Here is a 55,421-nt window from a genome sequence, read left to right on the forward strand (position 1 = left end):
GGGGGGGGCGAGCGCAGATAACACATTTCATTTCATCGAGATCAGATATTATTAATGTTGTGTAGAGAAAGATGATTATTATCATGCGCAGATGATTTCAGTGCGTGAGTTGCTATCGGGGATGTTTTTATTGAGATGTCAAAAAAATTATAGGGGAATAAGTTTTTTCAATAAAAGCTCTATGGTGTCAATGTGGTATCAGTGGTAAGGTGCCAGATCATTGATGATAACGGTTGAGAGTTATGTCTGTGCTTCCCCCTTTTCCTCTGCTGAAAGTTGACCTTGATTACTATAAAGGGCATAAAGCAAAGCTTAGTAAAGGTGCCTACAAGTCTTTAGGTACGCACGCCAAGGTGCGAGCATTTCAGAAACATAATACGATTCCTCTGCCCGACTTTCTGAATTACTTTTTAATTCATCGCGCAGACAGTGTTGACTATGTTAGCTACGTCGCTCGGCTGAAGGAGTTGGATACAGCAACTACCTGGTTGAAAGGAATGGTGGGCACGAGCGGCACGATTAATTGGCGGCCCGGTAGTAAAGGCCTTCAAGAGTGGGTGGGGGAAGCAGTTACTCTCTCTGTTGCAAGTTCAATGTTTGGGTTGATCGCTGCAGACTGGGACACTCTTCCCATACAAAGAGGGCCAAAAGCTCATCCAACTTTTGACTTTGAGCGCACGATGGTTGGCGTCACAGCTCAAAATGCTTTAATCCAAATTGAGTCAAAAGGTAGCTTTGTTACTGATAACACTATTGAACAGAAAGCTGTAAAGACTCACGCTGATAATATTGAGGCGAAAAAAACTAAGATTGCTAGTAAGGGCACTGCATATAAGCATCCTGCCACGGCTAAATACGGTATGATCGCAGCGGTAGATCGTACTAACCCGGCCAAGTGCTGGATACTTGATCCTCCTCCAGATAAGTTACAAGGTGATCCTGGCGATTTGAAAGTCGCGATTCGTCTGGAGTATGTAGCATCGATAGTTTCATTGCTTGCCCCCTTTGCTAAATTGCCTATCGCTCTTCGGGAACGCGCAGCTTTATGGCGGGAGGGCGCTTCTGACAAGAGGCAATCGCTTGATGGTTTTCCATATACATCAGAGAACTACGTGGACGCTTTTCTGGCCAGAAAAAAGGTTTGGTTACCAGAGCGCGACGTTGTGGGTAGGCTATATCAGGGAGAGGAGGGAAGAATATTTTTCCTCGGGATGCAAGGTGATCTAATTCGCGCTGCTATCAAACAAGACCCTGAGGCGATCACTAGCGCTCGGTTCGAACCTAACATAGAACAGATGGAGGTAGTTGATATGCCAATGCGCGTTGACGGCAAACGTAGTCGTTTGTACAGGTCTGTCATTATGAACCTGTACACCTCGTCGAGTGGTACTGTCATCGGCTTGCCTGACCTAGAATAATTCTTTTCCTAGGCGCTGTATGAAACCTATGAAGATCCGCCAACGCCCCGGCCCTGCCTGAGTTTCCGTAGAGTTCTTGCGCTTTTCAGCGCGGAACTCTTCCATGCCCAAACAGCGATACGAAATTTTCGATGTCGACTGGGAGCTGGTCGCGGACCTCTTGCCTAGTTTTTTCGCGCAACTGAGCGATCATGGTCAAAACTTGGCTATCTCATTGTTCTGCGCGCTCGTATCCTCAAGAGCCTGCGAAGGGTATAAGAGTATTGCATTGGAGCTTTTAAAGCTTCTTAACTTCAAACGCTTCGAGCGTGTTGTACTGTTTTTATGTTTTCTTTCATTAGAGGAAAATTTTCTTTCGTTTCTAGAAATCGCTTGGCTAGTTTTAGTAAGCAGCTTGAGGGGCGATTTTTAGTTGTGAAGAATATTAGCTGCTGGATGTGTGCTCTCTTGATGCTGGCCGTCTTTGCGTGATCTATAACTCCGGCTGCTAGGATGCCATTGTCTATGTTTCCGAAATATATTTGCCCATATGCTTGCTTCAAAAGCTCATCTGCATGGATTGGAATTATATCGTTGGTGTCTGCAGCTTTAATGCTTCTAGCAGGAAATACTGCATAGCTAGAGTTGCTTTTACCTTTGAACTCGTTGGCGGTTTTGGAGTTCGCGTAAAATGCTCCAATCATTGTTAAACAGAAAATAAATAGGTTGTGTGATTTTCCGTGGTTTTCTCTAGCATGTATAGGGCCGCCTCGGCTGCCCCGTGTCGCGATATAGTTCTCCTGTAGTTGTAGGCTTCGCTTAACGGCGATGTAGATATCGGAATTGCTCATGGGTCTTTTAAAGTCTGAGTCTGGAGATATAAGCTTGCCTCCGTGACCAAAGAGTATTTTTAGTACGCCAAGTAAAGTGGAAGCTGCCTCGCGAAGAGTGATGTTGTATATTTCTGATGGGATTTTAATTATTCCAAGTCTATTGAGCTTATTTAATATGTCAATTGCCAAGCTCGCGGCTTCATGTCCTCGAGCATCTGTTGCTGCGAATTCAAGTAGTGCACGATTGGCGGATAAGTTTGCGCTGATCAGAGCCAACAAGCTGTCAGGAGCGCTTGTTAGTTCGTGGGTGTCCTCATCGAGCCAGGTGGACAAAGTGTGCTGGCAGTGCTCCAAGGCTTGAAGCGATAGCTCCCTAGTTATTTCGGGGGGGACACATTTATCCGTGGGCCAGTCATTATTGAAAAGCCATAGCTTCTCGCTTTCCTGCAACTGCGCGTCCATCCATTTTTCAAGGAATATGAGTAAAGAGCCAAATACTGTGTCGGAGCCAAGTGGGCCCGAAGCTAGTTCAAAAGGTGCTTCGGATGGGTCGTTAACCCATGTGAAAATATCCTTATAGTGTTTTTTTGTTTGGGCAGGCATAGAGTTTAAAAGTTTGTTGAAAATTTCTTTGCGCACATTCCCGATGATCAAGTTTTCTTTAAGATCCTTAGGCAACTCAGGCGACCACAGGCGAAGTGACGCTTCCTTGCTGGGTTCAATGTGGCGTTCTCCATGTATGCCTTCAACCCATCTATCTAGAGGCACACTACCTAGAATCGCTGCTGCCCATTTATGGTGTAGGGCGTTGGTTGCATAACTGAAAATTTCGGCAACGGTGAGAACCTCTTGGCGGAAATCGGATTTCACAAGTTTAGCGACCTCCTTCTTCTCACAGCTTAGAATGACCTGCAGCCGGCTCTTAACTACCTCAAGCTCGTTGGTGCTATAGAAGACATAATGTGACATTTTTTCCTCGGCAATAACGCAGCGTGGTTTCTCGTTTCGGTAGGTGTGCCTTGTCATCAGTTGTGTCTTACGAAGACCCAACCCGACCCGCAGCCGTAATGGGCGGCCACGGGGCGGCTGGCTCCTACGGCATAGCTTTACAGCTCGTCATCGTCAATCTCACCGCTGCCACCACAGCGAGTGCAATCCTCGACTTCCTGAGTCCCTTCGCCATAGCACCCATGGCATTGGGCGTATGGATTATCTTCAGCGGTGTCAAAACCGGTTCCGCTGCAGTCTGGACACTCAATCTCGATTGGCCCGCCACGTCCATGGCATACGTGGCAGAGACAAGGCTTAGGTTGGTAGAAGGTTTCTTGATGCATAGTGACTCTCTCTGAAAATGGCAAACCCGAATTGGTTGGCCTTTCCAGATTTTAAAAAAGTGCCTTCGAGTTTTTTCGGGGTAAAGTCACGCAGTGCCTGGTTCGGGGTTTTTTTCTGCATTCTCCTGCAGATTGCTTCCCCTCGCTCTCTGCACCGCTATCAGCTGCAGCACTCGCTATGATGGCGGTTCAGTCTGGCATCGAGCACCGCCTCGTCACGCTTGATCTTCTTCGGCTTGAACGACAACTCCAAGCCCAGACCGATTCGATCGCCGCTGGCGGCCCCTTTGTTTTTGTAACTGCGTAGTTTCTTGTTCGTGTCACGCATGGCTTGGTTGCGTTTCTTGCCCAAACCTCATTCCCTGTCGATGACTCCCTTTGAAGTCAAGGCACGAATTATTGTGGACAATGATCTAGTTTGCGGGCGAAGTAATAGTCGATGCTAGCCTCAATGGCGAGGCGATTGATGACCGCCACGCCATCACGGTACAGTCTGCATGGATTCACTTCAGGATGCGCGCGAAGGCAGACGGTGGGCGAAAGCGGTACAAACAGCCATTTGGAAAAATTGTCCGGCACGACGAACTCTCCCTCGACAGCCTGCAGGCGCTGCCACGTTATGCCGCTCATCGCCCTGACTGCTTCGGAAAGTGTGAGGCGGATCGACGGCGCAACAACCGCACGGCTTGAAATAGTAAGGTCGGGGCGGATACAGCTGATACCTTCGGCCTCCAGTAGCTCCTGCTCATCCTTGGTGTAGTAATGCCGTAGACCGATTACCTCTGGAGCACCGCCGATTGACGGGTTAGCTAGCCGTTCGTTCTTCTTCCACTGCGCTCGGATGTTGCAGAGGCAGTAGAACTCGTTGATCACGGTGAAATGCTGGCGGCTAAAGCGAAAGGCAGGATCATCGAGAATAACGCTGGCCAGAGCCTGGAAGGCGTCCTCGATTTCTTTCATGAACCCGCCTTCCGCCTGTTGATCCCAAACCCGTTGGGCGCAGAAGATCTGATCCGCCGGCTTGGCATCAAAGACCTTCTCAGACGCCTTGCGCAGCACCTGAACCGCCCCTTTCTCGCTCGCGAAGCGAGAAATGCTGGCGCTCGGGAAGGTGTGTTGTTTTATCGTCAACTTATGCGGGTTGCCTTTCTGTGGTGGCTCAAATGTCATGGAATGGGCTCGCACGTGAAGGGGATGTAAAGCCAGAAAACTGTGCCGTCTTGCAAAAGCAACTGAGCCATCCCGTATGTGCCGACGGCTCACAAAGCAAGATCTTCCGCCAAACGAATACCTTGCGGCAAATCGAAGGCAAAGAAGTAGCCGTAGAAGGTGTTGAGGGCTTGCACAAGCCCGAGATATAGACGTGCGCTTGTCCAGTAGTAACGGGTATGACCATGTTGAGCCAGCCCTCTTTGTGGATGCCTTGCCGCAGGTTTGTAAGCAGTTGTGACGCAACAGCGGTGGAATATTCCAGCCGCATTAATTTCGAAAAAATCGCATCTATTTAGAATAGCCGACAGCAATTCTGTGGAACAAATCGTCTAGCAGGTATTCACAGTCTCGGGAATCCCTGCCATCAGTAATGTTCTTGCATGCGATTTAGTAGGTTGTGTAACTGTCGCCTTTATCGCTGCACATCAAAGCTTGAATCGGCCGACCATTTGGTTGAGCGCCACGGCCAAGCGGGAAAGCTCGCGACTCGCAGCGTCAATCTGATTCGCCCCTGCCGAAGATTGCAAAGATAAATCGCGAATGTTAAGCAGGTTACGATCAACTTCCCGCGATACCTGTGCCTGTTCTTCAGCTGCACTGGCAATTACCATATTTCGATCCGATATCAGATTAACGCTCTGGGTGATATCTTCAAGCGCATTCCCTTCGAGCTGCATCCAATGTGGCCTGAGCGCGAACACTGCTGCTCTGCATTGTCCCTTCAGCTCGGACTACTACTCAGGTGCTGGACGTGAGTGGTGCTTACGTGACGATGGCCGCCGCATTGGCGATTGCCACGTCGACAGCGTTGTATAGGTCCACGTCGGTCTGCTGTGTCTTAATCGACACGACTAGGCTGTATCGCACGTCATCGTTGAAGCGCTGTTGTTTCACCAAGGTTTTCCACCACCCCGGGGCCGGATAGATCCCGATCATTCCCAGTACCGCCAAATCGGAGGCCGGCCCTCGCCAAATGTCAGAATGCAAAGACCCCTTATGACGACCACGCGTACCTATCAGCCAACGTGTATCGGAGGGGCTGCTGAGGTAAGGGGGGTCATCGTCATCTTCTTCTCGGGCACGCCTGTTGATCCGCTGACGGAACACTGTCGAGTCCTCTCCAGATCGGCTGACCTCAAAGCGCAGTCCATGGGATTCGTATCGAGTTGGACTGGACGTTTTCAGTAGGCCAGTGGATCGGCTGACCTGGAAGGCTCTCGGGTCTGGTAGCCTACCCCAACTATGAAAGTCGGGCGTCTCGAAATCGGCTTTTTGGGCCCGTTGAACCCAGATCACTTCTTAGTGAGTGGCGTTGCTCTGGGAGCTACCTGGCCAAGTGAGTGCGACGGCTTGGATGTCAACCTGCTCACGTGCTGCCCATTGAAACAGCGTGTATGAGCCACATCCTTCCCTTTGCTGGTTGAGGTGATCTCGAAACCGTTTGCGCAGGTCGGCAGCCTGTCCGATGGGGCAGGCTTTACGATCACTATTATCGCTTTGGGCAACTAGAGCGTAGATCTAGAATCCAGCAGTACCTCGCCAGACTCAAGCGTGCCGTAAGTGGAGGGAATTTCGATGTCAGGGAAGAGCGCGCCGACGTTAGATAAGGCGAAGGTTCTCGAAAATGCCGTGACTTCGATCCAGTTGGGTATCGAGGACTATCAGCTCACCCAGGGAGAGAGTGGAAATCCGCTTCGTGCTGTATCCGCCGCTCGCAATCTGTTCGCGGGAGTACTTCTATTATTCAAATACAAGATCTCAACGCTAGCCGACACCCCTGAGCATGCGGCGAGCCTTATCTACAAGGCCAGGAAGTTCAAGCCGTGCCGAAACGATGGCGGCAAAATTGAATGGCGTCCCGAGCTTGAAAGAAACAAGACAATCGACGTAGCAGACATTCAGCTTCACTTTGAAGGTTTGGGCATTCGAGCCGACTGGAAAGCTGTAAACGCCCTGCAAACGTGCCGGAATGATCTGGAACATCTTCATCCAAAACATCCGTTGGAAGACATCAACAAATTTCTGCTGGATCTCTTCCCTCTTCTAGGTGATTTCATTACTCACGAGCTTTCCGAGAATCCGGCGGCCATGCTGGGTAGTACGTGGGAAGTGATGCTCAAAAATCATGAGTTTTTCGCTCGCAACCTCGAGGAGATACAGCAACAGTGGGCAGCGCTGGGAGTCATGGAGCACACTCGGGAGCTCTTCAAGACTTGTGTATGCCGCGCTTGCGGCTCTCCATTGCTAGAGCCGAACCGTGAGGATCTTCAGTCGGGGATACCGTTTGACTACTTCGAGTTTCGTTACACCTGCCTGGCGTGCGGTCAGACCGATTCCTTTATTGACGCGATGTCTGAAGAGCTGCGCTTGGCGAAGGAGGATCCCTTCGGTGGGGAGGACGTCATCATAGACTGTGGCGGTTGTGGCGCAGCTATGTTTGATTTGACCGAAGGTTACTGTCACCTTTGTGGCTACAGTTATCAACCGCCTAGGTGCGGAGGCTGTAATCGGACACTTGAACGTTATGAGGCAGAGAGTGGCTCGCTTTGTGATCGGTGCTCAGAATATGCCCATTACAATGATGAATATGAGCCGAATATAAGCTAAGGATGGAAGACGGCCCTCGAATCGAACCTCGCTTCCTGCGCCGCCTTCTACCGCTGACCATCGAGCAGGATCAATTCCTATGCGCCCATCATATGGAGTAACTCCGGCCGAGATTTTTTTGACGTCAGAAACTTCTGAATAACCTCTGAGTTGCTCTTGTTTAGGCCCTGGCCATGTTCAACGGCGTCGGCCGCTTTGGATACAATGATTGCTCCAGACGCCGGAAAATTCATCAGATCAAGAATGATTCTGTAAATACGCTTGCTGTTCTTGCCGACTTCGATGCTGACGCCGTCATCTTGATTCTGGATAACTTTTGCCTCATTGCCGGACAAGTACTTGAACTCAACCACCAAGGTTTTGGAGTTCATGTGATAGCCCCTCCATGCCGTAGGAAGGTCGGCAGGGGAAAACATAAATTGCAACTTGATGCCTCGTTGCTCCTTCGATTCGACTTCGTTCAAATCATGCTGGGAGACCGAAATCCATTCTTCGCGTGATGTATTCATCAGGCTCTCTCCAAAAGGTGCCCTATCAGGGCCACGGTTAACGTGTAGTGCTCGACTGAGGCTGCTGTTACCCCTAATGGATCCAAACTATCCAAGACGATCACTCCCCACAGCTTGCCGTTGCACTCCACCGGCATTGCGGCCATCGCGCGCGAGGGAATCCTTCCCTCAGCCAGGTAACGCTCCAAGAAGCGTACTGACGACTTAGTCACCGTAGCATAGTTTTCTCGAGCCTTGGTCTTGGTGTTGGAAGTGATTTCGGGGAGGTCTGGTAGGATTACGACGCCCCGTTGTGACCACGCTAGCCCTGCAACTCCCTGAGATTTGGCGCTATTTTCGCTGTCGATGTAAAAAATGGTTTTAGTATTTAGCGTCAGGTGACCGGATCGCATATAGGGTACGAGGTAGTCACCGCAGAATCGGCGCGTTTTGAACGGGAACCATGTCGACACCTCGGATTCAAGCCAGTGCCGCCGAAAAAATAGGTTTTTTTTGAATTTGAACAGTGTCACTCGGTTGTGATCTTTAGGGACGTTTAAGTTCTTAAAAACTCTGTCTTGATACTCATCCAGAATAAACTGCAGCTTTTCGACAACCCACGGATCTGCCAACTGCCACCGACCAGCGCCGGCCCGGAAGCGGAATGGTGCGGTTGGCGGAAGGGGCGTTGCGGCCAGTGAGTCAGAGGCACCCCGCTGGCGACCGATTGAATCGCTGCCACTTCCAGCGCCTCACATTCGGAAAGCGGTGGCAGCAGCCCCGGCAGACGACTGGCCAGTAATGTCTTGCCCGTCCCCGGTGGCCCGCTGAACAACAAATTGTGCGCGCCTGCTGCGGCAATCAGCAGTGCGCGTTTGGCGGCTGTCTGCCCCTGCACCTCGTTAAGGTCGGGATAGGGTTTGGCAGCGTGCATCAAACCATCGGAAACATAAGGCTCGACCGGTGTGTGCCCATTGAAATGCGCCACCGCTTCCAGCAAGTGATCGACTGCGAACACTTTCAGCCCCGAAGCCAGGCACGCCTCTTCCGCATTCGCTCGAGGCACCACCAACGCCCGCCCGGCCTTGCGCGCCGCCAAGGCTGCCGGCAGCACGCCACGCACCGGCCGCACGGCACCCGACAGCGCCAACTCACCCAGACATTCCACCTCGTCCAGCGTCAGACACGGCACCTGCACACTGGCCGACAGAATCCCCAAAGCAATCGCCAGATCGAAGCGCCCGCCATCCTTGGGCAGATCCGCCGGCGCCAGATTCAAGGTGATCCGCCGCGCCGGAAATTGCAGTCCGGAGTTGATGATCGCGCTGCGTACGCGATCCTTGCTCTCCTTCACCGCCGCCTCGGGCAGGCCGACCATGGTCAGCGAGGGAAGACCGTTGGCCAGATGAACTTCGACGGTAACAGCGGGGGCTTCCACGCCAACCTGGGCGCGACTGTGGACAATGGAGAGGGACATGGTCGTTCCTTGAGTTGAATCGGGGAGCCGCTTCCTGCGGGTTTTTGAAGGGTAGTTGAGCCGGGTTTCAGTGCTGAAATAGAGGTTTACAAGACGTATCAAGACCCGATGGGCTGTCATTGCTTGCCTGAATTGGACCGTTGACTCTCGACCGGCATTGACGGATCATCCCGTTCGAGGACTGCAACTGCGCATTCGTCGGGACTGGGCACCAGCAAAAGCTCCCCCGCATTTTTGGCAGCAGAGAAAGCTGGTTTCTCTGAAGTAGTGACGACTGGCTAGCCTGTCGGATTCTGAACCCAAGGCCGTGAAGCCAGGAGCTAAAGAATCGCTGCGACTACTCCTCAAAAAATACTTAAAAGGCGTCCATCGGACGCCTTTTTTTATTTCTGATTTGGTGGTGCTCGTGGTATCTGCCCCACTAACGTGCCATGTGCACGTTTTTGCGGGTACCAAGTCACCACGAAGTAACCAAATCCTGTGGCGCGCTCGTGTCGCGGTTCAAGAATCAGTGTTCCCATAGATGTCCTCAGTACCGCGACCCTGTTTCCACATCGCTGTTCTTTGAACTCACAATAGATTTGTGCCCCCGGGACGATCATTTTCGCAACAATCGCTGCTACCCCATCGGCAGTCTGGCAACCATGCTTGAGCAAATCGGCACTATGGGCTTCCCAAATGTGCACTACGCCAAAACCACTATTCGCTCGACGGTGAATACCTACCCGCAGATAAATCTTCCCGCCTGGCAAGCCGAATTTTGGCATATCGGGGATCGTGCCAAAGATGTAACCACCATCTGGATGCTGAACCAGCGTGTTTTCTTTGAGCTTGAGCAAATGAGACAAGAGGGATCCAGAACCAGAGTGTCTGGCGATCAATGTGTATCGCCTGGAACTCGACGAATAGGATCGACCAGCGCAGGCGAAAGCCACCAGCCTAATCACAGCCAAGAACTCACGGAATCAGGCGCAGACGCTGATTCTCGTAGGGTTATGCCCTATTAGTTGTAGGACGCCGGCCAAACGGTTTTGATGGTCTTGTTTTCCTGAATCGGATGCTCCAGTTTGGTCACTCAACGCAGCCTCTGGAGGCGAAAAATGAACCGCAATGGTATGCGCCCGATTCATCCGGGCGAGGTTCTGAATAAGGAGTTCATGGAGCCGTTGGGCATGACTGTCATGGATCTGGCCATGCCCACGAACTGGCCCGAAAGTGAGATCGAAAAGCTTGTGAAATGCCAGCTCAGGATCTGCGCCGATCTGGCAATCAGCCTTGCCACTCATCTCAACACTAAGCCTGAGTTCTGGATGAATCTCCAATCGACTTACGATTTGCGCAGGGCCCAGCTCCGGCATGCGAGTTTATAGCGATTGCAGCATCCGCGAAGCTCTTTTCCACCATGGCCCTGTCTTTGGGCGCTTGGTCTGCTCCCGTTCCACCATCATCTGCGGTACATCCTGCAACCGTATCCACGGCTGATTATTCCAATGCAACAAACTCAACGTCATGTCCGGCCAACTGAGCAAGCTGAGGTGTGGGCGTTCGCCTGTGCAGGGATGTTGGGCGTCGCGCAGGGTGGGGATGACCTGGTGGGTGAGCCATTCGCGCAGGGCTCGGTATTCGGGGCAGTAGTGGTAGACGAGGAGGGCGTAGATGCCGGATTCGCTGATCAGCAGGGTGTTTTCGATCTGGTTGTGGATCAGGGTTTTGCGGGTTTGGTATTGGTCGGGGTCGAGTTTCCGCAGCATGCGTTCGTTGAGGTAGATGTGCAGCAGGCGACTCAGGTCTCGGACGCAGAACCAGGGTTAGTTCTGGATGAGGAGGGCGTGGAGGGGGAGTTTGTGGCGGGTGAAGATGCAAGGTGTCAGGTAGTTTTCGTCCATGGTTCAGTTCTCGAATTCAAGTGAAGAAAACTGCTTCTGTTCGTCGCCAAACGAAAAGGGTGGCAGCTATGCGCGGGTTGGCGAACCGGTGAATTCGAAACCGGCAGACCCTGAGGTCTCCCACGCAAAGCCGCCATTACTCGTTGAGAGAAAAAACCTCTCTGTGAATTTAGTTGCATTGCGTCGAATTCGATCCAGGTCGCCAAACCCGCTGCTGAACATTCAGCATCAGATGAGCTTAGAAACCTGGGCTTTTTTGGCGCAATCGGACGGCGGTCATTTAAGGTTGTAGGACGTTGCCGGGATGGTCGAAGGGCTATCGATCAAAAGATCGCAGCCTTCGGCAGCTCCTACAGGGGACGCGAATTATTCAGCGGGCGGTGTCAGCTTCGCTTCCATCTCGGCAACCTTGGCTTCGAGGCTTTCGAGGCGGGCGCGAGTACGCGCCAACACCACCATCTGACTATCAAACTCTTCCCGGCTGACCAGATCGAGTTTGCTGAAGGCACTTTGCAGCAGCATTTTGAACTGGCTTTCGATTTCGGCTTTCGGCAGCGGGGTGTCGCCGTTGAAGAGGCGGGAGGCGGTGCCGCTCAGGGCGTCGAGGAAGTCTTTGGGCGCGAGCATGGGAAATGTCCTGGAAACAATGGCCGGCAGTGTATCACGCAGTGTCTATAGTCAATCCCGTTGCACGGATGCACGCTTTTCGCGCAGGGGGACGGACGGTGGCGCACCGTTGTTGTGCGTATCGGCAAAAGCTTTTCTGCCCGAGCGCGTGCAACAGGGGCCAAGAGATTGAAATGCAGGGTTTTTGCCGAGCTGGCAAGGTTTCTGCTTAGTCACCCTCGACCCATGCACTGATGCAGTCGCTGTGACGAATGCAGTGCGGCAGACGAAGCGGGGAGTTTCGTCTGATGCGGTTAGCTGGCGTCAACGATGCGTTACAAAGCCAGGCACTGCGCTTAGACTTGAGACGGGTTTGTTTTCCTGGGGCAAGTCCACCAATTCGGGAGAGAGTTTCATGAAGCTAGTCACTGCCATCATCAAGCCGTTCAAGTTGGACGACGTGCGCGAGTCGCTGTCCGAAATCGGCGTGCAGGGCATTACCGTCACTGAAGTCAAAGGCTTCGGCCGGCAGAAGGGTCACACCGAGCTGTATCGCGGCGCGGAATATGTGGTCGATTTTCTGCCCAAGGTGAAAATCGACGTGGCCATCGACGACAAGGATCTGGATCGGGTTATCGAGGCGATAACCAAAGCGGCCAACACCGGCAAGATCGGTGACGGCAAGATCTTCGTGGTCAATCTGGAACAGGCGATCCGCATCCGTACCGGCGAAACCGATACCGACGCGATCTAAGCGCCGCCACAAACCCAACGCCCCAGGAGAAAACAATATGACTCTGCGTAAATTCGCAGGGCTAGGCGCCCTGTTGTCCATCGTAATGCCCGGCATCGCCATGGCGGCAGACGAAGTGGCAGCGCCAGTCCTCAATTCCGGCGACACCGCCTGGATGCTCACCTCGACAGCGCTCGTGCTGTTCATGACCATTCCCGGCCTGGCGCTGTTCTACGGCGGTATGGTTCGCTCGAAAAACATTCTTTCCGTGCTGATGCAGTGCTTCGCCATTACCGGTCTGATCAGCATCCTGTGGGTCATTTATGGCTACAGCATTGCCTTCGACACCACCGGCATGGAGCAGGGCGTCGTCAACTTCAATTCGTTCTTCGGCGGCATGGGCAAGGCGTTCCTCGCCGGTGTCACGCCTTCGAGCATCACCGGCCCGGCGGCGCTGTTCCCTGAGGCGGTGTTCATCACCTTCCAGATGACCTTCGCGATCATCACCCCGGCGCTGATCGTCGGTGCGTTCGCCGAGCGCATGAAGTTCTCCGCGATGCTGATCTTCATGGGCATCTGGTTCACGCTGGTTTATGCACCGATCGCGCACATGGTCTGGTCCGGTAACGGCGGCCTGATGTGGGACTGGGGCGTGCTCGACTTCGCTGGCGGCACCGTGGTGCACATCAACGCCGGTATCGCCGGTCTGGTCGCGTGCCTGGTGCTGGGCAAGCGCAAAGGCTTCCCGACCACACCAATGGCTCCGCACAACCTCGGCTACACCCTGATGGGCGCGGCGATGCTGTGGGTCGGCTGGTTCGGCTTCAACGCCGGTTCCGCTGCGGCTGCCAACGGCACTGCCGGTATGGCCATGCTGGTTACCCAGATCGCCACTGCCGCTGCGGCACTGGGCTGGATGTTTGCCGAGTGGGTCACCCACGGCAAGCCAAGCGCGCTGGGCATTGCTTCGGGTGTGGTCGCCGGTCTGGTCGCGATCACTCCGGCCGCTGGCACCGTGGGCCCGATGGGTGCACTGGTGATCGGTCTGGCCGCAGGCGTGGTGTGCTTCTTCTGCGCCACCACCCTGAAACGCAAACTCGGCTATGACGATTCCCTGGACGCCTTCGGCGTGCACGGTATCGGCGGTATCCTCGGCGCGATCCTCACCGGTGTGTTTGCCGCACCGGCACTGGGCGGCTTCGGCACCGTGACTGACATCGGCGCGCAGGTCTGGATCCAGATCAAAGGCGTCGGCTTCACGGTGATCTACACCGCGATCGTCACCTTCATCATCCTCAAGGTGCTGGACGCCGTCATGGGTCTGCGCGTAACAGAGGAAGAAGAGTCGGTCGGCCTCGATCTGGCACAACACAACGAACGCGGCTACAACCTGTAAGTACGCGCGATAAAAAAATTGCCCGGTTCGCCGGGCATTTTTTTGTCCGGGATTTGTCATTCAGGGAGTGGCTGAAAGGATTTTTCTTACGGCTTTGGTCGTCTTTACGACGAGGCTTTTTCTGCGGGCAATCGCTTACATCGCTGCAGGAATATTAGGGCCTTTGTTTTTTTTCAGAGCACGCTAGAATGCGCCCCGAACGAGCGGAGAACTGTATGTGGCAACAGACTCTGATAACCCTGCGGGCAAGGCCCCGGGGCTTTCATCTGGTGACGGACGAGTTGCTCGCAGGCTTGCCTGAACTCAAGACCTGTCGGGTCGGTCTGTTGCATTTGTGGCTGCAGCACACGTCGGCGTCGTTGACCATCAACGAGAACGCCGATCCGGCAGTTCGTCGCGACTTCGAACGATTTTTCAATCGTCTGATCCCACAAGGAACAGACGGCTACGAGCACAACGACGAAGGCCTGGACGACCTCCCGGCGCACTTCAAGGCCAGCGTGCTCGGTTGCCAGATCAGTCTGCCGGTTGCGGCAGGGCGGCTGGCACTGGGTACCTGGCAAGGGATTTATCTGGGCGAGCACCGTGATCATGGCGGTGCACGTAAAGTCCTCGCCACCTTGCACGGTGAACAGGCATGAGCCGCTGCCGGGCAGCGGCAGAAGATTTTTCAACGGCGGCTTCGACAGTCGCCAAAGCTGGTCTATAACTAATCTGCTTTTGGCAAGTCATGAGGTAGAACATGAGCGACGATGATCTGGAAAACGACGACCTCGAAGTAGGCGACGAAGACGAGGCCGAGGAAGGCCTGGAAGCGGCAGCGGAAGACGTTGCCGAAGACGATGGCGGTGACGACACGCCGGCCCCGGCTGCCAAAGGCAAAGCCAAGGCTGCGGTATCGGTCGACGAGTTGCCGAGCATCGAAGCCAAGAACAAGGAGCGTGACGCCCTGGCCAAGGCCATGGAAGAATTCCTTGCGCGCGGCGGCAAGGTGCAGGAAGTTGAGGCCAACGTGGTCGCCGATCCGCCCAAGAAGCCGGATAACAAGTACGGCAGCCGCCCTATCTGAGGCGCGTCGCTCGCTTGCTGAAAAAGCCCGCCGTCGCTGCGGGCTTTTTTATGCCTGGAATAAATGCGTTGAAAACAAATGCAGTCCCCTGTGGGAGCGAGCCTGCTCGCGAAGAGGGCATGTCAGCCGACACACATGTTGGATGACACACCGCATTCGCGAGCAGGCTCGCTCCCACAGGGCTGTAGATCAGTTCGAGGAAGCATTCCAGCGGGAGAGGACGGCTGGCAGTTCAGTGAGGCTGCGAATTTCCGCATCCGGCAAGCGCTCCGCTTCCCAGACCTTGCCCGTCGGGTTGAACCACACCGCGCGCAAGCCTGCCTGCTGAGCGCCGGCAATGTCATCGCCAGGATGATCGCCGACATGCAACGCCGCTGCGGGGCTTACACCGCCGCGCTGCAACGCTTCATGAAACAGCCGCGCATCCGGTTTGGCGATGCCGATGTCTTCGGCGCACAAGGCGAACTTGAAGTAATCCGCCAGCCCCAGCCGACGCACGTCGGCATTGCCATTGGTGACCACGCCGAGGGCATAGTGATTGGCGAGCAGCTCCAGCAGCGGCTCGACTTCCGGGAACACTTCGATCTGATGCCGCGCATGCAGGAACACTTCAAAAGCCTTGTCAGCCAGCTCCGACGCTTCGCCGTGGGCATACCCGGCTTCTTCCAGCGCATGGAGCAGCACACGTCGGCGCAGCGCGCTGATGCGGTGTTTGAGGCCCGGTTCGCCCGCCAGCACTCGCTCGCGAATCGACCACAAATGCTCCACCGGCACCGCGCCCAGGTTCGACGCATGCTCGCTCAGCCATTCGCGCAACACGGTTTCAGCGCTGGCGATCACCGGCGCGGTATCCCACAAAGTGTCGTCGAGGTCGAAGGTGATCAACTGAATGCTCATGAATCATCGCCTTTCATGCGTTTGGCCCGGGGATGGGCGCTGTCGTAGACCGCCGCCAGATGCTGGAAGTCGAGGTGGGTATAGATCTGCGTGGTTTTGATATCGGAGTGGCCGAGCAATTCCTGCACCGCGCGCAGATCCTGTGAAGACTCGAGCAAATGGCTGGCGAACGAGTGCCGGAGCATGTGCGGATGCAGGTTCTGCCCCAGTTCGCGCTCGCCAGCCAGTTTGACCCGCACCTGAATCGCGCGCGGGCCGAGACGCCGACCTTGCTGGCTGACAAAAACCGCATCGTCCGCCGGGTTGGTCATGGCTCTAAGCGGCAACCAGTGTTCCAAGGCTTCGCGGGCCTTGGTGCCAACCGGCAACAGTCGGGTCTTGCTGCCCTTGCCGAGCACCTGAACCATGCCGTCGGCGAGGTCGAGTTGATCGAGATTGAGCCCGGTCAGCTCGGACAGGCGCAGGCCAGAAGAATAGAACAGCTCAAGAATCGCCTGATCACGCCGGGCGAGAAAATCGTCCTCGACCGCACCTTCCAGCAGCTGCAATGCGCGGTCGGTATCAAGGGTTTTCGGCAGGCGCCGTTCGCCTTTCGGCGGGGCCAGGCCGGTGGCCGGGTCGTGGTCGCACAGGCCTTCGCGATTCAAGTAGTGATAGAGCCCGCGCACCGCCGAGAGCAGGCGGGCGAGGCTGCGCGAGGACTGGCCTTGCGCATGCAACCGGGCGATCAGGCTGCGCAGGCGCTGGATGTCCAGCGCGGCCCAGCTGCCGATGTTCTGCTTGATGCACCAGCCGAGGACTTTATCGAGGTCGCGGCGATAAGCCGACAGGGTGTGCGGCGACACCTGTCGCTCACTGCGCAGATGTTCGCAGTAAGCGTCCAGTTGTCGTTCCATGGTCAGCGTACCGAGCGCAGCGAGCTGTTGACCCGTGGCAGCACACGGCCCATGACCTCGGCGATGTAACTGAGGAACAGGGTGCCGACCGAGCTCTTGTAGTGCTGCGGGTCGCGGCTGGCGATGGCCAGAATGCCGTGAATGCCCTGATGGCTGACGGCAACCACGGCGGTCGAGCCGATCTGCTGGCGCTGTTCTTCGCCAAAGAGGAAGTCCAGCTCATGTTCACGCAGGCTGCCGCTGACGCTTTTGCCTTCGGTGAGCAGGCCGCCGATCGCGGTTTGCGCATCGGCGTGGGTAACCCAGCGGCCGACCGGGGCCGGGTTGTCGCCGAGCAGGATCAGGCTGACGAAGGGCACCTGGAAATCCTGACGCAGGCTGTCTTCAACGCTGATGACCACGTCTTCCAGGGTCGATGCATCCATCAACGCGAGAATCAGGCGGCGGGTCTTTTCGAACAGGCGATCGTTGTCGCGGGCCACGTCCATCAGATGCGAAAGGCGATGGCGCATCTCGATATTGCGGTCGCGCAGGATGGTCATCTGCCGCTCGACCAGCGACACGGTGTCGCCACGTCGGTGCGGAATGCGCAGCGACGGCAGCAGCTCTTCGTGCTCGACGAAGAAGTCCGGATGAGCCTCCAGGTAGGCGGCAACCGCGGCTGCCTCGAGGCTCTCGGACGCTGATTCGTCGGCTGGTCGGGCGGGTACCTGTGGCTTGTCGGTCATGATTTCTGCTCGCTCAAAGACGCACTTGTCCTTCGTATACACGCACTGCCGGACCGGTCATCAATACCGGTTCGCCCGGGCCGGCCCACTCGATGGACAGGCGTCCGCCGGGCAGGTCGATCAACAGCGGCGAATCCATCCACCCCTGACTGATGGCCGCCACCGCCGCGGCACAGGCGCCGGTGCCGCAGGCCTGGGTTTCCCCGGCGCCGCGTTCCCACACACGCAGTTGCGCGCGATGGCGATCGATGACCTGAAGGAAGCCGACATTGACCCGCGCCGGAAAGCGCGGGTGGTGTTCGATCTTCGGCCCCAGTTCATGCACCGGTGCGCTGTTGATGTCGTCCACGCGAATGACCGCATGGGGATTGCCCATCGACACGGCGGCCAGTTCGACCGTGGTGCCATCGACGTCCAGCGAATAGCTGCTGGCCTGGGCTGGCGCCTGGAATGGAATGTCCGCCGGCACCAGGCGCGGCGCGCCCATGTTCACGCCGATCTGGCCGTCGTTACGCACGTCCAGTTCGATAATGCCGCCCTTGGTCTCGACGCGGATCTGCCGCTTGGCAGTCAGACGCTTGTCGAGCACGAAGCGGGCGAAGCAGCGCGCACCGTTGCCGCACTGCTCCACTTCCGAACCGTCGGAATTGAAGATCCGGTAGCGGAAATCCACATCCGGGTTACTCGGTGCTTCGACGATCAGCAACTGGTCGAAACCGATCCCGGTGTGGCGATCGCCCCATTGCTTGGCGTGTTTGGGCTGAATGTGCGCGTGCTGGCTGACCAGGTCGAGGACCATGAAGTCGTTGCCCAGGCCGTGCATTTTGGTAAAACGCAGCAGCATGGGTTACTCCGGCAGCAGGCTTTCGCCGGCAAACAGCTCGGCCACGGTTTCGCGGCGACGCACTTCAAAAACCTGATCACCATCCACCAACACCTCAGCGGCACGGCCACGGGTGTTGTAGTTGGAGCTCATGACGAAACCGTAGGCACCGGCCGAATGCACTGCCAGCAAGTCGCCCTCTTCGAGCGCCAGCTCGCGATCCTTGGCGAGGAAGTCGCCGGTTTCGCAGATCGGGCCGACGATGTCGTACTTGCGTGCAGCACTGTCGCGCGGTTTCACTGCCGTGACGTCCATCCACGCCTGATACAGCGCCGGACGAATCAGGTCGTTCATCGCCGCGTCGACGATGGCGAAATCCTTGTGCTCGGTGTGCTTGAGGTATTCGACCTGCGTCAGCAACACGCCGCCATTGGCAACGATGAAGCGACCCGGTTCGAACACCAGCGCCAGATCACGCCCGTCGAGACGCTCGCGCACGGCTTTGATGTAATCAGCAGCCAACGGCGGCTCTTCATCGCGATAACGCACGCCCAGGCCGCCACCGAGATCGATGTGGCGCAGGTGAATCCCGCAATCGCCCAGACGGTCGACCAGATCCAGCAGGCGATCCAGGGCGTCAATAAATGGTGGCAGCGTGGTCAGTTGCGAACCGATGTGGCAGTCGACACCGATCACTTCCAGGTTCGGCAAATGCGCGGCGCGTACGTACACGTCTTCGGCGTCGGCAATGGCGATGCCGAACTTGTTCTCTTTCAGACCGGTGGAAATGTACGGATGGGTGCCGGCATCGACGTCCGGGTTCACGCGTAGCGAAACGGGGGCGCGAACACCCAGCTCGGCGGCGACCACTTGCAGGCGCTCAAGCTCATCGGTGGACTCGACGTTGAAGCAGTGCACGCCGACTTCGAGCGCGCGGCGCATGTCGTCACGGGTCTTGCCGACGCCGGAGAAAACGATCTTGTCGGCGCTGCCACCTGCGGCCAGTACACGTTCCAGCTCGCCACGGGAAACGATGTCGAAACCGGCGCCGAGACGGGCCAGGACATTCAGTACACCGAGGTTGGAGTTGGCTTTGACCGCGAAGCAGACCAGATGCGGCATACCGGCCAGCGCATCGGCGTAGGCCAGATACTGCGCTTCGATGTGCGCGCGCGAGTAGACATAGGTGGGCGTGCCGAAGCGGTCGGCGATGGCGGACAGCGCCACACCTTCCGCGAACAGCTCCCCGCCACGGTAGTTAAAAGCGTCCATGGCGATCCCTTAGTAAACGTCGTGCTTGTGAGCCTTGGATGGCTGCTTCTGCGAAGACTGGGCTTGTTCGGCCGGGTCCTGGTCGTCATCGGGCAGGTACAGCGGGCCTTTTTGACCACAGGCCGAAACCAGGCAGGCAACCGCGACGAGCGCAGCAAGGGAAGAGATCAGGCGCTTCATGGCGAAATCCTTGAAAATGCGTTAATTGCGCCGGAGTATACCGGCCACCCGGCAGCTTGCCTATGCGAGGGGGTTCCCGTCCGGCGGGGCTTGCTGGATACCGGATGGATACCTGCAATACCTGTGGGAGCGAGCTTGCTCGCGAAGAGGTCGTCACATTCGATATGTTTGTTGCCTGACACACCGCTTTCGCGAGCAAGCTCGCTCCCACAGAGGGCGATGTTGGATGGAAACTGGTGCTTGGTCGTTAATCTTTGCAATCGGCCGGCAGCGTCCGTATCTTTCGGCGCTTGAGCCTGATCAGACATTTTTGAGGTTGCCGCAATGAGTTTGTCCGAAGCCCGTTTCCACGATCTGGTCGATGAAACCCAGGAAAAACTGGAAGACATATTTGACGAAAGCGATCTGGACATCGATCTGGAAAGCTCGGCAGGTGTCTTGACCGTCAAGTTCGAAAACGGCTCGCAGCTGATCTTCAGCCGCCAGGAGCCATTGCGTCAGCTGTGGCTGGCGGCCGTGTCCGGTGGTTTCCACTTCGACTATGACGAAGAAAGCGAGCGCTGGATGTGCGACAAGAGCGAAGAGCAATTGGGCGAAATGCTTCAGCGTCTCGTCAAGCAGCAGGCTGGCGCCGAATTCGATTTCGAAGGTCTGTGATTCGTGACTGATGCCGCGCCTGTTCGCCCGCCGAAACCGCTCTACAGCAACGTCAGCCCGGCGGTGCCTTCGCCGTGCACGGGCGTATGCCGATTGGACGAACAGAAAGTCTGTCTCGGCTGCGCGCGTCACGTCGAAGACATTCGCGAATGGCGCTCGGCCGATGATCAGCGGCGCCGGGTGATATGCCAGCAGGCTGCCGCACGAAAATCCCAAGCCTGTTGATATCGTGGCGAGGGGATTTATCCCCGTTGGGGCGCGTAGCGGCCCCAAAATCTATACGGCTGCTGCGCAGCCGAACGGGGATAAATCCCCTCGCCACAAGGGTTTACCCAGGCAAAAAAGGGCGTGACTTGTATATTTTTTGAGCTGTGATAGTGTCCGCGAACGCCTCAAACCACCGAGGCACGGTGAAAACCCCGTCTTTTTTGGCGGGGTTTTGCTTTTTTTGTGCAGAAGAAAGGAGTCTGCCTGGATCATGACCGCACCTTCCATCACCCTTACCCGTCTGGACGTGCAACGTCTGCAGCGCCTGATCGACAACCTGATCGATAAAGACCAGGCAGCGCCGGGCGTGATTGCGCTGCAAACCGAGCTGGACCGCGCCGATACCGTGGTCGGCCACGATGAAGTGCCCGCCGATGTCGTGACCATGAATTCCCGCGTGCATTGCCGCGAAGAAGGCAGTGGCAAGGATTACCACCTGACGCTGGTCTATCCCAAGGACGCCAACGCCGATGAAGGCAAGATTTCCATTCTGGCGCCGGTCGGCAGTGCGCTGCTGGGCCTGAAGGTCGGTCAGCACATCGATTGGCCGGCGCCGGGCGGCAAGTCGCTGAAACTGACCTTGCTGGAAGTGGAATCGCAACCGGTCAATGGCGGCGCCTTCCCCGAATAACTCCCCGCTTCAAACCTGTTCGAGCGCTTCATTCAACGAGCGCTCCAGGTCCGCCTTGTAGCGCAGATACAGATTGCTTGAACTGTGCCCGTCACCGAGCAGCCCCGAGAGATCGAGGTCGGTGATGTAGCAGCGATAGCGTTCGGTCTCGCGGCGCTGCTCGACGATCTCCCGGGCGACCACGCTGAACAACTGGTCGCCATGCTCCAGCTCGCTGAATTCGCGCTGATTGCAATACAGGGTGACCTGCACTTCGCCGGGCGCGGCTTTACCGATGATCGCCTGTACGTCATAGAACGGTTTGTTCACCGGGGTCTGCGGTGCCGGCCGGGTTTCGACCCTGCGCGAGCGCCCCGGGCCTGACGGCAACAGCTGGTAATACAAAGTCTCGGGGCTGCCTGCAGGGCCACCGTCCATCGGCAATTGCGCTTCACGGCGGTACTGGATCGATTGCAGAAAACGCTGCAGCGGCACCAGCAGACTCTGCTCGTCGTGGTACGGCAGTTGCTGCTGCCACAGCGCATTGAATTCATCCAGCACGTACAGCTCCGCCTGCTGTTCGCTGATGCGATAGAACACCTGAATGCATTCCGGCTGACCCATCGGCAGGATCAGCGCCAGGTCGTGATCTTCCAGTGCCATCGGGTCCAGGTGCAGCGGGCTGTAGCGCGGTTGTTCTTCGCCCAGATAGTCGAGCAGTGCCGGCAGAGTGGCGAGGGCGACATGGTTGACCTGACCTGGCACCAGCTCCAGCACGTGATAGTGCTGCTGCACCTGAATCAGGTAGCGGTGATTCAACTCGCTGAGCAACAGGGTCTGCGCGGTGTCGACGATTTCCTCGACGCGGCGGGCAATGAATTGCGCGCGGTTGTGGCAGAAACAGCGCACCTTCAGCGACGGCTGCACCGGGCCGCGCGGCAGGTTGTTGAGGTAATCGCGCAGGCAGTCGAGCAGCGCATGCGGGCCGTCGAAACGATTGACCAGCACTTCGTTCCAGCTGTTGAGCGTGACCTGATCGAGGGTCAGCACCAGGTTCTCGCGCACACCGGCATAGCTCAGCGAGTCGGTGCGTTCGGTGGTCATCAGAATGTTCAGATCACGGTGATGCTTGAGCGGGTCGACGCCGACGTTGATCAGCAGCAGCACTTCGCTGGGCACAGCGGCACGCAGCAAGGGCTCTTCGGCGACGGTGGACAAGGGCAGGGCGATGCACTGCTGCAAGCTGCCGAGCAGGTTGAACAGCTCGAACTCGCTCAAGTCGCTGGTGCCCGGATGCAGGGCCAGGCGGGTGCTGCTGTCGATCACGCCGTTGCGGTGGCACCAGGTCAGCAGTTCAAGCAGCTCGCGACTGCGCTTGATCGGTGCGAAATGTTCCCACTCCAGCGCCGTCAGGCTGCCGTTGTACAGGCCCCACTGGGTCTGCCCCGGCTCCTTTTTGTTCGGCGACTGCACCAGGGTCAGGGTGTCTTCGGCCAGATCCGGGGCAATGCCCGGATTGATGAACTCGACCTTGTCGGCCTTGCGCTCGAACGCTGCGTACAGGCGCCGGCCGAGGACATTGAGGTCGCGCTTGTTGATCAGGCTGACAGTCTGTTCGCTGCGGGCGAACTGGGTCAGGAAGCGATAGCTGTAATTGAGTTCGTTGACCAGCGCGCGGCGCTCGGCGCTGACCTGGCGGACTTTCCACTGACTGCGACTGTCGAGCAGCGCCAGTTGCCGTTGATCCCAGTGCCACTCGCCGGCCAGGCGTTCGAGCAGTGCGCGTTGCCAGCCCTGGCTGCGGCTGTTGCCGGTGAGCTTGCGGTTGACCTTCAGATACAGCGCGCGGCGCACCAGCTCAAGACGTTCCGGTTCGTTGCGGGCGATCAGGTATTCCTCGATACGCCGGTACACCACCATGTACGGGTCAAGCTCATCGAGATCGAGCTGATTGGCGAACACGGCTTTCTTGAAGCGTAGACTCAGGCACTGCACGTGCGGGTGTTCACTGGCGTACACCTCGGTCAACAGCAGTTTGAGCACCGATTTGTAGGGCGACTCGATGCCTTTGAACAACTGCCACAACCCGGCACCGATGAATTCGCCAGGCGGAATGGTCGCCATCGGCCCGAGGTCGAGGGTTTCGTCGGCGCGAATAAAGCGTTTGGACAGCAGGGTGTGGGTGTAAGCGTCGTAGGCCGTTTCTTCATAGACCGGCACCAACCACCAGATCGGCGTGCGCCCGGCCAGCCAGATCGCCGTGCGATAAAACTCGTCGAGCAGCAGATAGTGCTGGGTGCTGCCGCAGTTGTCCGAACTGAGCTTGGAATCTCGTTCGCCTTTGACGAAGCGCGCCGGGTCGATCAGGAAGAAATGCGCTTCGGCACCCTGGCTCGCAGCCCAGGCTTCCAGCAATTGGCACTTCTTGCTCAGCTCGGCGAGGTCGCTTTCGCTCAGATCCGGCCCATGGCAGACCCACACATCCATATCGCTCTGATCGGCCTGTGCCAGTGTGCCGAGGCTGCCCATCAGGAACAGGCCGTGGATCGGTCGCGGCGGGTTACTGCCATGGCGCGGCCTGTAAGAGAACGAGCGAGTCAGGCGCTGCGCCTCGGTCAGCGCATTGGCGTCCGGCTCATAATTCGAGAGACCGGCCGGCGTACTGCCCGAGACATAGCCGGGCAGCAACGGATGATTGACGTGAAAGAACAGCGGCAACAGCGTCAACACGCTTTGCTGGCGCGTCGACAAGCCTTCGAGAGCGCGGCCGAGGCGGCCTTCATTGAGTTTGAGAAAACGTGCGCGCAGTTGGCTGAGTACCTTGCGGTCGATGCCTTCGTCCAGGTCGGGGCGGATTTCGTGTGTGCGGGTCATATCAGCTCAAACCGGCTTGCAGGCTCGGACGTAGAGGGTCTCGGAATGGCCGCAGTTTAGCCGCTGCGCGGCAGGACGTTTAAGCTGAATTTGTTTTTTGACGTCAGATTTTTATCGAAAGCGATCGGGCGGGCCCGCGGAAATCCCGTGGCAGGAGTTCCCGTGGGCAAAGTCAGAGAAATCAGGCGGTTTCCTGTTCTTTCAAAATCGTCAGTACGGTCTGCACGCTTTGCGCGGCATCGCGACCGAGGCTGGTCAGATAACCGCCATCGGGCTGGTCGGTGAGTTCTTTTTCAAAGAGGCGCTGGGCAGCAGCGATATGTTTCGGGGCAGCGGTCTGGTGAATTTTCAGACCTTCCTGGGAACTGTCCAGGTTGAAGAGTGCAAGGACTTCCAGTTCGGCAACCAACTCAGGGGTAAGCGACATAAGGACTCCAGACTTTCTAGGAATTGGACGACAGCGCCTCTAAGGTGAACCCGCTGGTGCAGCATGTCCAGTGCTCGGATCAGGGGATTTTGTCTTGAGGCGAATTCCAGTGTAGTCGGGCGGCAGCAGATGGCTGGATGGATGCGTAACAAACCTTGTGGGAGCGAGCCTGCTCGCTCCCACAAGAGTGATGTGGTTACTGCTTTTCCGGTGGCAGCTCTGGCAAAGCGCGCAGTGCCGCTTCGTACCACTGGGTGTCGAACGGGCGATCTTCATCGAGCATCGCGTCAATTTCGAAAGCCAGCACATGGGCCATCAAATTGAGGATCTCCTCACGGTCCATGCCGACCAAAGTCAGCTTGTTCAACGTCGCCTTGGCCGCCGGCGGGTTGTCGCTTTCAATCTGGTTCTCGATGGCTTCGATCAGCGTCGCTTCAGTGAATGCTTCTTCGTCGTCATCGCTGACGATATCTGTCGGCTCGCTCATGGCAGGCTCCTCAGGGAAAGGCGCCAGTTTACCCGCATTCAGCGGCGTGATGCTGCTGGCGGGAAACGCCGCGGCGATCTATAAACAGGCACTGCCCACCCCGCACGGCCTGGAGGCTCTGTGATGTTCAAGCTCTACGGATTCGCTGTCAGCAACTACTACAACATGGTCAAACTGGCACTGCTGGAAAAAGGCCTGCCCTTCGAAGAGGTGACCTTCTACCCGACGCAGACCCCGGAGTCATTGGCAATCAGTCCGCGTGGCAAGGTCCCGGTGCTGGGTGTCGACGCCGGTTATATCAACGAAACCGCGATCATCCTCGAATACCTCGAACAAGCACAAAAGGGCACGCCACTCCTGCCCAGCGACCCGTTCGAGCGCGCGCAGGTATTGGCAATTGCCAAGGAGATCGAGTTGTACATCGAGTTGCCGGGGCGTGCCTGCTATGGCGAGGCGTTTTTCGGTGTGACATTGCCGGAGGCGATCAAGGACAAGACCCGGACCGAGCTGCTGCTGGGCTTCGCGGCGCTGGGCCGTCATGGCCAGTTTGCCCCGTACGTGGCGGGTGACAGCCTGAGCATTGCCGATTTGTATTTCCTCTACAGCGTGCCGCTGGCCTGTGCGGTCGGGCAGAAGCTGTTCGGGATTGATCTGCTGGCCGAGATGCCGCAGGCGAAAGCGTTGCTGGAGCGGCTTGAGCAGAATCCGCATGTGCAGAAGATCGCGGAGGACAAGGACGCGGCGATGCCGGCGTTTTTGGCGATGATTGCTGCCAAGAAATGAATTTTGTAGCGCTCTGAAGGAAGCCTTCGCGAGCAGGCTCGCTCCCACATTGAACCGGTGGTGAACACAAATTTTGTGAACATCCAGAATCCCTGTGGGAGCGAGCCTGCTCGCGAAGCTCTTGGCTTTTAGCGGCTGGTCAGCAGGGCCTGACCGCGCGCCACCGCAGCCTTGACCTGCGCCGGTGCAGTCCCGCCAATATGGTCGCGGGCATTCACCGAGCCTTCGAGGGTCAGCACGGCAAACACGTCCTGCTCGATCTGATCGCTGAACTGACGCAGTTCTTCCAGGCTCATCTCGGCCAGATCCTTACCCGTGTCGACGCCGTATTTCACCGCGTGGCCAACGATTTCATGGCAGTCGCGGAACGGCAGACCACGGCGCACCAGATAATCCGCCAGGTCAGTCGCAGTGGAGAAACCGCGCAATGCCGCTTCACGCATGATCGCGTGTTTCGGCTTGATCGCCGGGATCATGTCGGCGAACGCGCGCAGCGAATCGCGCAGGGTGTCGGCGGCGTCGAACAGCGGTTCCTTGTCTTCCTGATTGTCCTTGTTGTAGGCCAGCGGCTGGCCCTTCATCAGGGTCAACAGGCCCATCAGCGCGCCGAAGACGCGGCCGGTCTTGCCGCGCACCAGCTCAGGCACGTCGGGGTTTTTCTTTTGCGGCATGATCGAGCTGCCGGTGCAGAAGCGATCCGGCAGATCGATGAACTGGAACTGCGCGCTGGTCCACAGCACCAGCTCTTCGGAGAAGCGCGACAGGTGCATCATCGCAATGCTTGCGGCCGAGCAGAATTCGATGGCGAAGTCGCGATCGGAAACGTTGTCCAGCGAGTTGCCGCCGACGGCGTCGAAGCCGAGCAGTTGCGCGGTGTATTCGCGATCGATCGGGTAAGTGGTCCCAGCCAGCGCGGCGCTGCCCAGCGGCATGCGGTTGGTGCGCTTGCGACAGTCGACCAGACGCTCGTAGTCGCGGCTGAGCATTTCGAACCAGGCCAGCATGTGGTGCCCGAAAGTCACTGGCTGCGCGGTCTGCAAGTGGGTAAAGCCCGGCATGATGCTTGCGGCCTCGCGCTCGGCTTGCTCCAGCAGGCCTTTTTGCAGGCGGGTGATCTCGGCGAGGATCAGATCGATTTCATCGCGCAGCCACAGGCGGATATCGGTGGCGACCTGGTCGTTGCGGCTGCGCCCGGTGTGGAGCTTTTTACCGGTGACGCCGATGCGGTCGGTCAGGCGTGCTTCGATGTTCATGTGCACGTCTTCGAGGTCGACGCGCCAGTCGAACTGGCCGGCCTCGATTTCGCCCTGAATGGTCTTCAGGCCATCGATGATGGTGTCGCGCTCGGCATCGGTCAGCACGCCGACCTTGGCCAGCATGGTGGCGTGGGCGATCGAGCCCATGATGTCGTGGCGATACAGGCGCTGGTCGAAAGTGACGGAGGCGGTGAAGCGGGCGACGAAGGCGTCGACGGGTTCACTGAAGCGGCCGCCCCAGGACTGATTGGTCTTGTCAGTGCTCATGAATTCGCTCGTATCGGCTTGAAGAAATGGCGTGAAACGCTGGCGCGGATAATAACAGGGTTGCCAATCCTGTCGCTGACACCGGTCGATACGTTTTTTCGCGGATGTGTCAGGCATGTCCGGCGCGGTCTGCAAGGAATTTACAAAAGGATATTTTTTGATTGAGCAATATCGTTCCGACGAACGTCTACAGTGGACATAAGGGTCGGTGCGAATGCGGATCATGCAAAGGTCCGGCCACTGGCTATAAGAAGAGGGGGCGGGTGAGTTGTACAACGGTCACCCACCGCGAGAAACGCAGGAAACACTGGGCTCTGAGCCGTTCGACCCGGACGCTGGCAAATATTGCTGGCCGACGTACGGCACTTTTTGGCGCTCGGGCTAGTCTTAGCGTGGATCGCGGTGACGGAGGTCACTACACCTGTCTACGCTATCCTTGTGCGAGACTCACGCAGGAATCCAGCGCAATATGAATGTCCTGATCGTTGATGACGAACCCCTGGCTCGCGAGCGCCTAAGCCGTATGGTGAGCGAGCTCGAGGGTTACACAGTCCTGGAGCCCAGTGCCACGAATGGCGAGGAGGCGTTAGCGCTGATCGACAGCCACAAGCCGGATATCGTGCTGCTCGATATCCGCATGCCGGGCCTCGATGGCCTGCAGGTTGCTGCCCGACTGTGCGAACGAGAGACGCCGCCGGCCGTGGTGTTTTGCACCAGTCCCGATGAATTTGCCGTGGAAGCCCTGCAGGCCAGCGCCGTGGGCTATGTGGTGAAACCTGTGCGAACCGAACACTTGAATGAAGCCCTGAAGCGGGCTGAACGTCCCAACCGGGCGCAACTCTCGGCCCTGACCCGTCCCGCTGCCGAAAGTGGCAACGGCCCACGCAGCCACATCAGCGCACGGACCCGTAAAGGCATCGAGCTGATTCCGCTGGATCAGGTGGTCTACTTCATCGCCGACCACAAGTACGTGACCCTGCGTCACGAAGCCGGCGAGGTGCTGCTCGACGAACCCCTCAAAGCCCTCGAAGACGAATTCGGCGAACGCTTTGTGCGTATCCACCGCAATGCGCTGGTTGCTCGTGATCGCATCGAGCGATTGCAACGCACACCACTGGGACATTTCCAGTTGTTCCTCAAAGGCCTCAATGGCGATGCACTGATTGTCAGCCGGCGGCATGTTGCCGGTGTGCGCAAGATGATGCAGGGGCTTTGACCCGGGTCTCACCGGGCTTTTCGAGTTCTTTTATCCGGCATGGCTGGCCAGGGAGGGCACGTCGGTTCTGATTCAGGTCAAAGCGAAATTGACTGAGCTGTTATTATCCGCCGTATCTATTCAGTACGGATTGTTCCATGTCTCCTCGCGAAATCCGCATCGCCACCCGTAAAAGTGCGCTGGCCCTCTGGCAGGCCGAATACGTCAAAGCCCGTCTCGAGGCGGCCCACCCGGGCCTGCTGGTGACGCTGGTGCCCATGGTCAGTCGCGGCGACAAGCTGCTCGACTCGCCACTGTCGAAGATCGGCGGCAAGGGTCTGTTCGTCAAGGAACTGGAAACCGCGCTGCTGGAAAACCAGGCCGATATCGCCGTGCATTCGATGAAAGACGTGCCGATGGACTTCCCGCAAGGCTTGGGTCTGTTTTGCATCTGCGAGCGTGAAGACCCGCGCGATGCTTTCGTCTCCAACACCTACGCCAGTCTTGAAGCGCTGCCTGCCGGGGCCATCGTCGGCACCTCGAGCCTGCGTCGGCAGACGCAATTGCTGGCGCGGCGTCCCGATCTGCAGATCCGTTTCCTGCGCGGCAACGTCAACACCCGTCTGGCCAAACTCGACGCCGGCGAGTACGACGCGATCATCCTCGCCGCGGCCGGTCTGATCCGCCTGGGTTTCGAAGAGCGCATCACATCGGCGATCAGTGTTGATGACAGCCTGCCGGCCGGTGGCCAGGGCGCGGTCGGCATCGAATGCCGCAGCGCCGACCACGAAATCCACGCCTTGCTCGCGCCTTTGCATCACGCCGATACCGCTTCGCGGGTGAACGCCGAACGCGCCCTCAACAAACATTTGAACGGCGGCTGCCAAGTGCCGATCGCCTGCTACGCCGTGCTTGAAGGCGAGCAGTTGTGGTTGCGCGGTCTGGTCGGTGAGCCGAGCGGTGGCAAGCTTCTCAGTGCCGAAGCCCGGGCGCCGCGTGCCGACGCGGAAACCTTGGGTGTGCAGGTCGCTGAAGCGCTGCTCAAGCAAGGCGCTGACGACATTCTCAAAGCTGTCTACGGCGAGGCGGGTCACGAGTGACAGCCTGGCGCCTGCTGCTGACGCGCCCGGCAGACGACTGCGCGGCGCTGGCCGAACAGTTGGCCGGGCACGGGATTTTCAGCAGTTGCCTGCCGCTTTTGGACATTGTTCCGCTGCCGCTCTCTGACACTATTCGCCAAGCGATTTCGCGATTGCCCGCTTGCAGCGCGGTGATTGTGGTCAGCAAACCGGCGGCGCGGATTGCGGTGGATCTGCTCAAGTCCGAAGGCACGGCGCCATTGAGCATGCCGTGGTTCAGCGTCGGCGCGGCGACCGCAGGCATTCTTCGCGAGCATGGTCTCGATGTCAGCTTCCCGGCTGACGGCGATGACAGTGAAGCCCTGCTGCAATTGCCGCGTCTGCGCGAGGCGCTCGACCAGTCCGGCGCGAAGGTGATGATCCTGCGCGGAGAGGGCGGTCGTGAACTGCTCGCCGAGCGCCTGCGCGCGCTTGGTGCTAGTGTCGAGTATCTGGAGTTGTATCGCCGCGACCTGCCAGCCTACCCGCCAAACGAGCTGCCACGGCGGATCGAAGCGGAACGCTTGAACGGGCTGGTGGTCAGCAGTGGACAGGGTTTCGAGCACCTGCGGCAGATGGCCGGCGATGCCTGGCCGAAGATCGCGCAGTTGCCGTTGTTTGTTCCAAGCCCGAGGGTCGCGGAGCTGGCACGTGCCGCCGGGGCTCAAACAGTTGTGGATTGCCGCGGCGCGAGTGCTGCGGCTTTGCTGACGGCGTTACGGGAATGTCCCGTGCCGTTTTCTAATGCAAAGGATGGATACGTGAGCGAAACAGCCTTGCCAAAAGATGACGTCCAGCCTGCGCTTGATGCCCAGGTTGAAACTCCACCACCGGCCAAAGAGCCGCGCCGAGGCAATGGACTGGCAATTGTCGCCCTGCTGCTCGGTGCCGCCGGTGTCGCCATCGGCGGCTGGGGTGTCTGGCAGGTGCGCCACCTGCAGAACAACACGCAGCAACAGTCGAGTCAGGTGCAGGCGTTGAACGATCAGGCGCAGAGTCTGAAGCTCAACGAACAGCGTCTGACCGAGCGTCTTGCACAGTTGCCCGGTGCGGACGAACTCGCCGAGCGCCAGCGTCTGGTCACGCAACTGCAGGGCGATCAGCAGCGCCTCAATCAACGTCTTGAAACCGTCCTCGGCGCCAGCCGCAAGGACTGGCGTCTGGCCGAGGCCGAACACTTGCTGCGTCTGGCCAGCCTGCGCCTTTCAGCGTTGCAGGACATCAGCAGCGCCCAGGCACTGGTGCAAGGCGCCGATGAAATTCTCCGTGAACAGAACGATCCGGGCTCCTTCGCCGCGCGCGAGCAAGTGGCGAAAACCCTGGTCGCCTTGCGCAGCACCGAACAGCCGGATCGCACCGGGCTGTTCCTGCGTCTCGGCGCGCTGCGCGATCAGGTCATCGACCTCACCGAGCTGGCGCCGGAGTACAAGGATCGCGGCGAGTCGCTGCTGGGCCTGACCAACGATGGCGATGGCGCCAGTCGCTGGGCGCAATGGTGGGACAAGGTGTCGCGCTATATCCGCATCGATTTCAACGCTGACAAGAACGTCAAGCCGCTACTGGCCGGACAGAGCCTGAGCCAGGTGCGCCTGGCCCTGAGCCTGGCGCTGGAGCAGGCGCAGTGGGCCGCGCTCAACGGTCAGGCGGCGGTGTACACCCAGGCGCTGGCCGAGGCACGCGATGTGCTCAAGGGCAATTTCAACCCGGACAATCCGCAAAGCAAAGTCATGCTGGAGCAGGTCGCCGAGCTGAGCAAGGAGCCGGTCACCGTCAAGACGCCGGATCTGGCCGGCACCTTGAGTGCGGTGCAGGGATATCTGGAGCGACGTAACGTCAATGCCGAGGAATCGGTGAAACCGTTCGCCAAGCCTGCCGCCAACGCTGCGCAGGAGGCGACTCCATGAAGCGCCTCTATGTAATCGTGTTTCTGGTCATCGCCGCGACGGCAGCGCTGGGCCTGGCGATTGCCGAGCATTCCGGTTACGTGCTGGTGGCGTACAAGAGCTTCCGTTACGAGTCGAGCCTGTGGGCAACACTGGCGGTGATCGCGGTGCTGTGGTTGCTGTTCTGGGGTATCAAGGTACTGGTCGAGCTGGTGATGACCTCCACCGGCGTGGTCAATCCGTGGTCGCGGCGTAATCGCAGCCGCCGCGTGCAAGTGGCGATCGAACACGGACAACTGGATCTGGCTGAAGGTCGCTGGGCCAGCGCGCAGCGGCATCTGACCCGCGCAGCGGAAGCCGAGCGCCAGCCACTGCTGTATTACCTCGGCGCCGCCCGTGCGGCGAACGAGCAAGGTCAGTACGAAGAAAGTGATCGTTTGCTCGAACGCGCGCTGGAGCGTCAGCCGCAAGCCGAATTGGCGATCGCCCTGAGTCACGCACAGTTGCAGACCGATCGTGGCGACACCGACGGTGCGCTGGTGACCTTGCAGGCGATGCATGAACGGCATCCGCGCAGCGCGCAGACATTGCGCCAATTGCAACGTCTGCATCAGCAGCGTGGCGAATGGCCGGCGGTGATTCGTCTGCTGCCAGAGTTGCGCAAGGACAAGGTCCTGCCGCCGGCCGAACTGGCTGAACTCGAGCGTCGCGCCTGGGGTGAGAACCTGTCCTTGGCAGCGCATCGCGAAGAAGACGGTACGGTGGGTCTGCAATCGCTCAAGCGGGCGTGGGAACAGCTGACTTCGGCGCAGCGTCAGGAAGCACCCTTGGTACTGGCCTATGCCGAGCAATTGCGCCAGTTGGGCGCTCAGGTCGAGGCCGAAGAAGTGCTGCGAACAGCGCTCAAGCGCAAGTACGACAGCCATCTGGCGCGGCTCTATGGTCTGGTTCGTGGCAGTGATCCTGCGCGTCAGTTGCAGAATGCCGAAGGCTGGCTCAAGGAGCATCCGGCCGATCCGAGCCTGCTGCTGACCCTTGGACGCTTGTGTCTGCAAACCAGTCTGTGGGGCAAGGCTCGCGACTATCTGGAAAGCAGTTTGCGCGTGCAGCGCAATCCGGAGACCTGTGCGGAGTTGGCCCGTCTGCTTGCACAGCTTGGCGATACCGAGCGCAGCAATCAGTTGTTCCAGGAAGGTCTGGGGCTGCTGGATGAACGCTTGCTGGCGGCGCCTTTGCCGGTTGCGGCGAAGGTCTGAATGGCGAGGGAGGTTGCTCCCTCGTGAACTTTGATGACCGAAAATTCCCCTTCCTTGCGCTCTAGAGGCAAAGTCCTACAGAGCGCTTCACTGTTTCCTATCGAGCCTGTCGGGTTTTCCCTACACCTGCGGTGAACTGTCGGCAGGCCCTTGCCTTGAAAGGCTGACACGCTTTCCTCTACCGTAACCGTCTGTCTCTACTGTTACGGAAAAGCCATGTCGTTGGCCTGCTCACGCTCCTTGTTCTTCATGGCTTTCATTGCGGGGGCCTTTGCTCTGGGAGCTTCCTATTACCTCGAATACGCGGTCGGCCTGACGCCTTGCAGTCTGTGCCTGGTGCAGCGATTGTTCCTCACATTGCTGTGCATCGGCTGCGGCGTGGCGGCGGTGCATGGCCCCCGGCGCGTTGGCTTATGGTGGTACTGGCTGTTTGCACTCGGCGCCAGTCTGGGTGGAACCACCGCTGCGTGGCGGCAGGTGTTGATCCAGAGTGACTCGATGCTGCAACTGGTCAAATGCTCGCCAACCGTGGAGTCACTGTTCAGCGACCTGCCGTGGATCTGCGCCTTGCAACGGATGTTCAACGGCGGCGCTGATTGTGCGGATATTTCCTGGACACTGTTCGATCTGAGCATCCCGGAATGGAGCCTGCTGTTTTTTGTCGGCGTGTCCATCCTTGCGGTTTATCAGTTGTTGCGTCTGATCTGGAGCGCTCTGCAACGACCGGTCAGCGACGAAGCGTCGCACCACCTGCTGGTCAGGGATTAAACACTTGTATGAACTTTATCTCCTGCGTACCTTGAAGCCATAGGCGTGCGGGCATAATCTGGCCGGCACGTGTCATTGGATTTATGTTGCTCGATGACGCTCTGCCCGATCGTCCACCAGTCAAATCAGAACAGGGGCGCGGGTGTAGAGCAGCATGACCCACAAGGGAAGAGAGATCGCCATGCTCGAAAGTTGTCAGAATGCTCAGGAACGTTGGGGTGGGGTTCATCTGCTGATCGACCGCTGGTTGCAGGAGCGTGAAGAGCTGATCGGCGCCTACGACAAGCTCGGTGCGCAGCCTGAGTCGCTGTCCGAGAGCCGCAAGCCTTTGCAGGAATTCTGCGGCGTGCTGGTCGATTACGTATCGGCGGGGCACTTCGAAATCTATGAACAGCTGACTGGCGAAGCCAAGGCGTTCAACGACAAGCGCGGTCTGGAACTCGCCGAGACCATCTACCCGCGCATCGACGTCATTACCGAGAAGCTGCTCGCGTTCAATGATCTGTGCGATGAAGGCAAATGCGTTGCGGAGAAATTCAAGGAGTTGGGCGGCTTGCTGCATGAGCGCTTCGAACTTGAAGACTGCCTGATCGAAGTGCTGCACACGGCACACAAGGCAGAAGATCCGGTTCAGGCCTGATCCACGTCCTTCATGAAAAAACGGTGCGCCCGAAAGCGCACCGTTTTTTTATGCCTGATCAGCTCGTCGCGCCACGCAATTCCACTTCGAAAACCAGAGGCGTGAACGGCGCGATCAGGTCGCCGGCACCGTCGGCGCCATAGGCTTGATCCGATGGAATCACCAGCCGCCATTTCGCCCCCACCGGCATGTTCTGCAAGGCGGTGCGCCAACCGGCGATCACGCTGTCGAGGTTGAACCATTGCGGCCGGGTGTTCTGATCGAACACGGTGCCATCCGGCAGCTTGCCGACATACAGCACCTGCACTTTGCCGTCCGGGCCGGCCTTGGCGCCAGTGCCCGGAACCAGTTCAGTCAGAAGGATGCCGTCGGCCAGTTCCTTCACCCCTGGTTTGGCTTTTTCCGCACTGAGAAAGCGTTGCTCGTTTTCCATCGCCGCGTCGCTCGATTGCCGTGATGCCTGCTCGGCATTGCGCGATTCGTGGTCGGCCAGAATCTGTTCGATGCGCGCTTCACTCAGCGCCAGCGGCTTGCCCTGATACGCTTGTTGCAGACCTTCGATCAGCGCCTGGATCTGCAACTGCGGCACCTCTTGGCGCAGCCGTTCGCCGAGGCTGGCACCGAGGCTGTAAGCCAGGTCATGAGCATCGTTTGCCGTAGTTTTTTCATCGGCATACGCCGTCGAAAAAAACACGCAGAGGGACAAAATAAAGTAGCGCGACATGGGCACTCTCCGACCTGGGATGCGGGGGATTATGCCAGTGCAAACGTCTGCATCGGTGAACTGCTTTTTCCCGCGCGCAGAACATTTCGGCTTCGGTGCAACGCAACGGTGCAGATACTGTCAACATGCCCTAGCGGCGGTATCAGCAGAGGTCTAGTATGAGCCGCACTCACGTCAGCCAGGAGGTAAACCATGTCGGCCACCAAGAAGCCTGTAAATACTCCGTTGCACTTACTCCAACAGTTGTCGGGCAGCCTGCTCGAGCATTTGGAAAACGCTTGCTCGCAAGCCTTGGCTGATGCTGAAAAACTGCTCGCCAAGCTGGAAAAACAGCGCGGCAAGGCGCAGGAAAAACTGCACAAATCGCGCACTAAATTGCAGGACGCCGCCACCGCCGGCAAAGCCAAGGCACAGAACAAAGCCAAGGCTGCCGTGAAAGAACTCGAAGACCTGCTGGACGCTTTGAAAGATCGTCAGTCCGAAACCCGCAGCTACATTCTGCAACTCAAGCGCGATGCCCAGGAAAGCCTGAAACTGGCCCAGGGTGTCGGCCGCGTTCAGGAAGCAGTGGGCAAGGTTCTGTCGTCGCGCTCGGCCAAACCGGCAGCAGCACCAGCGAAGAAAGTCGCTGCCAAACCTGCTGCAAGCAAAGCCCCGGCGAAGACCGCTGCGGCGAAACCTGCTGTTGCGAAAACCGCCGCCAAACCAGCGGCGAAGGCGCCAGTGAAAGCGGCTGCCAAACCAGCGGCGAAAACTGCAGCGAAGAAGCCGGCGGCGAGCGCGGCAAAACCGGCGGCTAAAACCACCGCAGCCAAACCTGCTGCAGCCAAGCCAGCAGTGAAAGCCACCCCTGCCAAAGCCGCTGCAAAACCGGCCGCGAGCAAAGCTGCACCGGCGAAAACCGCAGCCGCCAAACCTGCTGCCAAAGCAGCAGCGAAACCAGCAGCGAAACCTGCTGCCAAGACTGCGGCCAAGCCGGCCGCCGCCAAACCTGCTGCGAAAGTGGCGGTAAAACCGGCTGCCAAACCAGCCGCAACATCGGCAGCAAAACCTGCGGCAAAAACCGCTGCGAAACCGGCCGCCAAGCCAGCTGCGAAACCCGCTGCTGCCAAGCCTGCGACCGCTGCTGCAAAACCGGTCGCCAAGCCAGCCGCAAAACCAGCGGTGAAAAAGCCTGCAGCTGCCAAGCCAGCCGCGACCAAACCGGCTGCCGCTCCAGCAGCCAAGCCTGCCACTGCCGCTACCCCGGCTGCTCCAGCTGCGTCGGCACCGTCGTCCGCCACTCACTCGACCCCTTCGACTGCGCCAGCGCCAGCCGCTTCGTCGAACGTCAGCAGCACCCCGACCAGCGCTTCCTAAGTGCCGGTTGCCGCGACGCGCAGCACTTGCAGCGCGTCGCGGTTCAGGCTGGCGGCATTGCCGGCCAGGTCTTCCAGCCAGGTCACCGAACCTGCATCGTTGCGCGTCCACTCCTGCGCCACACCTTCGAGCCGTGACAGCAAGGTTCGCTCAGCCTCCAGCTCCAGTGACTTGATCTGCTCGCGCATGCCGGCCACCACCGCATCGTCGACGGCCCGCGCTTTCCATTGCAGGCGCAGGGTTCGCAGCGGCTGCACCACTTCGATATCCCACGGCGCGGTCAAGGCCTTGAGCAGACGTACGCGCGGTTCATCGCAGGTCACCGCGCGCTGCTCCAGCCACAAACCGCAGAGCAGCAGGCAGACATTGGCGCCCGCCGTTTGCAATTGCAGGCAGGCATCTTCCACGCCCGGCCGGGCGTAGACATCAAGGGCAAAGCTCCACAGGTCAGAGGACATCGTGCTACTCGCGCCAGTTGTGAGCGAAGCTGGTAGACTCCGCCGCCATTATGATCCGACTTCAGAACCTGACTTTACAGCGTGGCCCGCAACGTCTGCTAGAAGACGCCGAGCTGACCCTGCACGCCGGCCACAAAGCCGGCCTCATCGGCGCCAACGGTGCCGGCAAATCCAGCCTGTTCGCCCTGCTGCGCGGCGAGTTGCACCCGGATTCGGGCGACTGCCTGCTGCCGGCCGACTGGCGCATCGCGCACATGCGCCAGGAGGTCGACACGCTCGAACGCCTGGCGGTCGATTATGTGCTCGATGGCGACCTGCGTCTGCGCGAGGTGCAACGCGAGCTTGCCGCCGCCGAGGAGGCCCATGACGGCACCGCACTGGCGCGCCTGCACGCCGAACTCGACAGCGCCGACGGCTACACCGCCGATGCGCGGGCGCGCAAGCTGCTCGCCGGTCTTGGTTTCACCAATGAGCAGATGGATCGTCAGGTAGGCGATTTCTCCGGTGGCTGGCGGATGCGTCTGAATCTGGCGCAGGCACTGATGTGCCCGTCGGATCTGCTGCTGCTCGATGAACCGACCAACCACTTGGATCTCGACGCGATCATCTGGCTCGAAGAGTGGCTGAAGAGTTATCCGGGCACCTTGCTGCTGATTTCCCACGACCGGGATTTCCTCGACGAAGTGGTCGATCACGTCGCCCATGTCGATCAGCGCAAACTGACCCTCTACCGCGGCGGCTACACCGCCTTCGAACGCGCCCGCGCCGAGCGTCTGGCCCAGCAGCAACAGGCCTACGAGAAGCAGCAGGCGCAGCGTGCGCACATGGAAAGCTACATCGCCCGCTTCAAGGCGCAAGCGACCAAGGCCCGTCAGGCGCAGAGCCGGATCAAGGCGCTGGAGCGGATGGAAGAATTGTCGGCGGCCCACGTCGATTCGCCGTTCGACTTCGTCTTCCGCGAGTCGACCAAGATCTCCAGTCCGCTGATCGACCTGTCCGATGCGCGCCTGGGTTATGGCGACAAGACAATCCTCGAGAAGGTCAAGCTGCAACTGACCCCGGGTGCGCGGATCGGTCTGCTTGGGCCGAACGGCGCGGGTAAATCGACGCTGATCAAGAACCTCGCCGGCGAGCTCGAACCGCTGGCCGGGCGCCTGACCCGTGGCGAAAACACCGTGGTCGGCTACTTCGCTCAGCATCAGCTCGACTCGCTGGATTCCAAGGCCAGCCCGTTGCTGCATTTGCAGCGTCTGGCGCCGGGTGAGCGCGAGCAGACCCTGCGCGACTTCCTCGGCGGCTTCGACTTCCGGGGCGCACGCATCGATGAGCCGGTGCTGAATTTCTCCGGTGGCGAGAAGGCCCGTCTGGCTCTCGCGCTGATCGCCTGGGAGCGGCCGAACCTGTTGCTGCTCGACGAACCGACCAACCACCTCGACCTGGAAATGCGTCTGGCGCTGACCATGGCCCTGCAGGAATTCAGCGGTGCGGTGCTGGTGGTCTCTCACGATCGGCACTTGCTCAAGAGCACCACCGACAACTTCTATCTGGTTGCCGACGGCAAGGTCGAAGAGTTCGACGGCGATCTCGAAGACTACGCACGCTGGCTGGTGGAATACCGTCAGCGCAATGCGCCGGTCAGCAACACGCCGGTCAACCCGGACAAGACCGACAAGAAAGCGCAACGCCAAGCGGCGGCAGCGTTGCGTCAGCAACTGGCGCCGCACAAGCGCGAGGCCGACAAGCTCGAAGCCGAACTGGGCAAGCTGCACGAGAAACTGGCCAAGGTCGATGCCAGCCTGGGTGACAGCGATGTCTACGAGCCGGCACGCAAGAATGAATTGCGTGATCTGCTCGCCGAACAGGCCAAGTTGAAGGTGCGTGAAGCCGAGCTGGAAGAAGCCTGGATGGAAGCCCTGGAAACCCTGGAAAGCATGCAGGCGGAGCTGGAGGCGTTGTCCTGATGGAAGCCTTCAAGCTGCCCTTTGCGGCGGTGTGGGTCGAGCCGATCTGGTTCACCGCGCAGATTCTGCTGATTCTGCTGGCCGGCTACCTGACCCAGCGTTTCGTTGCCAAAGGCCTCACTCGCCTCGGTGAGCGCTATCCGTTCCCACCGCAGTTGCTGATGCCGCTGCGTGGCGTTTTGCGCTGGTTGATCATGGGCAGCGCGCTGCTCTTCGTGCTCGAGCGCCTCGGCGTTTCGGCCACGGTGTTGTGGACGGCGCTGTCGGGTTTCGTCGCGGTGGCAGCGGTCGCGTTCTTTGCGATGTGGAGTGTGCTGTCGAATTTGCTCTGCGCGATTCTCATCTTCACCGTCGGGCCGTTCCGCCTCGGCGACGTGGTCGAGCTGGTCGACACCACCGACAAGCCTGGCGTCAAAGGCCGGGTGATCGCGATCAATCTGCTCTACACCACGTTGGTCGAGGCCGAAGAACTCGGCACCGGCAGCGCCATGGTGCAGGTGCCGAACAGCCTGTTCTTCCAGCGTTCGGTGCGGCGTTGGCGCGGGACCGATGTGTTGCCGTCGAGCGGGTTCGAGAAGTAGATCTCGGCGTTGTCTGTTCGGACGCTTTCGCTCCCACATTTGCAATGCGCGTCCCTGTGGGAGCGAGCCTGCTCGCGAAGGGGCCGTCAGCCGCACCTGCAACATTCAGCAAGAAATCGGTAGTCATCCACACGAAGCCGCATTAGCTTAGGCATTTGTCACAAGCATCAGCCGAGGTGTGCGATGGAGCTTCAAACATGGCTGGCATTTTTTGCCGCCTGCTGGGTGATCAGCCTGTCTCCGGGCGCGGGCGCCATCGCGTCGATGTCCAGCGGTCTGCAGTACGGATTCTGGCGCGGCTACTGGAACGCACTGGGCCTGCAGATCGGTCTGGCGGTGCAGATCGCGATTGTCGGCGCGGGGGTTGGCGCTGTGCTCACCGCTTCGGCCACAGCGTTCCATGCGATCAAATGGTTCGGTGTCGCCTATCTGGTTTACCTGGCGATCAAGCAATGGCGCGCGCTGCCCATGGACATGAGCGATGACGCCGCAGTGCGGCCGATCGGCAAGCCACTGGCCCTGGTGTTTCGCGGCTTTCTGGTGAACATCAGCAACCCCAAGGCGTTGGTGTTCATGCTCGCGGTGTTGCCGCAGTTCATCAATCCCCATGCGCCGCTGCTGATTCAGTATCTGGTGATCGGCGTGACCATGGTGTTCGTCGACCTGATTGTCATGGCCGGTTACACCGGACTGGCGTCGAAGGTGCTGCGCCTGTTGCGCACGCCCAAGCAGCAGAAACGCATGAACCGCACCTTTGCCGGGTTATTCATTGGCGCGGCGGCGTTTATGGCGACATTGCGCAAAGCGGCGGCGTAAAACGCTCGGGCACAAAAAAGGCGACCTCAAGAGGTCGCCTTTTTCATTTCTACCGAGACATCGGGGCAAGCGAGCTTTTCTTGAATCAATAGCGAGGGCCGCTTCGCGACCCAACGGGGATAAATCCCCTCGCCACAGAGCCCTTCGCCACAAAAGTCCTCAGATCCGGCTCAGCGTAAGATCACCGGTGCCGTATCACGCGGCAGATTGTTGCGCTGCGGCGCTTCACGCGGCTGCTCATAACCGTCACCACCACCGAGCTGCATGCTCAGTTGCCCGGCCACGTCTTCGCCCAAGGCCTTGGACACCTCACGCACCACCCGCGGACGGTTCAGCGAGATCTTGATGTCGCGATGGTTCACCAGTTTGGTGTCCTGCGCTTCACCCATCGCCGTGAAGGCCGAGGTGATCTCGTAGGTCTTGGTGTTGATCAGACTGAAATCCGCCACCAGCGTCAGGCCCAGTACCGCCGAATAGCTGTCGGTGTGCGCCAGCTCATTGATGTCCTGGGTGAAGTCGATATCGGACACGGTGCCGAACAGCACGTAGTCGGCGCCTTTGAAGTTGCCGGCCTTGATGCGCCTGATCACGTCATACACATCGCCTTTGGACGAGGCGGTGTACGGCGTGCCCTGCACCAGCTGGAACATGCCGGTACGCAGGATTTCACCCTTTATGTCGCCGGTGAATTTGCGCAACTCGCCCTGTTCGATGTAGCTGGTGGTCGCTTCGATCTCGTTGTAGCTCGAAGAACCGCTGGCGCTGTAGTAACTCTCGCGGTGATTGCTCTGCGCCGAAACGATGTGGATGTATTGCTCCACGCGCTCCTGATACGCCAGATCCGTCACCGCGACTTTCGGGGCCGCCTGCGCGCTGAAGGCGCAAGCCAGGGCCATCATGCCAATCCATGTGCGCATCGATTAACGCTCCGTGGTTTTGCGGATCTCTTTTTCGTCCATCCACTCGGCCAGACCGCTTTCGACGTCGATCAACTGCAGGCTGAATTTGTAGAAGACGTCCTTGTAGTCGCTGCTGCGCTTGACGATCGAGCTGATCGAGCCTTCGATGCGGTACTTGGCGGCAACCATGTTGCCGGTCTTGGCCACGGTGCTTTTCTTGTACAGGCCGCTCTGGTTTTGCAGCTTGAGCTGGTCAACCTGGCTCTGCATCGCATTGTTGTCGCTGGCGAAGCGCGCAACACCGGTCTTCATCAACTGAGTCTTGATGCTGGTGGTGATTTCGCGGGTGTCGATGTACTCGCTGGTCTTGTTCTTCACATCGTAGACCTGAACTACGGGACGACCCTGCAGGATGCCGGACTGGGCCAGCGAGCGGGTCATCGACTCGGCGATCATTTGCAGGTCGGTCGAACCGAATTCGTTGGTCACGGTTTCAACCGCTTTGGTGTCGCCGTAGCTGATGTTCTTGCTGCCCAGGGTCGGCGAAGTGTTGGCGCAACCGGAGGCGAGCAGGGCGATGACGGCGATGCAGGAAAAGCGTGCAAACATGAGAAAGCTCTCTCAATCAGAAATAGGGTGGCGGGTTTACGGCGTCTTGATTTCCAGACGGAAATCCACGGCTTTCGGGGTCGGCGCGATGGCCTGAATGAAGCTGGTCTGGGCGCCGTACATCATCTGGCTTTTCCACACTTCTTCTTCGGCAACCGGGAAACCTTCGGCGCCAAGCCAGGCGAAGCGGTAGTAGAAAATCTTGTTGCTGTTGAGGGTGTTGCTCAACTGCACGTTGACGGTCATGAAGCCGTTTTCACGAGCCACGCGCATGGCGCCGACGACGATGTGTTTCTGCGGGCCCATGGCCACGACTTTGCTCGCGGCGCTGCCCGGCTCCGGCGGTGGCGGGGTGGCGCAGCCTGCCAGCAAGGCGAGGGCGGCGACGGCGATGATCTTCAAGCGCATTGCAAAGACTCCGTTCTTAAGGTTGTTTGAGGCTGGCGACGTTGGTCGCGGCAGCGCTCGGCATTACGTGAGCAGCGATGCCGCCAGCGAATACCTGGTTGCCCACGGCACGCAGGCTGATCACTTGGTAGCGCTGGTCGACAGTGACCTTGACCACCGAGCCGCCCACGGCGCTCGGCAGGGTAACCTGATGCTCACCTTTTTTCAGGCGCAGACGCACCACTTGGGTGTTGTCCGGCAGGGTGCGCCATGTACGGGTATCGGCACCTTCAAGCACCGCTGAAGAAATACCCACGGCGAGACCGGCCAGCGGATTGGTTTCGTTGATCTGCTTCTGCGCCACGCCTTTGGTGATCGCGCGCACGGTGGTGCGCACGATGATCCCCGGCATGTCATCACGCAGAGCGCGGCGGGACATGGCGGTGGTGCTGTTCAGCGCGGTCAGGTCGACTTGCTTGCCGTCGACGCCGATCTGCGCAAACGGCGCTGTGGAGGTGTCCGGTTTGATGATCGGGAACGACAGCGGAGTGATCACTACGTTGTTGGAAATCGGCAGCGGCAGCGGTACGCGAATCGAGTCGCGGGCCGGGGCCAGACCGCTCTGCACGACGATGAGAATGTCGCTGTCATCGGATTTGGAAGGCTTGTCGAGATTGACCAGCGCCTGCTCGAGCAACGGCGTGTTCGGGCGCAGTTCGGCAGCCTTGCGATAACCCGGCGCGGCCAGATCCTTCTCGCCCAAAGCTTCGTAAACGAAACCGGCCAGGTAATGGCTGAACGCACTCTGGTAGCTGTTCTTCAGGCCGACCACTTCCGGCGCGTCGAGGCTGGCCACCGGATAACCCTGCAAATCCTTGTACTGGGTCTTGATGCCTTCTTTCTCGGCCTCTTCTTCGCTCTTGAGGTATTCCTTGTCGCGCAGGTCGGCGATCACCGCTTCGCGTTCGTGGGTCTTTTTGATCGCCGTGCGGGCGCCATCGAAATCGTTGACCGCCAACAGGTTCAGGGCCATCTGCGTGGTCAGCATGACTTTTTCGTAGTCATAGCCTTCGTAGCGACGCACCTTGTCGTTGACGATGAAGCTGCCGAACTGTGCCAGGTACTTGGCCGAGTCGAGCTTGACCGCGTCTTCCCACTGACCGACCACCTGATCGGCACTGCCCCAGGCGTTCTGGCTGCCCGACAGGTCGCCCTTGGCGCGCAGCAGTTCACCTTTCTCGAAGTAATAGAGCAGGTCTTTGTCGGTGCCGGTGTTGTTCTTTTCCAGCAGGGTCAGCGCCGCGTCGACGTTGCCGGATGCCAGTTGCTGATTGGTCTGGGCCAGTTCGGAATCGTAGTTGCGAAACGCTGCGCAGCCGGACAACAGCGTGACAGCGCTGAGCGCGAGCAGCATGGGAGCGCGGAATGCCATGGGTACTTCTTCCCTGAGTAACAAAACTTGCAGCCGCGTGTGCTGGTCGGGCTGGTGTGACCTATCGACGGCGGCGCTGGCCTCCTGCCAATTCCTCATGGGTGAGGAGCTTTTGATGCCGGCTCGCTGGGCGAGGGCGCGGCATTATAAACGTGGCGTGATGGCTATGTAATAGCTTTTTGGGTGCATTTTCAGATGCGGTGCCATCACTTCTCCGCAGAAGCGGGTTTATCCGACGCGGGTTTTTGATTCGGTACAAAGGCTGATCCGACGGTATAGACCTGATCCCGGAATACCCGCAGGTGCAGAATCTGGCAGTCCTGGTCGACGCGCATTTCAAAAGGGTGGTCTATGGACGCAGGCGCAAAACGGAAGGTATGCAGGCCTTTCTTCAAGCGCAGGCGGGCGACCAGAGTCTTGTCCGGCAACGCTCGCCATGTGCGGGTGTCGGCTTCTTCGAACGGATCATGCTGAGTGACGATCAACGAGGCTTTCGCCGGGTTGCGCTCGTTTTCCTGCGCTTGACCGATGGCGGCCATGTTGGCGCGGAACATCGCCCGCGAGATGATTTGCGGCATGTCGTCGCGCAGTGTGCGCATGGACATGTCAGTCACGCTGTTGATCACTACCAACGGCTGTTTGCGACCGTCTATGGTGATATGGCTGAAGTTGGGCGTAACTGCGTCCGGCAGCATCACCGGGAATGAAATGGGCGCGATGATGACCAGCGTTTCGTTCAGACGAACCGGGATCGGCACTTGCACTGAGCTGCGAGCCGGAGCCAGGCCACTCTGGATAATCAGCAACACATCGCTTTCATCGGCTTTCGCTGGCGGTTTGTCGAGATTGCGCAGGGCCTTTTGCAGCAAGGGCATGTCCGGCCGCAGTTCGATCGCCTGACGATAACCGGCCGCCGCGAGGGCGCGCTCGCCGAGGGCTTCATAGGTGAATCCGGCCAGATAGTGGCTGAACGCACTTTGGTAGCCGTTTTTCAGCTCAACGACCTGCGGCGCATCAAGCAAGGCGACCGGGTAGCCTTCCAGTTCTTTGTAATGGAGAATTTTGCCCTGAGCTTTCGCCTGTTCCTCGGCCGCTTCGTATTGCTTTTCACGCTGGCGGGCGATCAATGCTTCGCGTTCGTGGGTTTTCCTGATGTCTGCGCGGGCGCCGGCAAAGTCATTGACGGATAGCTGGTTCAAGGCCATTTGCGTAGTCAACATGACCTTTTCGTAATCGTAGCCTTCATAGCGCCGCAGCTTGTCGTTGACCAGCATCGTGCCCATTTCATCACCGAAACGGGCCAGTAATTTCATCGCGCCGGACGGGTTGGCTTCCTCGCGCTGGAAGATCATCCGGTCGGCATTGCGCCAGGCGTCCTGGCTGTCGGGCAGGGCACTGCCAGCGCTGAGGATCGCGCCTTTTTCCAGGTAATACAGCAGATCCTTGTCTTCCCACGGGTTGTTCATTTCCACCAGTGCCAGAGCCCCGGTCAGATTGCCCCGGGTCATTTGCTCGGTGGTCTGCTGCATTTCAAGATCGTAGTTGCGATAAGCGGCACAACCGCTCAACTGAACAGCGACGCAAAGCAGCAAAACGAACGGAAGACTCCGCATTGAGGTTGATTCCTTGCGCGCAAATGCTCTGGGGCGGGCAGTATAAAGTGGATGATGGCAAATGGCTGCGATCTTGATCGAACGTGTCGAGGCTCAATCGGCAGCGGGTAGTGCGGCAATACTCGGCGACAAACGCTGCTGCCGTCTGCCGGGTATTTCCTGCCAATCAAAGCGAAACGCCGACAAAGCTTGAGAGAAATGTCTTCGAAGTGAACAATATGTAACTTCGCATTTCCATTTGAGATTCGTTCATGACTGCCTCGTCCCGATTGCTGGCCTGGCTGCTGTTCCCGTTATTGTCCCTGAGCAGCCTGCCGCTGCTGGCCGATACCGTGGAAGGCGCGCCGCAAGCGTTGCACCTGCTCGATTACATCAGTGCCGATTACCCGCCGACGGTCGCGGCAGGCAAAGTCATCGACGATGGCGAATACCGCGAGCAGCTGGAATTCACTCAGGTTCTGCAAGGCTTGATCACTGCATTACCGGCCAAACCGGAAAAAGCCGCGCTGGAACAGGGCGTGGAGTCTTTGCACGCCGCCATCACTGCGAAGCAGGACGGTGCCGATGTCGCCCGTCAGGCCCGACAGCTGGGGGCGAAACTGGCGGTGGCTTATGAAGTCAGCCAGGCACCGATCATCACCCCGGACCCGACACGCGGTGCGCCGTTGTATGCGCAGAACTGCTCGGTGTGCCACGGCGACACTGGCGCGGGCGACGGCCCGGCCGGCGTCGGTCTGACCCCTGCGCCAGCCAACCTGCGCGATGCTGCGCGCATGGATCACCTGAGCCTGTACGCGATCTACAGCACCCTCGGCCAAGGCGTCGAAGGCACCGACATGCCGGCGTTTGCCGATCAGCTCGATGATCGCCAGCGCTGGGATCTGGCCACCTACATCGCCGGCTTCAGTGCCGATGCGGCGGCCGCCAAGTCCGACAAGGTCTACAACATCGCCGACCTGGCCCGCCAGACCCCGGCCGAGGTGCAGGCTGCCGAGGGCGCAGAGGTCGCGGCGACGTTCCGTGCCCAGCGCGCACAACCACCGCAGGTCAAACGCGGTCCGGCGCAGTTGCTCGATTACACCGCCGCCACGCTGGACAAGAGCCTCGCGGCCTACCGCGCCGGGGAACATGATCAGGCCTATGACCTGTCGGTAGCGGCATATCTGGAAGGCTTCGAGCTGGTCGAAAGCTCGCTGGACAACGTCGATGCCAACGTGCGCAAGGACACCGAAAAATCGCTGATGGCTTACCGGCAGTCGCTGCAGGACGGTCTGCCGGTCGAGCAGGCCGAGCAGCGTCTGGACGCGGCCAAGGCCAAACTCAAGGAGTCCGCCGGTCTGCTGGGCAGCGATGGTCTGAGCTGGTCGCTGAGTTACATCTCCGGTCTGCTGATTCTGCTGCGCGAAGGCCTGGAAGCGATTCTGGTGCTGGCGGCGATCCTCGCCTTCTTGCGCAACACCGGTCAGCAGTCAGCGGTGCGCAGTGTCAACGTTGGCTGGGGCCTGGCGTTGCTGGCGGGCTTGGGCACCTGGGCGCTGGCGGCGTATGTGATCGATGTCAGCGGTTCGCAGCGTGAGTTGCTGGAAGGCGCCACCGCGCTGTTTGCCAGCGTCATGGTGTTGTGGCTCGGCGTGTGGATGCATGACCGCCGTCACGCGGCGGCCTGGCAGGATTACATCAAGAGCAGTCTGGTCGGCGGCGGTGGTCGTTTCGGCTTTGCGATCCTGGCGTTCTTCTCGGTCTATCGCGAATTGTTTGAGGTGATTCTGTTCTACGAAACCCTGTGGCTGCAGGCCGGGCCTGCCGGGCACAACGCGGTGCTGGCTGGCGGTGCCACGGCGCTGGTGCTGCTGGTCGGTCTGGCCTGGGTTATCCTGCGCGGCTCAGCGAAACTGCCGCTGACGCTGTTCTTCAGCATCAACGCCGCGCTGTTGTGCGCGTTGTCGGTGGTGTTTGCCGGGCATGGCGTCAAGGCCTTGCAGGAAGCCGGGATCTTCGGCACACGGCCGGTGGCGTTCTTTGAATTCGACTGGCTGGGGATCCATGCCGATGCCTATTCGCTGACCGCGCAGGTGGTGGCGATTGTGGCGATTGCTGTGCTGTATGGGCGTAGTTGGGTGGCGGAGAAGCGTCGGGTTTCGGCTGCATAAAGGCATTCGCTGCGCTCATATTCGCGAGCAGGCTCGCTCCCACAGGTTCGGTATGTATCCTGTGGGAGCGAGCCTGCTCGCGAATTTTTTGGAGGCAAGAACATGCGTGTATGGATCGATGCCGACGCCTGTCCGCGGGCGGCGAAGGATCTGGTGGTGAAGTTCGCGTTAAAGCGCCAGTTCGAAGTGGTGCTGGTAGCCGGGCAGCCGCAGACCAAACCGGGGCTGGCCATCGTCAAACTGATCGTGGTGCCGAGCGGGCCGGATGCGGCGGATGATTATCTGGTCGAGCATGCGGTGCCGGGCGAACTGGTGATCTGCAGCGATATTCCGCTGGCCGATCGGCTGGTGAAGAAGGGCGTGGCGGCGCTGGATCCGCGCGGCAAGGAGTTCGATGCGCAGAACATGGGTGAGCGTCTGGCAGTGCGTAACCTGTTCACCGACCTCAGAGAGCAGGGCCAGATGAGCGGCGGGCCGGCGCCGTTTGGCGAACGCGAGAAGCAGGCGTTTGCCAATGCGCTGGATCGGATCCTGACCCGACTCACCCGCACGCCCTGAGTCTTGCACAATCGCTGTGGGAGCGAGCCTGCTCGCGAAATCTGTGTGTCATACAACCTGATGTTGGCTGATACAACGCATTCGCGAGCAAGCTCGCTGCCACATTTGGTTTCATCTACGGCGAGGGATCAAGCGTCGTTTTCGTGAGTCAGTTCGAGCACGCGGTCGACCAGTTTGTTGATCCCCGAAGCCGCTTCACTGATGGTCTGCGCCAGCATGTACGCCGGGGTGGTGACCAGTTTGCGCGCCTTGTCTTCGACGATTTCGGTCACAGCGCACTCTTCGTGGGTGGCGCCCATTTTGTTCATGGCCGCAGCGGTGTCGGCGTCGTTGCCGATGGTGCAGGTCACGCCCGGGCCATAGATTTTCGCTGCCAGCGCCGGGGAGATGCAGATCAGCCCGACCGGTTTGCCCGCTTCGGCAAATGCTTCGGCCAGGGCGAGCACTTCAGGTTGCACGGTGCAGCCGGCGCCTTCGATGGCGAAGTTCGACAGGTTCTTCGCCGCGCCAAAGCCGCCGGGCACGATCAGCGCATCGAAGTCTTCGACGTCGGCGTCGCGGATATCCTTGACGTTGCCCCGGGCAATGCGCGCCGATTCCACCAGTACGTTGCGCGATTCCGGCATTTCTTCGCCGGTCAGGTGGTTGATCACATGCAATTGCGCGATGTTTGGCGCGAAGCACTGCACCTGCGCGCCGCGCTGGTCGAGGCGCAGCAGGGTGATGACACTTTCCTGGATTTCGGCGCCGTCGTACACGCCACTGCCGGACAGGATCACTGCAACTTTTTTGCTCATGGGCTTCTCTCCAGATTCATGGCGCTCAATGTCCCTTAAATCGTCGCGCGTGGCCATAGGGGCATGGCTGACGCGCGCGGGAACAGAGCGCTCTCTCAATGGATCGCAACGGCGGCGGGGTGTTCATTATTTGCCTTGAATGCGCATGGCAGTCGCCAGCGAATGGCTTATTCGGCTGGCGTTTTCGGCCCGGCAGGAGGGGTCGCTTCGGCCTGGCGCAACTGCTCTGCTTCGGCGGCCTTGGCGAGCTGCTCGTCCTGATAGATTTTCTTCGCCAGTTGCGCATTCTTGAAGCGGCGCCGCAGCCACAGGCCCAGGCCGAGGATCAGCAATGCGCCGAGCACCCACAGCTCGTACTTCTTGATGCTGCCGAGCATGCCTTCCAGCACTGCGCCGAAGTGGTAAGCCGCCGCAGCCAGCGCGGTGGCCCAGATCGCCGCGCCGATGCCGTTGAGCAGCAAGTAACGTCCCGGTGGATAACCGGACAGGCCGATCGCCACCGGCATCACCGTGCGCAGGCCATAAACGAAGCGGAAGCTCAGGACCCAGATGTCCGGATGTTTGCGGATGTGCTCCAGCGCGCGGTCGCCCATCATCTGCCAGCGCGGTTTGCGCGCAAGCAATTTGCGCCCGTGCTTGCGCCCCAGGAAGTACCACAGCTGATCGCCGGCATAACTGCCGAAGAACGCCACGACCACCACCAGGTTGATGTCCATGTATCCACGGAACGCAAGGAAGCCTGCGAGCACCAGAATGGTTTCGCCTTCGAAGAACGTGCCGAGAAACAAGGCAAAGTAGCCAAAGTCGTGCAGAAATTGTTGGAGCATTGTCTGGGTGCTGGCGAAATGAACGCGCAGCCTAACCCTTCGGGCACATTCATGAAAGTGTCCAAATGTGTCTCGACGTGAACATTTCCTACATCGACAATGGATTGCGGCTACCTGTCACAGAGCACACATAACTGTCATCTGTTAGTCATAATGGCCGTCTATAACTGTCACGCTCGCCCGTTTGCCCGGGCTCAGGAGTCTGCCGTGAGCTTTACCCCCGCCAATCGTCTGTTCCCTGCCACTCGTCTGCGTCGCAATCGTCGTGATGATTTTTCGCGGCGCCTGGTGCGTGAAAACGTATTGACGGTCGATGATCTGATTCTGCCGGTGTTCGTGCTCGACGGTGAAAACCGCCGCGAAGCCGTGGCCTCGATGCCGGGCGTCGAGCGACTGAGCATTGATCTGCTGCTTGAAGAAGCGGCGAAGTGGGTCGAGCTGGGCATTCCGGCGCTGGCGCTGTTCCCGGTTACCCCGCCTGAACTGAAATCCCTCGATGCCGCCGAAGCCTGGAATCCCGAAGGCATCGCCCAGCGCGCCACTCGCGCCCTGCGTGAGCGGTTCCCGGAGCTGGGCGTGATCACTGACGTGGCGCTGGACCCGTTCACCACCCACGGTCAGGACGGCATTCTCGACGAAGACGGCTACGTGCAGAACGACATCACCGTCGATGCGCTGGTGCGTCAGGCGCTGTCCCATGCCGAAGCCGGCGCGCAGGTGGTGGCGCCGTCGGACATGATGGACGGTCGCATCCAGGCGATTCGTGAGGCGCTGGAAATTGCCGGCCACGTCAACGTGCGCATCATGGCCTACTCGGCCAAATACGCCAGCGCCTACTACGGCCCTTTCCGCGATGCCGTGGGTTCGGCGTCGAACCTCGGCAAGGCCAACAAGGCCTCTTATCAGATGGACCCGGCCAACAGTGACGAAGCGCTGCACGAAGTCGGTGCCGACTTGTCCGAAGGTGCGGACATGGTCATGGTCAAACCGGGCATGCCCTACCTGGACATTCTTTTTCGCGTCAAAGATGCCTTCAAGGTGCCGACCTTCGTCTATCAGGTCAGTGGCGAATACGCCATGCACATGGCCGCTATCCAGAATGGCTGGTTGAGCGAAGCGGTGATCCTCGAGTCACTGACCGCCTTTAAACGTGCCGGTGCAGATGGCATCCTGACTTACTTTGCCGTTCGTGCCGCTCAATTGTTACGAGAGCAGAAATAGCCCTCCCAGGAACATTCCATGAATACCGAAGGACTCACTGAAGTTGCCGTAAAAGAAGCTCAGCCGGTGGTCGAGCAAATCACCGAAACCCCGCCGGAACTGGAGCCTGCGCCACCCGCGCCGGTTGCCGAAACCGCTGTGGCGGTACCGGCGATCGCCATTCCCGGCCTGGATGACAGCAGCCTGTACATCCACCGCGAGCTTTCGCAATTGCAGTTCAACATCCGCGTGCTGGAACAGGCGCTGGACGAGTCCTACCCGTTGCTGGAGCGGCTGAAGTTCCTGCTGATCTTCTCCAGCAACCTCGACGAATTCTTCGAAATCCGCGTCGCCGGGCTGAAAAAGCAGATCACTTTTGCCCGCGAGCAGGCAGGCGCTGACGGCTTGCAGCCGCATCAGGCGCTGGCGCGGATCAGCGAACTGGTTCACGGTCACGTTGACCGCCAGTACGCGATCCTCAACGACATCCTCCTGCCGGAGCTGGAAAAGCATCAGGTGCGCTTCATCCGTCGGCGCAACTGGACGACCAAGCTCAAGACCTGGGTTCGCCGCTATTTCCGCGACGAGATCGCGCCGATCATCACCCCGATCGGCCTCGATCCGACGCACCCGTTCCCGTTGCTGGTGAACAAGAGTCTGAACTTCATCGTCGAGCTCGAAGGTATCGACGCCTTCGGTCGCGACTCCGGTCTGGCGATCATTCCGGCACCGCGTCTGCTGCCTCGGATCATCAAGGTGCCGGAAGAAGTCGGCGGCGCCGGCGACAACTATGTGTTCCTGTCGTCGATGATCCACGCCCACGCCGATGACCTGTTCCAGGGCATGAAGGTCAAAGGCTGCTACCAGTTCCGTCTGACCCGAAACGCCGACCTGGCGCTCGATTCCGAAGACGTCGAAGACCTCGCTCGCGCCCTGCGTGGCGAGCTGTTCTCGCGGCGTTACGGTGACGCGGTGCGTCTGGAAGTCGCCGACACTTGCCCGAAACACCTCTCGGACTATCTGCTCAAGCAGTTCAACCTGAGCGAGACCGAGCTTTACCAGGTCAACGGCCCGGTCAACCTGACGCGTCTGTTCAGCATCACCGGCCTGGACAGCCATCCGGAGCTGCAATACACGCCGTTCACCCCGCAGATCCCGAAACTGCTGCAGAACAGTGAAAACATCTTCAGTGTGGTCAGCAAGCAGGACATCCTCTTGCTGCACCCTTTCGAGTCGTTCACCCCGGTGGTCGACCTGCTGCGTCAGGCCGCGAAAGACCCGCATGTGTTGGCCGTACGGCAAACGCTTTACCGCTCCGGCGCCAACTCGGAAATCGTCGATGCGCTGGTCGACGCCGCGCGTAACGGCAAGGAAGTCACCGCCGTGATCGAGCTGCGTGCGCGCTTTGACGAGGAATCCAACCTGCAACTGGCCAGCCGTCTGCAAGCGGCCGGTGCGGTGGTGATCTACGGCGTGGTCGGCTTCAAGACCCACGCCAAGATGATGCTGATCCTGCGCCGTGAGGCTGGCGAAATCGTCCGTTATGCGCATCTCGGTACCGGCAACTACCACGCCGGTAACGCCAAGCTTTACACCGACTACAGCCTGCTGACCTCCGACGACGCTTTGTGCGAGGACGTCGGCAAACTGTTCAGCCAGTTGATCGGCATGGGCAAGACGTTGCGCATGAAAAAGCTGCTGCATGCGCCGTTCACCCTGAAGAAGGGCATGCTCGACATGATTGCCCGCGAAACCCAGTTCGCCCTCGAAGGCAAACCGGCGCACATCATCGCCAAGTTCAACTCGCTGACCGATCCGAAGATCATCCGCGCGCTGTACAAGGCCAGCCAGTCCGGCGTGCGCATCGATCTGGTGGTGCGCGGCATGTGCTGCCTGCGTCCGGGCATCGCCGGGGTCTCGCACAACATTCATGTACGCTCGATCATTGGCCGCTTCCTCGAGCACACGCGGGTGTTCTACTTCCTCAACGGCGGCGACGAGCAGATGTTCCTTTCCAGTGCCGACTGGATGGAGCGCAACCTCGACAAGCGCGTCGAGACTTGCTTCCCGGTGGAAGGCAAGAAGCTGCTGACCCGCGTCAAGAAGGAGCTGGAGCTGTACCTGACCGACAACACCCACAGCTGGAGTTTGCAGTCGGACGGCCGCTACATCCGCAACACGCCCACCGGCAACCAGAACCCGCGCAGTGCGCAGGCGACGTTGCTGGAGCGGTTGGGCAGCCCGATCTTGCCGGTGAGCAGCTGACCGTCAGCCCAATAAAAAAGGCGATCCCTCGGGATCGCCTTTTTTGTACCTACAGTGATTCCGACCTGTGGCGAGGGGATTTATCCCCGTTGGGCGCGAAGCGACCCCTTGAGTCAAAATCGGGCCTGCTGCGCAGGCCAGCGGGGATAAATCCCCTCGCCACAATCAGTGTCAATGCACCGTGAGGACGATCCCCACCCGCGTCAACCAGTCCGCCTCAAGCCCGAAATCCGCCTGGGTCAGCTGATTTTCATCCAGCCAGTTCTCCGGGAATTCCACATCGAGATGGTCGCCATTGGCATGCAGCGCCACCTGCGGCATCGCCTGGGTTCCGCGAATGTGATGGAACAGAATGGCGAACCGCAGCAGCACGCACAGGCGAATCAGCTTGATGCCGTCATCGCCGAATTCGGCGAACTTGTCCTTGGGAATATTGCGCCGGTGCCCGCGCACCAATAGCGCGAGCATCTGCTGATCCTCGCGGGAGAAGCCGGCCAGATCGGAGTGCTCGATCAGGTAGGCGCCGTGCTTGTGGTAGTGATAGTGAGCGATGTCGAGGCCGACTTCGTGTACTTTCGCCGCCCAGCCGAGCAGTTCGCGCCAGATGCCGTCATCCAGCTCCCAGTCGACGGCGACCTGATCGAACGCGTGCAGGGCCTTGCGCTCGACCCGCGCCGCCTGTTCCAGATCGACGTGATAGCGCTCCATCAGCGAGGTCAGGGTGCGTTCGCGCACGTCTTCGTGATGATGGCGGCCGAGCAGGTCGTAGAGCACGCCTTCACGCAGCGCGCCTTCACAATGATCCATGCGTTGCAGTTCGAGGGCGTCGAAGATCGCTTCGAGAATCGCCAGGCCCGCCGGGAAGATCGCGCGGCGGTCAGGCTTGATGCCTTCGAAATCGATCTTGTCGGCGTCGCCGAGCTTGAACAATTTGCGCTTGAGCCACGCCAGGCCTTCGGCGTTGACCTCGCCGCTGCCGTGGCCGCCAGCCTTCAGGGCCAGGCCGATGGCGCGAATCGTACCGGAGGAGCCGATGGCTTCATCCCAGGTCAGGCGATGCAGGGCGTGCTCGATGCTCATGATCTCCAGGCGCGCCGCCGTGTAGGCCTGGGCGTAGCGCGCCGGGGTGATCTTGCCGTCCTTGAAGTAGCGCTGGGTGAAACTCACGCAGCCCATTTGCAGGCTTTCGCGCAGCAACGGCTCGAAGCGCTGGCCGATGATGAATTCAGTACTGCCGCCGCCGATGTCGGCGACCAAACGTTTGCCTGGGGTGTCGGCGAGTGTGTGCGAAACGCCGAGATAGATCAGGCGCGCTTCTTCACGGCCGGAGATGACTTCTACCGTGTGGCCGAGGATTTCCTCGGCGCGGCGGATGAACTCGCCACGGTTGCGTGCTTCACGCAGGGCGTTGGTGCCGACGATGCGCACGGCGCCGAGCGGCATACCGTTGATCAGTTGGGCAAAGCGCTTGAGGCAATCGAGGCCGCGCTGCATCGATTCTTCGTTGAGCTGGCGCGCATCGTCGATGCCAGCGGCCAGTTGCACCTTCTCGCCGAGGCGCTCGAGGATGCGGATTTCGCCGTTCTGGGCCTTGGCCACGACCATGTGAAAGCTGTTGGAGCCCAGGTCGATTGCGGCGATCAGGGACAGATTCTTGGCTTGGGATTGCGGCATGGTCAGGGGGTCTCGGTCGATAACCCCGACATCGTGCCACGATCAAACGCTGGCGCCAACGCACATGGTTCAAACCGCCGGAGCGCGCACCCCGAACCTGATCGTTCCCACGCTCCGCGTGGGAATGCCTCACCGGACGCTCTGCGTCCGCTTTTGGGACGCGGAGCGTCCCTGGCTGCATTCCCACGCGGAGCGTGGGAACGATCAACAGGACAGAGGGCCTTTCAGGCTGTCGCTTCCACCGTGCCAATAAAGTTCGCCAGCTCGACCGTCTGCGGATTGGCAAACAACACCTTCGGATCGCCCACCTCATGCACCTTGCCATGGTGCATGAACACCAGTTTGTCGCCCACCTCTCGGGCAAAGCGCATCTCGTGGGTGACCATGATCAGCGTCATGCCTTCCTTGGCCAACTGCCGCACCACGCTGAGCACTTCATTGACCAGTTCCGGGTCCAGTGCCGAAGTGATTTCATCGCACAGCAGCACCTTCGGCGACATCGCCAAAGCCCGGGCAATCGCCACCCGCTGTTGCTGCCCGCCGGACAGGCGATCCGGGAAAGCATCGAATTTCTCCCCGAGCCCGACTCGCTCGAGCATTTCGCGCGCCAGTTCGGCAGCCTTGGCCTTGGGTACTTTTTGCACCACTTGCGGCGCGAGCATGACGTTCTCCCCGACGGTCAGGTGCGGGAACAGGTTGAACTGCTGGAAGACCATGCCGACCTTCTGTCGCAGGCTGCGCAGATCAGCGCGGGCGGCGTCGAGGTATTCGCCGTCGACTTCGATCACG

54 protein-coding genes and 6 pseudogenes (1 of these 60 running past the window's edge) are annotated in these 55,421 nt (G+C 59.2%); 28 read left to right on the top strand and 32 right to left on the bottom strand.

Translation table 11 applies throughout. The features are described from left to right. The first annotated feature begins 242 nt into the window (after positions 1–242). Positions 243–1,418 carry a hypothetical protein gene (locus QMX86_RS05185; RefSeq protein WP_217879007.1) on the top strand — a complete coding sequence of 392 codons (1,176 nt, stop codon included), beginning with the start codon at positions 243–245 and terminating at the stop codon, positions 1,416–1,418. A gap of 293 nt (positions 1,419–1,711) precedes the next feature. On the opposite strand, the gene QMX86_RS05190 is transcribed toward QMX86_RS05185, so the two are convergent. The 5 genes and pseudogenes from QMX86_RS05190 to QMX86_RS05210 all read right to left on the bottom strand — a co-directional run bounded on the left by QMX86_RS05190 (position 1,712) and on the right by QMX86_RS05210 (position 5,712). Beyond that, positions 1,712–3,256, bottom strand: a complete 1,545-nt coding sequence (locus QMX86_RS05190; protein WP_282386043.1) for a hypothetical protein — start codon at positions 3,254–3,256, stop codon at positions 1,712–1,714. A 468-nt stretch (positions 3,257–3,724) separates the two neighbouring features. Beyond that, a complete protein-coding gene (locus tag QMX86_RS05195; protein ID WP_217879005.1) occupies positions 3,725–3,916 on the bottom strand; it encodes a hypothetical protein in 192 nt (63 codons plus the stop codon). A gap of 44 nt (positions 3,917–3,960) precedes the next feature. Continuing rightward, complete coding sequence (locus QMX86_RS05200) at positions 3,961–4,734, bottom strand: hypothetical protein (protein WP_282386044.1); 774 nt, start codon at positions 4,732–4,734, stop codon at positions 3,961–3,963. Positions 4,735–5,201: 467 nt separating this feature from the next. Next, a pseudogene (locus QMX86_RS05205) lies at positions 5,202–5,505 on the bottom strand (methyl-accepting chemotaxis protein); the annotation flags it as partial. Between the two features lie 33 nt (positions 5,506–5,538). Further along, complete coding sequence (locus QMX86_RS05210; protein ID WP_225914398.1) at positions 5,539–5,712, bottom strand: hypothetical protein; 174 nt, start codon at positions 5,710–5,712, stop codon at positions 5,539–5,541. Between the two features lie 639 nt (positions 5,713–6,351). Between QMX86_RS05210 and QMX86_RS05215 the strand changes: the two genes are divergently transcribed. Continuing rightward, positions 6,352–7,383 (top strand): hypothetical protein, encoded by a 1,032-nt coding sequence (locus QMX86_RS05215; RefSeq protein WP_217879003.1) that lies wholly within the window; start codon positions 6,352–6,354, stop codon positions 7,381–7,383. A 77-nt stretch (positions 7,384–7,460) separates the two neighbouring features. Here the strand turns inward: QMX86_RS05215 and QMX86_RS05220 are convergent, their stop codons facing one another. The 4 genes and pseudogenes from QMX86_RS05220 to QMX86_RS05235 form a co-directional block, all read right to left on the bottom strand. Further along, positions 7,461–7,892 carry a hypothetical protein gene (locus tag QMX86_RS05220; RefSeq protein WP_217879002.1) on the bottom strand — a complete coding sequence of 144 codons (432 nt, stop codon included), beginning with the start codon at positions 7,890–7,892 and terminating at the stop codon, positions 7,461–7,463. After that, positions 7,892–8,404, bottom strand: coding sequence for a GAF domain-containing protein (locus QMX86_RS05225; RefSeq protein ID WP_282386048.1), 513 nt, complete (start codon positions 8,402–8,404; stop codon positions 7,892–7,894). Before QMX86_RS05225 ends, QMX86_RS05220 begins: the two co-directional genes overlap by 1 nt. A 101-nt stretch (positions 8,405–8,505) precedes the next feature. Further along, positions 8,506–9,348, bottom strand: a pseudogene (locus tag QMX86_RS05230) (magnesium chelatase domain-containing protein); the annotation flags it as partial. A 383-nt stretch (positions 9,349–9,731) separates the two neighbouring features. Then, positions 9,732–10,196: a hypothetical protein gene (locus QMX86_RS05235; protein WP_073470953.1), complete on the bottom strand. Its 465-nt coding sequence runs from the start codon at positions 10,194–10,196 to the stop codon at positions 9,732–9,734. A gap of 252 nt (positions 10,197–10,448) precedes the next feature. Here QMX86_RS05235 and QMX86_RS05240 point away from each other — a divergent pair, with 252 nt between their 5' ends. After that, complete coding sequence (locus QMX86_RS05240) at positions 10,449–10,718, top strand: HigA family addiction module antitoxin (RefSeq protein WP_122751205.1); 270 nt, start codon at positions 10,449–10,451, stop codon at positions 10,716–10,718. Here QMX86_RS05240 and QMX86_RS05245 read toward each other — a convergent pair. Together QMX86_RS05245 and QMX86_RS05250 are read right to left on the bottom strand one after the other, a co-directional pair. Beyond that, positions 10,713–11,234: pseudogene (locus tag QMX86_RS05245) on the bottom strand (Bro-N domain-containing protein). The gene QMX86_RS05240 and the pseudogene QMX86_RS05245 sit on opposite strands and share 6 nt — an antisense overlap. Positions 11,235–11,600: 366 nt before the next feature. Then, positions 11,601–11,861, bottom strand: a complete 261-nt coding sequence (locus tag QMX86_RS05250) for an accessory factor UbiK family protein (RefSeq protein ID WP_008086041.1) — start codon at positions 11,859–11,861, stop codon at positions 11,601–11,603. Positions 11,862–12,255: 394 nt separating this feature from the next. Here QMX86_RS05250 and glnK point away from each other — a divergent pair, with 394 nt between their 5' ends. The 5 genes and pseudogenes from glnK to QMX86_RS05275 all read left to right on the top strand — a co-directional run. Beyond that, positions 12,256–12,594, top strand: coding sequence for a P-II family nitrogen regulator (gene glnK, locus QMX86_RS05255; RefSeq protein WP_002555808.1), 339 nt, complete (start codon positions 12,256–12,258; stop codon positions 12,592–12,594). A gap of 37 nt (positions 12,595–12,631) precedes the next feature. Beyond that, positions 12,632–13,969 (top strand): ammonium transporter, encoded by a 1,338-nt coding sequence (locus tag QMX86_RS05260; protein ID WP_041476939.1) that lies wholly within the window; start codon positions 12,632–12,634, stop codon positions 13,967–13,969. 215 nt (positions 13,970–14,184) lie between these two features. Continuing rightward, complete coding sequence (locus QMX86_RS05265) at positions 14,185–14,610, top strand: secondary thiamine-phosphate synthase enzyme YjbQ (RefSeq protein WP_071172132.1); 426 nt, start codon at positions 14,185–14,187, stop codon at positions 14,608–14,610. Positions 14,611–14,711: 101 nt separating this feature from the next. Further along, positions 14,712–15,038, top strand: a complete 327-nt coding sequence (sutA, locus tag QMX86_RS05270; protein ID WP_016772583.1) for a transcriptional regulator SutA — start codon at positions 14,712–14,714, stop codon at positions 15,036–15,038. A 78-nt stretch (positions 15,039–15,116) separates the two neighbouring features. Continuing rightward, a pseudogene (locus tag QMX86_RS05275) lies at positions 15,117–15,218 on the top strand (metal ABC transporter ATP-binding protein); the annotation flags it as partial. 9 nt (positions 15,219–15,227) lie between these two features. Here the strand turns inward: QMX86_RS05275 and QMX86_RS05280 are convergent. The 6 genes from QMX86_RS05280 to QMX86_RS05305 are packed head-to-tail and all read right to left on the bottom strand — an operon-like array spanning position 15,228 to position 19,834. Beyond that, a complete protein-coding gene (locus QMX86_RS05280) occupies positions 15,228–15,935 on the bottom strand; it encodes an HAD-IA family hydrolase (protein WP_282387408.1) in 708 nt (235 codons plus the stop codon). Beyond that, positions 15,932–16,831: a tyrosine recombinase XerC gene (gene xerC, locus QMX86_RS05285; protein ID WP_024014773.1), complete on the bottom strand. Its 900-nt coding sequence runs from the start codon at positions 16,829–16,831 to the stop codon at positions 15,932–15,934. The genes QMX86_RS05280 and xerC overlap by 4 nt, the downstream gene beginning before the upstream one ends. A gap of 2 nt (positions 16,832–16,833) precedes the next feature. Next, the gene (locus tag QMX86_RS05290; protein WP_042607115.1) at positions 16,834–17,559 is read right to left on the bottom strand and encodes a DUF484 family protein; all 726 of its coding nucleotides are present in this window, start codon (positions 17,557–17,559) and stop codon (positions 16,834–16,836) included. A gap of 13 nt (positions 17,560–17,572) precedes the next feature. Next, a complete protein-coding gene (dapF, locus tag QMX86_RS05295) occupies positions 17,573–18,403 on the bottom strand; it encodes a diaminopimelate epimerase (RefSeq protein WP_016772587.1) in 831 nt (276 codons plus the stop codon). A gap of 3 nt (positions 18,404–18,406) precedes the next feature. Next, on the bottom strand, positions 18,407–19,654 hold the full coding sequence (gene lysA / locus QMX86_RS05300; protein ID WP_071172135.1) for a diaminopimelate decarboxylase: 1,248 nt from the start codon (positions 19,652–19,654) through the stop codon (positions 18,407–18,409). Between the two features lie 9 nt (positions 19,655–19,663). Further along, a complete protein-coding gene (locus QMX86_RS05305; protein ID WP_016772589.1) occupies positions 19,664–19,834 on the bottom strand; it encodes a lipoprotein in 171 nt (56 codons plus the stop codon). Positions 19,835–20,158: 324 nt separating this feature from the next. Here QMX86_RS05305 and cyaY point away from each other — a divergent pair, with 324 nt between their 5' ends. The 3 genes from cyaY (at position 20,159) to rnk (ending at position 21,389) form a co-directional block, all read left to right on the top strand. Further along, positions 20,159–20,491 (top strand): iron donor protein CyaY, encoded by a 333-nt coding sequence (gene cyaY / locus QMX86_RS05310; RefSeq protein ID WP_041476930.1) that lies wholly within the window; start codon positions 20,159–20,161, stop codon positions 20,489–20,491. A gap of 3 nt (positions 20,492–20,494) precedes the next feature. Next, positions 20,495–20,716: a DUF1289 domain-containing protein gene (locus tag QMX86_RS05315; RefSeq protein WP_110599860.1), complete on the top strand. Its 222-nt coding sequence runs from the start codon at positions 20,495–20,497 to the stop codon at positions 20,714–20,716. Positions 20,717–20,969: 253 nt separating this feature from the next. Next, entirely contained in the window at positions 20,970–21,389 is a 420-nt protein-coding gene (gene rnk, locus QMX86_RS05320) for a nucleoside diphosphate kinase regulator (protein WP_110644490.1), read from the top strand. Positions 21,390–21,398: 9 nt separating this feature from the next. Here rnk and QMX86_RS05325 read toward each other — a convergent pair whose 3' ends face one another. The 3 genes from QMX86_RS05325 to QMX86_RS05335 form a co-directional block, all read right to left on the bottom strand. Next, the gene (locus tag QMX86_RS05325; protein WP_282387479.1) at positions 21,399–24,242 is read right to left on the bottom strand and encodes a class I adenylate cyclase; all 2,844 of its coding nucleotides are present in this window, start codon (positions 24,240–24,242) and stop codon (positions 21,399–21,401) included. 181 nt (positions 24,243–24,423) lie between these two features. Next, positions 24,424–24,669, bottom strand: coding sequence for a TIGR02647 family protein (locus QMX86_RS05330; protein WP_130928437.1), 246 nt, complete (start codon positions 24,667–24,669; stop codon positions 24,424–24,426). A 196-nt stretch (positions 24,670–24,865) separates the two neighbouring features. Further along, positions 24,866–25,156: a hypothetical protein gene (locus QMX86_RS05335; protein ID WP_071172137.1), complete on the bottom strand. Its 291-nt coding sequence runs from the start codon at positions 25,154–25,156 to the stop codon at positions 24,866–24,868. Between the two features lie 123 nt (positions 25,157–25,279). On the opposite strand from QMX86_RS05335, the gene QMX86_RS05340 reads away from it, so the two are divergent. Then, positions 25,280–25,939, top strand: a complete 660-nt coding sequence (locus QMX86_RS05340; RefSeq protein WP_282387485.1) for a glutathione S-transferase — start codon at positions 25,280–25,282, stop codon at positions 25,937–25,939. Positions 25,940–26,067: 128 nt separating this feature from the next. On the opposite strand, the gene argH is transcribed toward QMX86_RS05340, so the two are convergent. Further along, positions 26,068–27,462 (bottom strand): argininosuccinate lyase, encoded by a 1,395-nt coding sequence (argH, locus tag QMX86_RS05345; protein ID WP_282386886.1) that lies wholly within the window; start codon positions 27,460–27,462, stop codon positions 26,068–26,070. A 317-nt stretch (positions 27,463–27,779) separates the two neighbouring features. Between argH and QMX86_RS05350 the strand changes: the two are divergent. The 8 genes and pseudogenes from QMX86_RS05350 to QMX86_RS05385 form a co-directional block, all read left to right on the top strand. Continuing rightward, positions 27,780–27,935: pseudogene (locus QMX86_RS05350) on the top strand (sensor histidine kinase); the annotation flags it as partial. Further along, positions 27,932–28,678, top strand: coding sequence for a LytTR family DNA-binding domain-containing protein (locus QMX86_RS05355; protein ID WP_016772598.1), 747 nt, complete (start codon positions 27,932–27,934; stop codon positions 28,676–28,678). The pseudogene QMX86_RS05350 and the gene QMX86_RS05355, both read left to right, overlap by 4 nt. A 137-nt stretch (positions 28,679–28,815) precedes the next feature. Next, positions 28,816–29,757 carry a hydroxymethylbilane synthase gene (gene hemC, locus QMX86_RS05360; protein WP_282386881.1) on the top strand — a complete coding sequence of 314 codons (942 nt, stop codon included), beginning with the start codon at positions 28,816–28,818 and terminating at the stop codon, positions 29,755–29,757. Next, positions 29,754–30,500: pseudogene (locus tag QMX86_RS05365) on the top strand (uroporphyrinogen-III synthase); the annotation flags it as partial. The gene hemC and the pseudogene QMX86_RS05365, both read left to right, overlap by 4 nt. 36 nt (positions 30,501–30,536) lie before the next feature. Then, positions 30,537–31,679, top strand: coding sequence for a uroporphyrinogen-III C-methyltransferase (locus QMX86_RS05370; protein WP_016773671.1), 1,143 nt, complete (start codon positions 30,537–30,539; stop codon positions 31,677–31,679). Continuing rightward, positions 31,676–32,914, top strand: a complete 1,239-nt coding sequence (locus tag QMX86_RS05375; protein WP_136493167.1) for a heme biosynthesis protein HemY — start codon at positions 31,676–31,678, stop codon at positions 32,912–32,914. Before QMX86_RS05370 ends, QMX86_RS05375 begins: the two co-directional genes overlap by 4 nt. Positions 32,915–33,130: 216 nt before the next feature. Beyond that, positions 33,131–33,682, top strand: coding sequence for a disulfide bond formation protein B (locus QMX86_RS05380; RefSeq protein WP_016772601.1), 552 nt, complete (start codon positions 33,131–33,133; stop codon positions 33,680–33,682). Between the two features lie 181 nt (positions 33,683–33,863). Next, on the top strand, positions 33,864–34,322 hold the full coding sequence (locus QMX86_RS05385) for an Rsd/AlgQ family anti-sigma factor (RefSeq protein WP_016772602.1): 459 nt from the start codon (positions 33,864–33,866) through the stop codon (positions 34,320–34,322). A gap of 58 nt (positions 34,323–34,380) precedes the next feature. Here QMX86_RS05385 and QMX86_RS05390 read toward each other — a convergent pair whose 3' ends face one another. Beyond that, positions 34,381–35,046 (bottom strand): FKBP-type peptidyl-prolyl cis-trans isomerase, encoded by a 666-nt coding sequence (locus QMX86_RS05390; RefSeq protein WP_282386875.1) that lies wholly within the window; start codon positions 35,044–35,046, stop codon positions 34,381–34,383. 192 nt (positions 35,047–35,238) lie between these two features. On the opposite strand from QMX86_RS05390, the gene QMX86_RS05395 reads away from it, so the two are divergent. Beyond that, positions 35,239–36,405, top strand: a complete 1,167-nt coding sequence (locus tag QMX86_RS05395; RefSeq protein ID WP_282386874.1) for an AlgP family protein — start codon at positions 35,239–35,241, stop codon at positions 36,403–36,405. On the opposite strand, the gene QMX86_RS05400 is transcribed toward QMX86_RS05395, so the two are convergent. Next, complete coding sequence (locus tag QMX86_RS05400) at positions 36,402–36,863, bottom strand: TIGR02444 family protein (RefSeq protein ID WP_110644483.1); 462 nt, start codon at positions 36,861–36,863, stop codon at positions 36,402–36,404. The two genes, QMX86_RS05395 and QMX86_RS05400, sit on opposite strands and share 4 nt — an antisense overlap. Before the next feature lie 50 nt (positions 36,864–36,913). On the opposite strand from QMX86_RS05400, the gene QMX86_RS05405 reads away from it, so the two are divergent. The 3 genes from QMX86_RS05405 to rhtB all read left to right on the top strand — a co-directional run bounded on the left by QMX86_RS05405 (position 36,914) and on the right by rhtB (position 40,221). Further along, positions 36,914–38,824 (top strand): ATP-binding cassette domain-containing protein, encoded by a 1,911-nt coding sequence (locus QMX86_RS05405; protein WP_122751198.1) that lies wholly within the window; start codon positions 36,914–36,916, stop codon positions 38,822–38,824. After that, positions 38,824–39,405 (top strand): mechanosensitive ion channel family protein, encoded by a 582-nt coding sequence (locus tag QMX86_RS05410; protein WP_039757413.1) that lies wholly within the window; start codon positions 38,824–38,826, stop codon positions 39,403–39,405. Before QMX86_RS05405 ends, QMX86_RS05410 begins: the two co-directional genes overlap by 1 nt. 183 nt (positions 39,406–39,588) lie before the next feature. Further along, complete coding sequence (rhtB, locus tag QMX86_RS05415) at positions 39,589–40,221, top strand: homoserine/homoserine lactone efflux protein (RefSeq protein WP_016772608.1); 633 nt, start codon at positions 39,589–39,591, stop codon at positions 40,219–40,221. A 170-nt stretch (positions 40,222–40,391) separates the two neighbouring features. Here rhtB and QMX86_RS05420 read toward each other — a convergent pair whose 3' ends face one another. From QMX86_RS05420 to QMX86_RS05440, 5 genes are all read right to left on the bottom strand, one after another. Further along, a complete protein-coding gene (locus QMX86_RS05420; RefSeq protein WP_130889082.1) occupies positions 40,392–41,138 on the bottom strand; it encodes a penicillin-binding protein activator LpoB in 747 nt (248 codons plus the stop codon). 3 nt (positions 41,139–41,141) lie between these two features. Then, on the bottom strand, positions 41,142–41,729 hold the full coding sequence (gene lpoB, locus QMX86_RS05425; RefSeq protein WP_016772610.1) for a penicillin-binding protein activator LpoB: 588 nt from the start codon (positions 41,727–41,729) through the stop codon (positions 41,142–41,144). 36 nt (positions 41,730–41,765) lie between these two features. After that, complete coding sequence (locus QMX86_RS05430) at positions 41,766–42,137, bottom strand: YcfL family protein (protein ID WP_016772611.1); 372 nt, start codon at positions 42,135–42,137, stop codon at positions 41,766–41,768. 16 nt (positions 42,138–42,153) lie between these two features. Next, positions 42,154–43,548, bottom strand: coding sequence for a hypothetical protein (locus QMX86_RS05435; RefSeq protein ID WP_016772612.1), 1,395 nt, complete (start codon positions 43,546–43,548; stop codon positions 42,154–42,156). Between the two features lie 206 nt (positions 43,549–43,754). Continuing rightward, positions 43,755–45,161 carry a hypothetical protein gene (locus QMX86_RS05440; protein ID WP_282386767.1) on the bottom strand — a complete coding sequence of 469 codons (1,407 nt, stop codon included), beginning with the start codon at positions 45,159–45,161 and terminating at the stop codon, positions 43,755–43,757. Between the two features lie 251 nt (positions 45,162–45,412). Between QMX86_RS05440 and QMX86_RS05445 the strand changes: the two genes are divergently transcribed. Further along, a complete protein-coding gene (locus QMX86_RS05445) occupies positions 45,413–47,311 on the top strand; it encodes an FTR1 family protein (RefSeq protein WP_076564509.1) in 1,899 nt (632 codons plus the stop codon). 102 nt (positions 47,312–47,413) lie between these two features. Beyond that, positions 47,414–47,869: a YaiI/YqxD family protein gene (locus QMX86_RS05450; protein ID WP_110644479.1), complete on the top strand. Its 456-nt coding sequence runs from the start codon at positions 47,414–47,416 to the stop codon at positions 47,867–47,869. 128 nt (positions 47,870–47,997) lie between these two features. Here QMX86_RS05450 and elbB read toward each other — a convergent pair whose 3' ends face one another. After that, positions 47,998–48,666: an isoprenoid biosynthesis glyoxalase ElbB gene (elbB, locus tag QMX86_RS05455; protein WP_016772616.1), complete on the bottom strand. Its 669-nt coding sequence runs from the start codon at positions 48,664–48,666 to the stop codon at positions 47,998–48,000. 167 nt (positions 48,667–48,833) lie between these two features. Next, on the bottom strand, positions 48,834–49,493 hold the full coding sequence (locus QMX86_RS05460) for a DedA family protein (protein ID WP_056791681.1): 660 nt from the start codon (positions 49,491–49,493) through the stop codon (positions 48,834–48,836). 207 nt (positions 49,494–49,700) lie between these two features. On the opposite strand from QMX86_RS05460, the gene hemB reads away from it, so the two are divergent. Together hemB and ppk1 are read left to right on the top strand one after the other, a co-directional pair. Further along, on the top strand, positions 49,701–50,714 hold the full coding sequence (gene hemB / locus QMX86_RS05465) for a porphobilinogen synthase (protein WP_016772618.1): 1,014 nt from the start codon (positions 49,701–49,703) through the stop codon (positions 50,712–50,714). A gap of 18 nt (positions 50,715–50,732) precedes the next feature. Next, a complete protein-coding gene (gene ppk1 / locus QMX86_RS05470; RefSeq protein ID WP_016772619.1) occupies positions 50,733–52,958 on the top strand; it encodes a polyphosphate kinase 1 in 2,226 nt (741 codons plus the stop codon). A 171-nt stretch (positions 52,959–53,129) separates the two neighbouring features. On the opposite strand, the gene ppx is transcribed toward ppk1, so the two are convergent. Both ppx and QMX86_RS05480 read right to left on the bottom strand, forming a co-directional pair. Beyond that, on the bottom strand, positions 53,130–54,632 hold the full coding sequence (gene ppx / locus QMX86_RS05475) for an exopolyphosphatase (protein WP_041476907.1): 1,503 nt from the start codon (positions 54,630–54,632) through the stop codon (positions 53,130–53,132). Positions 54,633–54,856: 224 nt separating this feature from the next. After that, positions 54,857–55,421: the 3' portion of an amino acid ABC transporter ATP-binding protein gene (locus QMX86_RS05480; protein WP_256807805.1), read on the bottom strand. 173 nt of this gene lie beyond the right edge of the window; only the last 565 of its 738 coding nucleotides appear in the window; its start codon lies beyond the right edge, outside the window; its stop codon occupies positions 54,857–54,859.

Source organism: Pseudomonas sp. PS01270, from assembly GCF_029959775.1.
In the GTDB taxonomy this organism is placed as follows: domain Bacteria; phylum Pseudomonadota; class Gammaproteobacteria; order Pseudomonadales; family Pseudomonadaceae; genus Aquipseudomonas; species Aquipseudomonas atacamensis.

Excerpts from the sequence above, each read along its gene's own strand:
- QMX86_RS05375 (WP_136493167.1), top strand. The coding sequence starts at position 31,676 with ATGAAGCGCCTCTATGTAATCGTGTTTCTGGTCATCGCCGCGACGGCA.
- QMX86_RS05280 (WP_282387408.1), bottom strand. The coding sequence starts at position 15,935 with ATGAGCATTCAGTTGATCACCTTCGACCTCGACGACACTTTGTGGGAT.
- QMX86_RS05330 (WP_130928437.1), bottom strand. The coding sequence starts at position 24,669 with ATGTCGCTTACCCCTGAGTTGGTTGCCGAACTGGAAGTCCTTGCACTC.
- QMX86_RS05410 (WP_039757413.1), top strand. The coding sequence starts at position 38,824 with ATGGAAGCCTTCAAGCTGCCCTTTGCGGCGGTGTGGGTCGAGCCGATC.
- QMX86_RS05435 (WP_016772612.1), bottom strand. The coding sequence starts at position 43,548 with ATGGCATTCCGCGCTCCCATGCTGCTCGCGCTCAGCGCTGTCACGCTG.
- QMX86_RS05220 (WP_217879002.1), bottom strand. The coding sequence starts at position 7,892 with ATGAATACATCACGCGAAGAATGGATTTCGGTCTCCCAGCATGATTTG.
- hemC (WP_282386881.1), top strand. The coding sequence starts at position 28,816 with ATGTCTCCTCGCGAAATCCGCATCGCCACCCGTAAAAGTGCGCTGGCC.
- QMX86_RS05400 (WP_110644483.1), bottom strand. The coding sequence starts at position 36,863 with ATGTCCTCTGACCTGTGGAGCTTTGCCCTTGATGTCTACGCCCGGCCG.
- elbB (WP_016772616.1), bottom strand. The coding sequence starts at position 48,666 with ATGAGCAAAAAAGTTGCAGTGATCCTGTCCGGCAGTGGCGTGTACGAC.
- ppx (WP_041476907.1), bottom strand. The coding sequence starts at position 54,632 with ATGCCGCAATCCCAAGCCAAGAATCTGTCCCTGATCGCCGCAATCGAC.
- QMX86_RS05185 (WP_217879007.1), top strand. The coding sequence starts at position 243 with ATGTCTGTGCTTCCCCCTTTTCCTCTGCTGAAAGTTGACCTTGATTAC.
- rhtB (WP_016772608.1), top strand. The coding sequence starts at position 39,589 with ATGGAGCTTCAAACATGGCTGGCATTTTTTGCCGCCTGCTGGGTGATC.
- lysA (WP_071172135.1), bottom strand. The coding sequence starts at position 19,654 with ATGGACGCTTTTAACTACCGTGGCGGGGAGCTGTTCGCGGAAGGTGTG.
- glnK (WP_002555808.1), top strand. The coding sequence starts at position 12,256 with ATGAAGCTAGTCACTGCCATCATCAAGCCGTTCAAGTTGGACGACGTG.
- QMX86_RS05290 (WP_042607115.1), bottom strand. The coding sequence starts at position 17,559 with ATGACCGACAAGCCACAGGTACCCGCCCGACCAGCCGACGAATCAGCG.
- QMX86_RS05260 (WP_041476939.1), top strand. The coding sequence starts at position 12,632 with ATGACTCTGCGTAAATTCGCAGGGCTAGGCGCCCTGTTGTCCATCGTA.
- QMX86_RS05250 (WP_008086041.1), bottom strand. The coding sequence starts at position 11,861 with ATGCTCGCGCCCAAAGACTTCCTCGACGCCCTGAGCGGCACCGCCTCC.
- QMX86_RS05190 (WP_282386043.1), bottom strand. The coding sequence starts at position 3,256 with ATGACAAGGCACACCTACCGAAACGAGAAACCACGCTGCGTTATTGCC.
- QMX86_RS05450 (WP_110644479.1), top strand. The coding sequence starts at position 47,414 with ATGCGTGTATGGATCGATGCCGACGCCTGTCCGCGGGCGGCGAAGGAT.
- QMX86_RS05440 (WP_282386767.1), bottom strand. The coding sequence starts at position 45,161 with ATGCGGAGTCTTCCGTTCGTTTTGCTGCTTTGCGTCGCTGTTCAGTTG.
- QMX86_RS05445 (WP_076564509.1), top strand. The coding sequence starts at position 45,413 with ATGACTGCCTCGTCCCGATTGCTGGCCTGGCTGCTGTTCCCGTTATTG.
- QMX86_RS05460 (WP_056791681.1), bottom strand. The coding sequence starts at position 49,493 with ATGCTCCAACAATTTCTGCACGACTTTGGCTACTTTGCCTTGTTTCTC.
- QMX86_RS05335 (WP_071172137.1), bottom strand. The coding sequence starts at position 25,156 with ATGAGCGAGCCGACAGATATCGTCAGCGATGACGACGAAGAAGCATTC.
- xerC (WP_024014773.1), bottom strand. The coding sequence starts at position 16,831 with ATGGAACGACAACTGGACGCTTACTGCGAACATCTGCGCAGTGAGCGA.
- QMX86_RS05210 (WP_225914398.1), bottom strand. The coding sequence starts at position 5,712 with ATGATCGGGATCTATCCGGCCCCGGGGTGGTGGAAAACCTTGGTGAAA.
- argH (WP_282386886.1), bottom strand. The coding sequence starts at position 27,462 with ATGAGCACTGACAAGACCAATCAGTCCTGGGGCGGCCGCTTCAGTGAA.
- cyaY (WP_041476930.1), top strand. The coding sequence starts at position 20,159 with ATGAGTTTGTCCGAAGCCCGTTTCCACGATCTGGTCGATGAAACCCAG.
- QMX86_RS05380 (WP_016772601.1), top strand. The coding sequence starts at position 33,131 with ATGTCGTTGGCCTGCTCACGCTCCTTGTTCTTCATGGCTTTCATTGCG.
- sutA (WP_016772583.1), top strand. The coding sequence starts at position 14,712 with ATGAGCGACGATGATCTGGAAAACGACGACCTCGAAGTAGGCGACGAA.
- QMX86_RS05340 (WP_282387485.1), top strand. The coding sequence starts at position 25,280 with ATGTTCAAGCTCTACGGATTCGCTGTCAGCAACTACTACAACATGGTC.
- QMX86_RS05390 (WP_282386875.1), bottom strand. The coding sequence starts at position 35,046 with ATGTCGCGCTACTTTATTTTGTCCCTCTGCGTGTTTTTTTCGACGGCG.
- QMX86_RS05420 (WP_130889082.1), bottom strand. The coding sequence starts at position 41,138 with ATGCGCACATGGATTGGCATGATGGCCCTGGCTTGCGCCTTCAGCGCG.
- QMX86_RS05405 (WP_122751198.1), top strand. The coding sequence starts at position 36,914 with ATGATCCGACTTCAGAACCTGACTTTACAGCGTGGCCCGCAACGTCTG.
- QMX86_RS05430 (WP_016772611.1), bottom strand. The coding sequence starts at position 42,137 with ATGCGCTTGAAGATCATCGCCGTCGCCGCCCTCGCCTTGCTGGCAGGC.
- QMX86_RS05355 (WP_016772598.1), top strand. The coding sequence starts at position 27,932 with ATGAATGTCCTGATCGTTGATGACGAACCCCTGGCTCGCGAGCGCCTA.
- lpoB (WP_016772610.1), bottom strand. The coding sequence starts at position 41,729 with ATGTTTGCACGCTTTTCCTGCATCGCCGTCATCGCCCTGCTCGCCTCC.
- QMX86_RS05265 (WP_071172132.1), top strand. The coding sequence starts at position 14,185 with ATGTGGCAACAGACTCTGATAACCCTGCGGGCAAGGCCCCGGGGCTTT.
- QMX86_RS05215 (WP_217879003.1), top strand. The coding sequence starts at position 6,352 with ATGTCAGGGAAGAGCGCGCCGACGTTAGATAAGGCGAAGGTTCTCGAA.
- QMX86_RS05240 (WP_122751205.1), top strand. The coding sequence starts at position 10,449 with ATGAACCGCAATGGTATGCGCCCGATTCATCCGGGCGAGGTTCTGAAT.
- ppk1 (WP_016772619.1), top strand. The coding sequence starts at position 50,733 with ATGAATACCGAAGGACTCACTGAAGTTGCCGTAAAAGAAGCTCAGCCG.
- dapF (WP_016772587.1), bottom strand. The coding sequence starts at position 18,403 with ATGCTGCTGCGTTTTACCAAAATGCACGGCCTGGGCAACGACTTCATG.
- QMX86_RS05325 (WP_282387479.1), bottom strand. The coding sequence starts at position 24,242 with ATGACCCGCACACACGAAATCCGCCCCGACCTGGACGAAGGCATCGAC.
- QMX86_RS05305 (WP_016772589.1), bottom strand. The coding sequence starts at position 19,834 with ATGAAGCGCCTGATCTCTTCCCTTGCTGCGCTCGTCGCGGTTGCCTGC.
- QMX86_RS05395 (WP_282386874.1), top strand. The coding sequence starts at position 35,239 with ATGTCGGCCACCAAGAAGCCTGTAAATACTCCGTTGCACTTACTCCAA.
- rnk (WP_110644490.1), top strand. The coding sequence starts at position 20,970 with ATGACCGCACCTTCCATCACCCTTACCCGTCTGGACGTGCAACGTCTG.
- QMX86_RS05385 (WP_016772602.1), top strand. The coding sequence starts at position 33,864 with ATGCTCGAAAGTTGTCAGAATGCTCAGGAACGTTGGGGTGGGGTTCAT.
- QMX86_RS05200 (WP_282386044.1), bottom strand. The coding sequence starts at position 4,734 with ATGACATTTGAGCCACCACAGAAAGGCAACCCGCATAAGTTGACGATA.